Below are 56,652 nucleotides of genomic sequence, written 5' to 3'. Positions count from 1 at the left end.
TTGATTGATGCGGGTGAGTTACCACCGGGTTCTGATACAAACGATCTGATTGATTACCTTAAAGGTGCAGATGGTGCAACGGGTGCCACAGGTGCAACTGGATCTACGGGTGCCACGGGCGAAACTGGTGCTACAGGATCTACGGGTGCCACAGGTGAAACTGGTGCTACAGGTGTAAGTGGATCTGCTGATTTGATTACAGGCATTACTTTAAATGCCGATGCAAATGCAAATGGAAAACTCAGTCAACGCGAGCTTTTAGATGGGCCAAATACAATAACGATTGCATTGGGTACAGATGCCAAGGCAAATGATGTCATTGTAGTAAATGGGGCTCCGTATGTGCTTACTCAACAAAATATTGATGCAGGAGAAATAGAAGTTTCTGTATCTGTATTGGAAGGGTTAAATTTTATACGTGTTGATGCCTCAAATAGCGATGGTCAGACAGATGTAGACTTTAAATTCTTTGAAGTCACTGATGGGAACTATATTGGTGATGTGAATGTCATAAGTGATACGAATGGAAATAACATTATTGATAATACTGAGCTAGGTTTGGGCAGTACAATCGATGTTCGTGTGCAGATTGGTGACGATGTCCGCGTAGGAGATGTTGTTTCTTTGGGCGGCGTAGAACATACAGTAACGCAAGCAGACATAGATCAAAAATACGTAGAATTTCTAGATGTACCTGTAACGCAAGGTCAAACTGAGACGCTAGATGTTGATATTAAATCTAATACAGGGACCGAGTTGGATGATGCATCTAAAGATATACAGATTGATGGAGCGGCTCCTAATATTGTGGAGTCTATTGATTTCCCTGATGATTTAGATAACAACAGCACGCTGAGTGGACAAGAACTCAATGGTAAAAACAATACACAAATTCAAATTACTTTAGGAGCCGATGCTCAAGTTGGAGATATTGTTGTCGTTAATGGTGACAAATATGTTCTGAGTCCGACGGAAGTTACGAATGGAACTTTAAATGTCAATGTTTCGGTACGTGAAGGTCAGAACCCAATCGAAATTAGTGCAACAGATGAGTGGGGTAATGTAGATCGAATTTCTGATGCCATTGTTGTCGATGTTTTACCACCTGCTACACCAATACTTGCACCAACAGCAGTAGATGATGTTGAGCTTCAAACTGGAAATATTGCCAATAATTCTGTGACCAATGATAGCCGCCCTGAAATTACAGGGACTGGTCGAGTTCCAGGTGAAACCATTAATCTTTATGTCAATGGGGCGCCAGTCACTGGATCAGGAACACCAATTATCGTTCAGCCTAATGGTGAGTGGAGTTATACCCCAGCTGCGGATTGGATTGATAATGATTATGTTATTACATATACGGTATCTGACACCAACGGAAATACTTCGACTTCGTCACCATCATTAAGTTTCGAAATAGATACTGCTGCGCCAACAGGCGGTGCTGTTTCAATTGATACACCTATTGCTGTGGATGGTGTAGTTGACACAACCGAGGCGAGTGGCAATATCACGGTCACAGGAACGCTTACGATTTCAACTGATGCAGCCACTACAACAGTCATAGTTACTGTGAATGGAGCGGAGTATCCAGCAATAGTAACGGGCAATACGTGGACAGCCAGTATTCCGGGTAGTCAGTTTGCAGATGGTGCAGGAAATGTATCTGTAGAGGCTGTATTTACAGATGCTGCAGGAAATGCTTCACCTGCAACGGCTGATGCGGCTTATACCCTAGATATTCCAGCAGTACTGAATGATTCTGTACTTGCAGGAGTTGGTGTAAATCCACCTGTTACAGGCAGCACTGTTAAAACAGGTATAAGCCTAGCTATGGACAGTACCTCAGCGCAAGTAACGGCAGTTGATGGAGTCGGTAACCCAGTTGTACTCACTGTGGGTGGCGTTGCTGTGGTTTGGAGTGGGGCAGGAACAGCAGCAAGTCCTTTTGTTGCAACGGTAGCAGGTCTTGCTGAGCCAGTGTTGAGTATCACGATCAATAACAATGGCGACTATACGATTGTTCAAAACCATAGTTTGGATCATGCATTGGCTGGTGCAGACAAAATCACAATTACTGTACCTGTTCTCGATGGTGGTGTTGCGCATGATGTATTGATACTAGACGTTGTAGATGGTGTGCCTACTGCAGCGACAGATAGCACTGCTAACTTAACACAGCAAATCATACAAGGCGCAGATACGCTCGATATCAGCGTACCGCAAACTTACCGTGGCTCTGCTGTTGAAACTTTTGGTGGCGATTCAGAAGGCGCACATGTCAGTAAAGTAACTATTGAAGGTATCGAGTTTACTTATGATGGTACGACAGTGACAACACCTAATGACTTTGGTAACTCAGGTGTTGTTGCCTCACATACTGTAGTGGATGGTTCAGATACGTCTTTAGTGGTTACCACTGCTCGTGGTGAAACCATTACGGTGAATTTAGACACCGGAAATTATACTGTTGAAGTTACAGGTCAAGGTCTTGCAATCAATGAAGCGCCTGAGGCGAACATTGCTGGCGCTGGTGGCTTACTTGGTGGCGGTATTATCAATGCGGATGCACTGGGCGTAATTGATCTTTCACAAACACAGACGTTCTCCGTTTCGGATACCAATGAGAACTTGACCAAGGTGAATGTTGGATATGAAACCTCTAATTTGAGCTCAGCATTAGATGTATTGGTTACACAGCAGTTGAATAGCGTTGTTGATGGATTAAGAAATATTCCAGGAGATATTTTAGGGTTAGGAGATGTAGTTGCTAATCTCTTGGAGGGTTTGGGTGTTACAGATCTTATAGATCAGTTAATTACAAATCCAAATGGTTTAATTGCAGGGATAGTAGCACCAGTTGTTAAGCCATTAACTGACTTGTTGAATGAGGTATTAAATGGCAAACTCGTTCTTGATTATGATGTTCAGATGGCAACTGAGTTAGGTTTAAAAGTTACAGCTGTTGCGGGTGATTATAATAATAACTTCAAAGCGAGCTTAGTCATTGAGTCGCTAACTGCTAATGGTGTCATTGACTCATTAGCTGTCAATCAGTTATTAGGGACAGTTGAAGCAACAGATAGTGGCGGTGGTTTGTTAGATCTACTTGGTTCAAATTTGAATCTACTCACTACTTTAAATCTACAAGCAACAGATCAGGCTGGGGCACTAAGCGCTCCAGAATCTCAAGATTTAACGATTCAGTTAGGGCTACTTAGTGATGGAATCCAGTCGAATACTACTGTGATTAAAGATAACGGTTCCAATCTTAACCAAAGTGGTGCGACATCGTCTGTTCAAATCTTTGGTTTAGATGGCGATGACACTATCACTGGCAGTAACTTTGCTGACATTATCCGCGGTGGTACTGGAAATGACACAATTAATGCTGGTGCAGGTAATGACATTATTATTGGTGGCAAAGGTGATGACACGCTTACAGGCGGCCTAGGTCGTGATGTCTTTAAGTGGGAGTCTGGCGACCAAGGCACGACTGTTACTCCTGCACGAGATACAGTCATCGATTTTGATATTCGTTCAGTTGCCCAAGGTGGAGACATTATTGATTTATCTGGGTTGTTGCCAAATGCAGACCGAGTAGGGACAAGTTCAGTCAACATTGGGGACTATGTATCGTTTGTTGAAGCAGCAGGCAATACAGAAATTCACATCAGCACTGCAGGGAATGGTGGAGTAGATCAAGTTATTGTTCTGGAAGGTGTAACTGGCTTTGTAGGGCAATTTGCGTCTCAAGATGAACTAATTTCTTACTTGCTTAAATCTGGAAAATTGGTGATTGGGGAGCAAACGGTTGACCAAGCTACTTATGATGCCATTAAAACGGATAATGAGCTAAATATTGGTATTGAAGTTAAAGATGGCGATGGAGATACCGATACCCATACTGTGGATTTAGGCGTGGGTAGTCTAGAGGATGCCAATCAATATCAACCTAACTTTGATCCAAATAATGTGGCTCCGGAGATTAGCCTAGAAGTATCTACGCTCTTAGGTTTAATCGGTGTAGATGCACTAGGTCTACTTGATCTAAGTCGCCAAGCTTATTCAGTTGTCGATGTAAACAACAACCTGCAACGTGTTGAATTGGTTTATCAACCTGTAGTTAATGTTGGCTTAACACGTGCTTACTTTACCGTAAGTACAGAGTTGGCTACTGAGCTGGGTTTGAAAGTGACCTCAGTGACAGATGGTGGTTTACTCAATCTACTCGGCTATAGCAATACACTCATCATTACGGCACTAGATGGTGGAACCATTAGTAACTTGGCTATTAATGAGTTATTGGCTGCCGTTGAAATGCATGCGGAAGATGGCACATTACTTACAGGTACTTTGTTAACTACAAATGTACTGAACTCAGTTTCAATGACAGCCATTGATAGTCAAGGTGCATCCTCAACGGAGAGTGGCGGTAGTCTAATTAATATCAACCTACTGGATAACTTCAGTAATGGTAGTGAGTTTATTTTTGAGGGTACGACAGGTGTAGATGCTTTAGACCAATCTACCGCAACCGATGGGGTGCGTTTATATGGTTATGCTGGTAATGACACATTAACAGGTGGTTCAGGCAATGACTTGTTACGTGGTGGCGATGGCGATGACACACTGATTGGTGGTGCAGGGAATGACTTACTGATTGGAGGGTCAGGAAATGACACCTTCATAGGTGGTTTAGGTAGCGACACCGTGTTGTATGAACTACTCGATAATCTAGGTAACGCGCCAACAGGTGGCAATGGAGTCGATACTTGGACTGACTTTACTGTCGGTGCAGGGGCGGACAAAATTGATGTTTCTGCATTGCTTGATGGGCAACAGACTGCGACTAATATAGGTAACTATATCTCTGTGACAACTGATGTGAATGGACATGCAGTGATTGCAATTGACCGTGATGGCAGTGCAGGAGGTTTTGGTAAAGCAGATCTCTTGGTTCTCAATAATATCAATGCTATTGATTTGGGTGCTACTGCTGAGGATCAACTCAAAACACTGTTAGACAATAATCAAATCATTTTCTAAACAGAAGGAAATGAATAAAAAGGATGCTTTGTGGGTTTAAACACAAAGCATCTCTTCTCTATGTATTTGATGAATTGGATATAAGTAATAAATGAAAAAGCATATTCGCCTAAATATGATTGTTAAAAATGAGGCGCATGTCATCTTAAGATGTTTGGCGTCAGTTAAACCTTGGATAGATTCATGGTGCATTGTAGATACCGGTTCTAGTGACGGAACACAGGACATTATTCAAGACTATTTAAAAGACATTCCTGGGCAGTTATATGAACGGCCTTGGAAAAATTTTGGGTACAACCGTACAGAGGCACTACAGCTTGCAGTCTCAGAAGATCTGCCTGCTGCGGATTATCTCTTATTCATTGATGCGGATGAACAGTTACAAGCCGCTGAAGATTTTGTTTTACCAGCACTTACGGCGAAAGCCTATTATTTTCCAGTGATTTATGGCGCTTTGCGTTATCGACGCAATGCCATGATTTCTACAGCTCTAGAATGGACTTGGAAAGGGGTCATACATGAATACCTTCACTCACAGCAATTACACCGTTGGCAAACACTTGAAGGCTTGAACATATTTGTTCAGCATGATGGTGCTCGAGCAAAAAATAAAAATACATATCTCAATGATATTGCTTTGCTAGAACAAGGACTCATAGATGAGCCAGATAATTTACGCTATGTTTTTTATTTGGCACAAAGTTACCGTGATGCTGGGATGTTTGAAAAGAGTCGAGAGTTCTATTTAAAGCGGGCAGCTGCAGAGGGTTGGGAAGAAGAACGTTGGATGGCACAGCTACGTGCAGCTCAAATGGCTGATCGTTTGGGGTTGGATGAAGGAGTTGTACATCATGAATATTTAAAGAGTTGGATAGCTAAGCAACATCGTGCAGAACCACTTTACGAGTTAGCTCGTTACTACCGATTGAAAAAAGATTTTGATCTAGCTTGTTATTTTGCAGTTCAGGCAATTGATATTCCTGTACCAACAGATGGTTTATTTGTTGATGCTAGTGTCTATGAATGGCGGGCATTAGATGAGTTGGCTGTTTCAGCAACCTACTGTAAAACATATAAAAAGCAAGGCGGAGAAGCCATGCAAAAATTGCTAACAGAAAAAAAGTACCCAAAGACACAGCAAGTGCGCATGTTGGCAAATGAGAAATTTTATAAATGAAAAAAAAGGAAATGATTCGCTCTGAATCAAACTCTGGATCAATTTTTTTAAAGCACAAATGGTCTATTACTGGAAAAAAAACGCATCATGTTTGTATACTTAAGAGTTCTGGTATTTGGCACTCATCCTTATATTTAAGTCTAGCTTTATTGCTTCCTGCAACATTCGCAAGTGCCAATACAGAGCAACCATCTTCAGTTAAAAGTAAAATCAGCCAAATATGGCAGCCTAAACCTGATGATCAAGCCAATACGATTAAGATTGATGATTTTAATCGTTTATTCATCAATACATCGTCAGTCCAAGAGTTACCCAAAATAAGAGCCGCAGTGACGACTGACATGCCAAGTCGTAGTGTAAGATCTGACGCTGTAGCAAAAAGAAGCCAACTGGATTTTCTAGATGCAATTCGGCAGGCACTGCAACGTCGCCCTGAAATTACTCAAAGCATTGCGGAAGTTGCTCAGCAGCAAGCAAATATTGATACCGTCAAATCACAATATTTTCCTCAAATTTCCGGAGGATTCAATACTGGCGACTTTACGACAGGAGAGCGTGGCCGACAAGTTTTTAGCATTTCAGCGACACAAATGCTGTATGACTTCGGCAAAATTAAAAGTGCCGTGACGGTAGAGCAAGCGAAACTGATGCAAGATCAGGCGCAGTTATTGCTTGAAATAGATGATATTTCATACCAAGTGGCGAATGCGATTGTGAACATCAAACGCTATGAAGAGCTTGTAAAAATTGCCGATCAACAAATCAGTGGTATTGGTCGTATCGCCGAAATTGCGAGGTTACGCGCACAAGCAGGTATTAGTAGCCAAGCAGACCCAATTCAAGCGCAATCAAATTTAGAAGCGGCACAATCGACTAAAGTGGTTCAGGAGGCGCAATTACATCAATACCAACAAAAACTAAGAACTTTATTGGGTTACGACGTTTCAAGTACCAATGTAAATATGCCAAGCTTTTTAGTTGAAAAAGCAGGGTTATACGATGAAATTGATTTTAATAACGTTTCAAAAATGATGGCCGCACAAACGGCAGTTCAGATTGCGAAATTTCAGAAGCAACAAACTAAATTAAATGTCTATCCAACGTTAAATATTAAAGGCAGCCTGAGTCAGGCGGTAAATGGGCGCAATCCAAATAATAACGAAGATGATGGTTTTTATAATTCAATCATGCTTGAAGCTTCAAGCACCTTTTTTCAAGGTGGCGCAGTTAGTGCGAGAAACCGTGCTGCTAGCTATGCAGAAGAAGCGGCTAAAGCACAAGTGAGTACCGTTTATTTAGATGTATTGGATCAAACTCGTTTGATTCAGACAGAAGTGGAAAGTAAGCAAAAGCAAATGGTGGTGCTTGCTCAACGACGTGAAACCACAAAACGAACCAAAGAGCTCTATCAAGAACAATATAAATTAGGAACACGAACTGTTGTTGACTTGCTCAATGCAGAACAAGCAATACATGGTGCAGCTCAGGAAATTGAGGCTGCGCGCTATGATATTTATGCGGCACTGATTCGATACATTGAAATTACTGGACGTAGTAGAGCGGTTTATCAGTTAAATAATACGCCTATTCAGGGGTTTGAGGTGGTGTCATGAGCAGTTCATTGAATTACCAACCATGGCTAAAAGCAGTGCTTCGTATTGCAAAGCATTATCGTATCGAAACATCAGAAGAACAACTTCGTTTGCAACTCAACTGGAATCAAAGTGATTCTATCGCGGAGACTTTGACACTCATAACCCGCCAACTAGGAATGAGTCTGCGTCAAGTGCCATTCAGTCAAGATTTACTCAACCCATGGTTGTTACCTGTCGTTGTCGAGTTATCAGATGGACAAGTCGCTGTAATTGAAAAAGCAGATTCAGATGGCAATATCAGCATCCAGTTCAGTGCTGACGAAGGGCTTACACAAACCTATACCATTACGAAACTACAAGAACATATTCGCTTTGTTTATATCATTCGACCTGAAAAATCGGTGAGTGATGTCCGGGTTGATGAATACATCAAGCCTTATGAAGCCAGTTGGTTTTGGGGCATCGTATTACAAGACTGGAAACGTTATATCGACATTATGTTTGCCTCTTTAATGGCGAATATTCTTGCATTAGCAACCGTCGTATTTTCTATGAATGTCTATGACCGTGTCATTCCAGCACAGTCAATCCCAACGTTGTGGGTGCTGGCAGGTGGAGTATTAATTGCTGCAATTTTTGAGTTTTCGATACGCGTTGCACGGGTTTTTTTATCGGACATTATTGGTAAAAGAGCAGATTTAAAAATATCGGATCGGGTATTTGGTCATGCTTTACGTATTAAAAATAAAGAGCGTTCAAAATCAACAGGTACATTTATTTCTCAAATTAGAGAATTAGACGGGGTTCGTGAACTGGTCACTTCAACCACCATTTCAGCAATTGCCGACTTACCTTTTTTCTTAATGTTCTTAGTTATTTTTTGGCTCATTGGCGGCAATCTGTTTTGGGTCATGCTCGTGGTTGTCCCCCTGATGATTTTGCCGGGTCTGCTGATTCAAAAGCCTTTAGCAAAACTGGCTAAAGAGGGTATGCGTGAGAGTGCGATTCGTAATGCCATGCTCGTTGAAGTGGTACAGGGTATTGAAGATATTAAACTGCTTAGAGCTGAGTCTCGGTTTCAAAATCAATGGAACCGAATGAATGAAATTTCTGCGGATATTTCTATGCGTCAGAGAAAGTTGGTAGGTGTTTTGAATGCATGGACACAGAAGATTCAAGGGTTAACCTTTGCTGTTGTCGTGTTAGTGGGTTGTTTTGCGGTCATGAAAGGTGAAATGACAACGGGGGCATTGGTGGCCTGTTCAATGCTGTCTTCTCGCATGCTTGGACCTATAGCTCAAATCACAGGTGTACTTGGCCGTTTCCAACAGGCAAAAGTTGCAAAAACGGGTCTAGATGAATTGATGAAACGAACGGTTGATCAACCCGATCGGGCGCATTTAATTCATCGTCCTGTGATCAATGGTGATTATGATTTAACAGATGTTAGCTTTAAATACAGCGATGGAGATGAAAAACCCAATTTACACATTGCTAAATTAGTCATAAGACCTGGTGAGAAGATAGCAATTCTTGGACGAAATGGTGCAGGTAAATCGACCCTATTACAGTTGTTATCGGGGATGCAAGAACCCACACAAGGCAAAATTAAACTTGATGGGCTTGAATTAAGACTGATTGATCCTGCAGATGTAAGGCGAGATATGGGTTTACTCAATCAAAATGCACATCTCTTTTTTGGCACAGTTCGAGAGAATTTGACGCTTGGAGCACCTCTGGCCAGTGATCAAGAAATTTTAAATGTCTTAAAAATTACAGGTGCACTCGATTTTATTCAAGCTAAAAAGGAAGGGCTCGATTTTCAAATTTTAGAAGGCGGTACTGGGTTTTCAGGTGGACAACGTCAGGCTTTGTTAATGGCGCGCTTATTGATTTGTCAGCCGAATATTTTACTGCTCGATGAACCAACGTCATTTTTAGATGAAGTCACAGAAAAACAATTAATTGATCATTTAAAGCACTGGTTAAGACCAAAAACTATGATTATTGCGACGCATCGTCGTGCGGTCTTAGAGCTTGTCGATCGGATTATTGTGGTGAATGATGGAAAGATCGTCATGGATGGACCACGAGATCAGATTCTAAATCAATCAAAACAACAAAAAACTGCTGAGGTGTTGAAGTCATGAGTCAAACGGAGTCTAGTAAAAAAAGCGTTTCTGCTCTCAACTTTCAACCGCCTTTACCCAGTGTTAGCAAGTTCATTTGGGTGATTTGTATTGGATTACTTGTGCTGTTGGCTTGGGCATGGTTTTTTGAATTAGAAGAAGTCTCTACAAGCTCAGGTAAAGTCATTCCATCATCTAAAGAACAATCGATTCAATCCTTAGAAGGCGGGATTTTAACTAAACTGTATGTCAGTGAAGGGGAAATTGTAAAGCAAGGGCAAGTTCTAGCACAGCTAGATCCAACGCGTTTTGCTTCAAATGTAGGTGAGTCAGAATCACTCTTAATTGCGTCAAAAGCGACTGCTGCACGACTTCGTTCGGAGGTCAACGCTACTCCCTTGGTGTTTCCAGAAGATGTGCTAAAAATACCAAAGTTAGTTAGTGAAGAAACTGCCTTATATCAATCTCGTCGTTCAAATTTAAATGATTCGGTATCTGGCTTAAGTCAGGCTTTGGTTTTGGTGGAACAGGAGCTTGCGATGACAGAACCTCTTGTCGCAAAAGGGGCAGCCAGTGAAGTAGAGGTACTTCGTTTGAAACGAGAGGCCAATGACCTTCGAAATCAGATGAATGATATCCGCAATCAATATTATGTTAAAGCACGGGAAGAATTGGCCAAAGCCAATATTGATATTGAAACTCAAGCACAGGTGATCAAAGGCAAAACGGATACCTTACAGCGCACTGTTTTTAAGTCACCTGTACGGGGCATTGTCAAAGAAATTGATGTCATGACCATTGGTGGTGTCATTCCACAAAATGGAAAGTTGATGACAATCGTTCCTTTAGATGAACAGCTTTTAATTGAGGCCCGCATATCGCCACGCGATATTGCTTTTATTCGACCAGATCAAGATGCTTTGGTGAAAGTGACGGCCTATGATTATTCAATTTATGGCGGTTTGCATGGAAAAGTGACGATCATTTCACCAGATACATTACGAGACGAAGTCAAACAAGATCAGTTCTATTATCGTGCTTATATCCGTACAGATTCAGATAAACTCATCAATAAGCAGGGTAAACAATTTAATATTACACCGGGTATGGTGGCAGTCGTGGATATTAAAACAGGACATAAGACAGTGTTGGACTATTTAATAAAACCGTTTAACAAAGCCAAAGAGGCACTGCGTGAACGCTAATATCCATCCACTGTTTTGAAACAATAAAAAAGCCAACGCATGTAATGTCATCGTTGGCTTTTTTATTAAGTTACGGGTTTTAAGGATAAGCGTTAGAGCTGAAAATTTGCCTGAGATAGACGCTGTTTTAAATCATTTATGCTATGGTTTTGGTCGAAACCCAACACAATAAAGCGCCGAGACAGACCATCAACGCGCCTTGCCAAAAACTGAAAGTTAAATGCGTACTTAAAATGACAGCGGAAACCACAGCAGAAAACACAGGAATAAAATACGATGCTGCAGCCAATAGTGTGACATTGCCATGCAATATACCAATATTCCATGCACCATAGCCCATACCCATTGCAAAGGCTGCGAGGACTAAATAAATGGTGGGTTGCAGTTCAAAACTAAAAGTGCTTTCACCTAATAGCAACCATTTAACCCACAGCACAATTGAAACTAAAATGAAAAATAGCGTTACTCCATTTTTACCATTCGCCATTTTTGCGGTGAGGGTGCAATAAGACGCCCAAAGTACAGTTCCGAGTAATGCTAAGCCGTAGCTTAAAGGGTTATTTTGCACATTGCTGAGCATGCTTTTAAAGCTTAATCCTTGATCACCGCCCAGCACCCAACAAATACCGATCAAAGAGATTAAAAAGCCGGGTACGATGAGAAAATTGGCTTTTTGTTTATTAAATACAATCGCAAAAATGATGGTAAAGGTCGGCCATAGGTAGTTCACCATACCAACCTCGATGGCTTGTCGACTGCTGGTTGAGTAACCAATGGACAGAGCAAGGCAAATTTCATAAGAGACAAACAACAAGCTCCCCCAAATCAGATAGCGAAGAGGAAATTCTTTTAACCGAGGCCAACCAAATAAGAGCAACAAAAAAACAGAGGCCAATGAGTAAATGAGTGCGGCTCCACCAATCGCTCCAAAGCTGTTGCTCACCTCTTTAATCAGAGCAATAATTAAACTCCATAATACAATGGCAGCCAGACCAATCCATGTTGCTTTCGTTGAGTTCATTTTGTTTGTAGTCTTTAACATATTCATTTAATTTGTAAATTCTGTTTAGCATTTTCATAGTTTGGTTTAAAAACAGATTTACAGTGTAGTTTTTAAGGCTACTGAGGGCGCCGCCGACATTATACGGAAAAATGGGGGGCAGTCGCTTATAAACCTGATGATGAATCACGTGAATTTACTTCACCTCAAGGGGCTGCTCATGCTGCTTGAGAATTTTTGCCAAGCTTTGTATAGCACGTTGTATTTGTATCAACTCAAAATCTCCTAAACCAAGTACTAAACCAGAGCGTTTACGTTCTAAGGAAAAGGTTGGCGAAACCGCTTTAATCGCGATACCCGCATCGAGTACAGCTTGAGCGATTTTCCGATCATCCATGTAATCTGCAAGCCAGAGCACCATATGCATGCCTTGATCTCCAGCTTGTAAATAGCCTAAGTGTTTTGGAATATAATGCTCAATCATGTCAATCAAATATCGACGGTTCTCTGCATAGACATTACGAATACGTCGAATATGACGTTCTAAATAACCTTCTTGAATAAAAGCAGCCAAAACATGCTGATCAGCAGAGGGAGGATGACGATCGATCAAAACACGCAATCCACAAAAAGGGGCGACCAACGCTTCGGGCAGTACAGCATAGCCGAGGCGCAGTGATGGGAACAGCACTTTGCTAAATGTCCCCAAATAGATGACTTGTTCAGGTGCTAACCCTTGCAAGGCTGGAAAAGGCTGGCCACTGTAGCGCAGTTCACTGTCATAATCGTCTTCAATAATCCAAGCGCTTTGCTGTTTGGCCCACGTGAGCAATGCTGTGCGTCTAGCTAAACTCATCGGCATGCCAATTGGGTATTGATGAGATGGGGTGACAAAAGCAGCTCGGGCATTGGGCGCGAGGTTTATACCTGTATCGACTTGAATTCCTTCTTCATCCACGGGAACACGAACAATGTGTAAGGGTTGTATTGAGTTTTCTAGTAGCGCCGTTGTACCGCGGTAGGCAGGGTCCTCGACCCAAACTTGGTCTTGTGCTTTAAATAGAATCTGACTACAGATATAGAGTGCCTGTTGGATGCCACTGATAATCACTATTTGCTCAGGTTCACAGTGTACAGAACGAGAGCGTCGTACATAGTCAGCAATCGCAACTCGTAAGGAAAATACACCTTGTGGGTCATCATAACCTGAGGGTGCACCTACTCCTCGAGCACGATAGCGGTTGCCAAATTTTCTCCAAATATCATTTGGTTGGGTGCGCCCAACAGGTACAGAGACTGCAAAAGGAAGATGGGGAAGCGGTTTAAATTCTTTCAATACTTCAGCATAGGCTTGAGCTGCAGGTGTTAGCTGAACGTGAGTAGGCTGAGTATTTCTCCGCTCCTGAGTTTGCTGAGACTTTGAATGCGATAAGGCATCTGAAACGAAAGTGCCTTGGCGCGCACGTGCCTCTAAAACCCCTTCAGCTAAGAGTTGATCATACGCTTCAATAATGGTGCCACGCGAAACACTTAATGTCATCGCCAATTCTCGCGATGAAGGTAAGGGATCGCCTGCTTGTAAATCACCATTTTGTACCGCTTGTCGCAAGGCTTGAATCAGTTGGGCGGCTATTTGTCCCTGCACTTTATTGAGTTTTGCGATAGAGGGAAGTTCTACGACTTTTGCCATTCTTGCCATAATTCTGGTCTACTCAAAGTAATACAAACTGGTACTTTTGAATAATCCAATTAAACCTGAGAATTTACAACAACAAATATAGCAACAATGAGCTCAAGGAGGCTGTGCCGTGTATATTCCAGCAGATTTTGAAGTGACTCAAATAGATGAGCTACATCAGCTCATACAGAATTATCCATTGGGTATTTTATTTACACATGGGATCAGTGGTTTAGACGCGAATCACTTACCCTTTGAATTACAAGCTGATAATACTGAATTTGGCATATTGCATGCCCATGTCTCTCGAAATAATCCTGTTTGGCAAGACCTGAAGAATGGCGATGAAGTGTTGGTGGTCTTTCGAGCTGGAGATGCGTATATATCACCGCAGTGGTATCCCAGCAAACAAGAGCATCATCAGCAAGTACCGACATGGAACTATCGAGTGGTACATGCTTATGGTCGTGTGACTATTCGGGATGATGAGCGCTATGTACGCGGTGTGGTGGCACGTTTGACACGAACTCATGAAGCAACACAACCCGAGCCGTGGAAAATGTCGGATGCTCCGAAGGACTATCTTGAACCTATGCTAAAAGCAATTGTGGGGATCGAAATCGAAATTACTCAGTTGCAAGGCAAATCGAAACTTGGCCAAAACAAAGAGCATCGAGATGTTCTGGGTGTAGCGAATGCACTGACAAAAATGGGACAGCTTGAGATAGCCGATGCAATGCATTTGATTGCTGCATCAAAAATCAACTCGATCTAGCCACAGATGATCCAATTTAACGAATTGAAATATAAGGAGTGAGCCATGCAGTGCTTAAAACCTGTGATTTTACAGGGTGAGAGAATTATATTAAAACCGCTTGAGTTTGAACATGCATCAGCACTGTGTGATGCAGTGTGTGATGGCGAGTTATGGAAGTTGTGGTATACCCGCATTCCTTCACCTGAGCAGATGGCGGCTGAAATCCAACGCCGCCTAGATTTACAGCAGATGGGGAGTATGTTGCCGTTTACGGTTGAAGAACGAGACAGTGGTAGGCTGTTAGGGATGACCACTTTTATGAATATCGAAGTCGGGCACCGCCGTGTTGAAATTGGCTCAACATGGTATAGCCAGTCCGCGCAGCGTAGTTATGTCAATACGGAGTGTAAAAATCTTCTGCTTTCGCATGCATTTGATACTTTGAATTGTATTGCGGTTGAGTTCCGTACGTCTTCTTTTAATTTTAAAAGTCGGGCTGCGATTGAACGTCTGGGGGCAAAATTAGACGGGGTGCTTAGAAGCCATCAAATTGTACAAAACGATATTTTAAGAGATACGTATGTGTACAGTATTTTAAAAAGTGAATGGCCTGCGGTGCAGCAGCATTTGAGGGCGCTCTTGAACAAGTCATAAAGTTTTGTCTAGCCGACTCGTTTTATTAGAGAAAAATAATACATAAAAAGCGGCATTATTTTCATATGAAAATAATGCCCTAGATGTACAAGTAAATGATCAGTGATATTTGACCTAAAATTACCAGTCGTATTTCAGACCCACTCTAAAGTTGGTCGGTGCTCCATAATAACTGTTGGTGGTCGATAGATGATATTTCTCATTAAATAGGTTATTTAAATTGAAATTCACTAATAGATTTTCATTGATCTTATAACGTGCCATCAAGTCAACCAATGTGTAGCTGCCTTGTGTGAATCGAGTCTTATTTGACTCATTATCTTGATAAATCTCACTTTGCCAGCGTAGTCCACCGCCTACTGTTAAAGCTTCATCAAGATAAGGCAGGGTATAAGTGGTAAATAATTTGGCTGTATTATTCGGGATATTGGTATTTAAGTTCTTGCCATTTTTGTCCTGAGAGAGATTGCGTGAAAAACTTGCAGAAAGTTGCCAAGTATCCGTCAGTTTACCTGTGGTTTCTAACTCAAAGCCACGGCTTTTTGTCCCTGATTCTGTGCGATAAGCTTGAACCTCACTGCCACTTGGGCCGATGATTTTTACTTTATTACCATTTGCATCAATAACCTCTACAGCTTTGTTATCTTCTTGGGTTTGGTAAATGGCAGCTCCAACGTTTAACTGATTATCAAAGAACTCACCTTTAATTCCGAGTTCTGTACTATTTCCAATTAGGGGGGCTAAATAGCTAGCGTTGATATCTACTTTGTCTTGTGGGGAGAAAATAGTGGTATAGCTAGCATAGCCTGTCCATTGGTCTGTTAAATCATAAGTAATACCGAAGTATGGGATGACTTCACCATTTTCTTGTTGTTTTTTATATGAGGTAACAACATCTGCAGTATTATAATTACGAGTAACACGTTGCCAGTTTTCTACACGCGTTCCTAGAATTACTGCCAGAGGATCTGCCAGTTTTAGACGGATTGCACCAAACACCGATTGGCTTTGGTCATCGCCACTGTAAGAGCCATCAATCATGGTTGCAGGGCGGGTTGGGTTATGTCCATCCCATGCAAAAATATTATTTAGTTCCCCATTCCATGCGTAGTTGTTATTCCAGCTTGAATAGGTGGGACGTTTATTTTCACTTGTAGTGTAGGTGGTGCCTAAAACTACTTCATGGCTTTGATTAAATAGGTCAAACGAGCCATTTAAGGTTAAGTTAAAGAGGTCTTGAGTTGGTTCATAATCCCAGCGAGTCGCATAAATCATAGCTCCTGCGCCTGTTTGTTTATCAATACCGCCCGAATAGATATAACCGACCACTTCGTCAGAGGCAGTAATGGTTCTGGAGGCTGTACCTTTGAGCTTCCAACGTTCGTTAAACTGGTGTTCAACATCTGCAAAATATGCAGTTGTTGTTCGATTTGAATAGGTCCAATCAGCAGCATTTGAGTCCGAACGTGACCAATCGATGAGACTACCATCGGTATAAAATGAAGGTAAACCGCCACGGGCAATACCTGAAATATCCATTTGTTGGTAGCTAACACCTAAACTGGCTTTGGTTTTTTCTGTGAGGTCTGCTTCAACAACACCATAGGCAATTTTACGTTCTTCACTATAGCGGTCGATATAAGAGTCGCCCGTTTGATAGGCTAAAACGGTACGTCCGCGAATCGTTCCTGCTTGGTTTAATGGAGCCGAGACATCGACATCGGTACGATAGGTGTCCCATGAACCTGCGCTAGCGCTGACAGAAGCTTTAAAGTCTTGTAAGGGTTTCTTTCGTACCATGTTAATACTTGCACTGGCAGAGCCTGCACCCGTCATTAAACCATTAGCACCACGTACCACTTCAACACGGTCAAATAAAGCAGTGTCCTGACTTTGGAAAATACTGCTATATGAACTCATCAGCTTTACGCCATCGAGCAAATAGTTATCAACCGTTTGACCACGTGCATAAATAGGCGAATTATCACTGCCGATGTTACCGCTTTGGTTAATGGTTAATCCTGCGGCCTGTGAAACAACATCAGTCAGTTGCGTCAGGTTTTGATCTTCCATTTGTTGGCGGGTAATAACACTCACCAATTGTGGCGTCTCTTTGAGTGAAAGTGCCAAACCCGTCGAGGCTGTGGTGGCTTTGGCTGTATAAGAACCCGAGCCTTCAGTCGTTAAGTTATTGCCTGAGTTTGCTTTTAAAGAAATAGTTGCGAGCTGAGCAGTTCCATCTGCACTGGTCATTTGACTACTGTTTGCACCTGAAGCGTTATTGGCTTGACTATGAATGGCTTCAAGTTGAATTTCTCTTGTTTGAACTTGAGCTCGTTGTCTTGCTTGAATACTATAGCCGCCATTATTGACTTTTACTGCAAGCAAAGCATGAGGTTGTAATAATGCAGCCAATGCTTGATCGACTGCATAATTACCTTTTAGCGCCTTCGCTTGCAAATTTGAAAGAGCCTTTGAGTCATAGCTGATGGTTGTCCCTGTTTGGATTGCGAGTTGTTTTAGCGCCTCATCTAAAGGGAGTTGAGTAATGTTCACAGGATACGTTGTGGCAGCATAAACAACAGTAGTAGCGAAGCTTCCTGCCATCAGTGGCATGCCCCATAAAACTGCGCGAATAGCCATCGCTAAGCTACTTTTTGCCTGATAATCCTTCATGCGGTGTTCTCGATTGGGAGTGTATTTCTGTATAAGTCGAGTCAGCTCAAAAAAAGGGTCAAATTTTTATCTTTTTTTTTATTTTTAATAAATAAGCACTGTAATAATCCAATTCAAGCTGATGGGTATAGGCCAAGTTCTCTAGACTTTGCTTTGGGTTTTTTAATGAAAATACCCCCGAAACACGGACTTTTTCTAACTCAGGATCGATAAAATAAGTTCCATTTTGATAACGATACAATTCATCCAATACTTTTTTAAGTGGCCATTGTTCTACAACCAGTAAATGTTGTGTCCAATAGGGTTGGTCATTTTGAAGCGGGTTGATGACTGAAATTGAACTGGCATCAAAACTGGTACGTTGACCTTGCTGTAAAAGTTTTCGTGTCGTTGTTTCAGCAGGGTATAAAGCTACTGAGTGTTCATAAACTTTGACTTTGGTGCGATGTCGGTCTTCTTGGCGAACGGTAAATTGTGTACCCAGTGCTTCAATTTTGCCATCTTGAGTAGTGACCATAAATGGACGATGCTGAGGATCTTTGGCCGTCTGAATATAAATTTCGCCTTCTACTAATTCAATTTGTCGAGTTTGTTTTGAAAAGTCGACATTCACATAACTGTTACTGGCTAAAATCAGCTTCGTGCCGTCAGTCAAAGGCACTGTTTTAATTTCACCCACTTGGGTGTGGTAGTTGGCTTGCCACTTTGCCCAAGGCATACTATATACACTTAAACCAAGGACTAAAAAGCCCGACAGCCCAAACAGCATATTGTGTTTTAAAGAAGTATTAAATTTTTGCTTAGACTCTACTAATGCATCAGGTTGGAAAGAGGAAGGTAAACCCGATAAACCTTGAGTAAAACGTTCGATCTGCAAAATGGCTAAAGCATGTTCCTTACTTTCAGACTTCCATTGCTCAAATTGCTGTAGTTGTATTTCGGTGATTTCCCCAGAATGAATCAGCACCAGCCAATCAGCGGCTGCATCTAAGATACTTTCAGGAAGGGGGGAAGGCTGTGACATAGCAGTTGTAAGGAAATCGATTAGTCGGTTGGATTATAAAGACTTATACAGGCTAAAAAAGCCTGCTTCATATCTCTTTTTACTGTTGCTTCAGAAATATTCAGCTTCTCGCTAATCGTCCGATAGGTCAGACCATCTAACTGAGACAATAAAAAGACTTGAGATGTACGCGTCGGTAGTTTCTCAAGCATACGATGAACCTGATACAAGGTTTCTCGAATGCACACCTCATGTTCTGCCGAAGGGTAGTAGTTTTCTGGTAGCTGTGCCAACGCATCTAAATATAACCTTTCAACATGCTGATGCCGCCAGTGATCAATGATCACATGTTTAGCAATACCCATGAGCCATGCTTGAGGCTCTTTAATTTTTTCAAAACAATATTCACTTTTCAGAGCACGATAAAACACTTCCTGACTCAGGTCTTCAGACTGATGGTGGTGTTGCAGTTTGTGTTTGAACCATGACAACAAGGTTGTTTGATGGGTGTTGTAGAGATGACTAAACCACAATTTTTTTTGGACATTTAAGTTCATATTTTTAACTCATGACCCTAGAAAAATATCCTGAATCTCAGCAGTAAAAGTGGGATAAAGAAATGAAAGGTTGAATATTAATGATAATCATTATTAAATGCAATTACAAATCGCAACATTTAGCGTGAGCTGTTTTTTGTTTTCATTCGTCTTATTAATAGATATGCGTGATTTGTGATAGGAAGTTTCAATTTTTTAAATACTTAATTTGATCAAATTTTAAAAAAATGTATGGATCTTCCGATTTTTAACAGTATGTGTTGGGCGAGAATTTTTTGTAATGAATAGGAAATGTAATGAGTGAGCCATTGAACAATAACAACCCAGCAAAGCATTTTCTTCATCGTCGAACACTTTGGATTGGATTGATTATTGTTATTTTGTTGTTAGGCATGGGAGGGCTGTATTGGAAAAAAGCTATGTCTCAACCTAGCGAAGAATATAGTCAATGGGATAAACCTGTGCCTATACGTATCGTTCCTGTACAACGACAAGACTTGCAGGTGGAAATTAAAGCCATCGGTACAGTTGTTCCGACCCATACGGTGAATGTGCAAACTCAGGTCGCAGGCGTTCTCAAGCAAATTTATTTTAAAGAAGGGCAGACTGTTCAAAAAGGGCAACTTCTTGCTCAAGTTGACCCTGCACCATTTCAAGTGGCTTTGGCGCAGGCAGAGGGGACACAACAGCAAAACTTAGCCCAGCTACGAAATGCAGAAACGGAGTTAGCACGTTATCAACTGCTGTTTAAGCAAGACTCAATTGCTAAACAACAAGTTGAGCAACAGCAGGCTTTAGTCAATCAGTTGAAAGGGCAAATACAGGCCAATCGAGCTGAGGTTGATGCAGCCAAATTACAATTGTCTTATACCAAAATTTATTCACCGATTAATGGACGAGTTGGTTTTCAGCAAAAAGATACGGGTAATTTAATTCAGGCCAATGACACGACAGGTTTGGTCAGTATCACCCAAGTTCACCCCATTTATGTACAGTTTTCAGTTGCGGAACATGATTTGGCTCATTTGCGTAACAACGTGAAACAGGGACATCAAGTACCAGTAAAGGCATGGGATAAAGCAGAACAAAAGCAACTTGCGGTTGGGCAGGTGCAGGCGTTGGATAACCAAATTGACGCCAATACAGGCACATTAAAGATCAAGGCCATTTTTGATAATCGTGATGATGTCTTATTTCCCAATCAGTTTGTCAATGTTCGTTTAAATGCACACACTATTCGAAACGCTGTCAGCATTCCAAGTGACGCCGTGCAACATGGGGCCAAAGGGACTTATGTGTATATCGTCAATCCGAAGAAAAAAGCCGAAATTCGTATGCTCACTTTGGGTTTGAGTTCTAACGGCCAGATTCAAGTTTTAACAGGCCTAAACGGAACGGAGCAGGTGGTTTTAGAAGGGATTGACCGTCTTGCAGAAGGCAAAGAAGTTCAAATTGTCTCGGATCAACCTCAAGCGATGGCCACATCAAAACCTGCTGTTGGATAAGACATGAATATTTCAAAGTTCTTTATTGTCCGTCCAGTTGCAACCACGTTGTTGATGCTGGCTTTACTGTTTAGTGGATTATTGGTTTGGCGGCTTTTGCCAGTGTCAGCCTTACCACAGGTCGACTATCCGATTATTCAGGTTTATACCTTTCAGCCTGGGGCAAACCCCGACACGGTACAACGGACTATCACCGCACCGCTTGAACGGGAAATGGGCAAAATTGCGGGCTTAAAGCAAATGTCTTCGCAGAGTTCTGTCGGGGCGTCTGTCATTACCTTACAGTTTGAGTTAAGTGCTGAACTAGGCGTAGTGGAGCAAGAAGTACAATCTGCACTAAGTACTGCCAGTAGTAAATTGCCAAGTGATTTGCCAACGCCACCTGTATATCGAAAGGTCAATCCAGCCGATGTGCCTGTCATTACATTAGCGATAAGTTCAGAGACTTTACCCCTCACCACGGTTTATGACATGGTGGATACACGGGTGGCACAAAAGCTTTCTCAGCTCACGGGTGTGGGTATGGTGAGCCTTGCTGGTGGGCAACGACCAGCAATACGGGTGCAAATGAATCCTGCTGCGCTTGCCGCTTATAAAATGAGTGCTGAAGATGTCCGCACCGCAATCAATGCCGCCAATGCCAGTCAACCCAAAGGCAGTTTTGATGGGCCATATCGCAGTACCATGCTGGATGCCAATGATCAAATTCGTTCAATTGGCGACTATGAAAGCCTCATTTTACGCTGGAATAACGGCGCTCCGATTCGATTAAAAGATGTGGCACAGGTGATTGAAGGTAGTGAAGACCGCTACATGGCGGCATGGGCTGATAGTCAAGCCGCCATTTTGGTGAATGTACAGCGTCAACCGAATGCCAACGTGATTCAAGTGGCCGATCAGATTAAGCAGTTATTGCCTGAGCTGCAAAAGAACCTACCCGACAATGTCAAAATTCGAGTACTGACCGACCGTACTGAGAGTATTCGTAGTTCGATCCACGATGTGCAAAAGGAATTGGTTTTTGCAGTTTGTTTAGTGGTGATGGTGACTTTTCTCTTTCTAAGAAACTTATCAGCCACCATTATTCCGAGTATTGCTGTTCCATTGTCGATCATTGGTACCTTTGTACTGATGTATTTTTTAGGTTTTTCAGTCAATAACCTGACCTTGATGGCACTGACCATTGCCACAGGCTTTGTGGTGGATGATGCGATTGTGATGTTGGAAAATATTGCACGACATCGTGAAGCTGGTGAAAGCCTGATGCAAGCGGCACTCAAAGGGTCGAAAGAAATAGGTTTTACGCTCATTTCTTTAACCATTTCATTGATTGCTGTTCTCATTCCGCTGCTGTTTATGGGCGATGTAGTCGGACGGTTGTTCCATGAGTTTGCAGTGACTTTGGCGGCTGCAATTGCAATTTCTCTAGTGGTCTCTTTAACCTTAACGCCGATGATGTGCACTTATTTGCTCAAAGGCAAAGCGTCATTAAAAGAAGCAGAGCATCAAATTTCAGCGAATAGATGGAGTCTGGATGGCATCATTCAGCAGTATGGAAAAGCTTTGCAATGGGTATTTCAGCATCAAACCCTGACACTGGCCGTTATGCTCAGTACAGTGTTATTCGCAGGTTTTTTGTATTGGATGATTCCGAAAGGCTTTTTCCCTGTGCAGGACAGTGGCGTTATCCAAGTAGTGACCGAAGCGCCAGACGATATTTCATTTCAAGCCATGAGTGATCGCCAGCAAGAGCTGGCGGCTGAAATTTTAAAAGATCCAGCAGTTGAAAGCCTATCTTCGTTTATTGGTATTGATGCCAATAACCCGAAACTCAGTAATGGCCGAATTCTTATTAACTTAAAGTCACATGCAGAACGAGAAGGTGCAGATCAAGTGATGGCACGTCTACGTGGAGAGTTGGGCCATGTTCAGGGTATTCAAGCTTGGATGCAACCTGTGCAGGAGTTAAGTATTGAAGATAAAATTAGTCGAACTCAATATCAACTCAGTCTGACTGCGGCAAACAACTCAGACTTAGCGTTATGGACACCTGTCTTGGTAGAAGCTTTACGCCAACAATCTGAGTTTGCAGAAGTGAGTAGCGAAAACGGTGGGCAAGGTTTACAGGCATATATTGATGTCAATCGAGATGCAGCAGCGAGATTCGGCTTAACAGTAGAAGACATTAGTTTGGCTTTGCAAAATCTATTTGCACAGCGACAAATTGCAACTCTATATACCCAGTCGAATCAGTACCGCATTGTGCTAGAGCTGGCGACAGAATTAACTCAAGGTATACAAGCTTTAGAGCAAACCTATATCCATAATGCCAGCGGAGAACCGATTTTACTCAGTTCTGTAGCAAGCATTATGCAAAAACGAGTCCCGATTATTTTACAGCAACAAGCTCAATTTCCTGCCAATGGTATCTCTTTCAACCTTGCAACAGGTGTGGCCTTGGGAGATGCCATCCAAGCCATTAAACGTGTAGAGCAGCAACTCAATTTACCTGCTGAAGTCAAGCTTCAGCTACAAGGGGCTGCTGCTGCATTTGAAAACTCGCAACAGCATACATTCTGGTTGGTGATTGCAGCGATTGTGACCATGTATATCGTGCTTGGGATGTTGTATGAGAGCTTTATTCATCCCATCACTATTCTTTCAACCTTACCGTCTGCGGCAATTGGAGCTTTATTGGCGCTATTTATGGTCGGTCGACCACTCGATATGATTGCTTTAATCGGCATTATTTTATTGATTGGTTTGGTGAAGAAAAACGGCATCATGATGGTGGACTTTGCCTTGGCAGCACAGCGCCAAGATGGTCTTTCACCCCAGCAAGCGATTTATCAGGCGGCGTTGATGCGATTCCGCCCCATTTTAATGACGACATTGGCGGCATTGGTCGGTGCTATTCCACTCATGTTGGCATCAGGGTCGGGAGCTGAATTACGTCAGCCCCTTGGAATTGTGATGGTTGGTGGTTTGATTTTAAGTCAGGTGCTGACGCTATTTACCACGCCTGTGGTCTATTTATTTTTTGACCGTTTACAGCATGCTTTTCAAAAGCCGAAGCTACCTTTAGCTGAACTTGATGAAACAAGGAGCGAGTTTTGAAGTTACTCTCTGCTTTGGTTCATCGTCCTGTTACTAGTGTGTTATTGGGCATAGCGATTGTACTGCTTGGCGTATTGGCGTATTTCCGCTTACCCGTGGCATCCTTACCTCAGGCCGATATTCCGACCATCGTGGTGCGGGCCAGTTTACCTGGGGCAAGTCCTGAGAGTATGTCGGCGACCGTTGCAACACCTTTAGAACGGGCCATGATGGGCGTTTCTGGGGTAAAAGCGATTAATTCATCTAGTAGTCAAAATGCAACGCAAGTGACTTTGCACTTTGACTTAGATACCAATATCAATGAAGCAGCGCGAGAAGTACAGGCCGCTATTAATGTTGCAATGTCTCAACTTCCATCAGGAATGCCTAGCCCACCTGAATATTTCAAGGTTAATCCAAGCCAAAGCCCAATTTTTTATTTGGCATTAAGTTCAGCGCATTTATCTGCGGGTAAATTATATGAAATTGCCAGCAATCAACTCCAGCCCAATCTTGCGCAGATAAGTGGAGTTGGTGAGGTTGAAATTGATGGCGCGTCTATGCCTGCGGTGCGGATCACCTTAAATCCGAATGCACTCATTGCACAGGGCGTTTCATTGGAACAAGTCCGTACTGCAATTGAAAAAAGCAATACAGTACAAGCATTGGGCGTGGTTGAAACCGATCAACTTCGTTGGCAAGTTGCACTGTCGAATGATTTAAAACAAGCGCAAGATTTTTCAAACTTGGTGATTCATCGTAATGCTCAAGTCATCGTACGTTTAAAAGATGTGGCTGAGGTGCAAGACTCTGTTGAAAACCGCTATGTCAGTGGTTTTCATAATGGTCAACCTGCGGTGATTATCAAAATCAGCCGCCAACCCAATGCCAATACCGTGGCGACCATTGATCAAATCAAAGAAAAATTGCCTGAATTAAAATCACTCATACCCGCAGACGCACAATTGACTCCGGTAATGGATGGTTCTGAAATCATTCGCGCAGGCTTAGCGGAAGCCCGCGATACGCTGTTGTTTTCTATGCTGTTGGTCATCATTGTCGTTGCGTTAATGTTAGGGCGTGTACAAAGCGCCCTTGTGCCAAGTATTGCCATGCTGGTGACTTTGGTCGGGGCGTGTAGTTTGGTGTATTTGGCAGGCTTTTCGCTCAATAACCTCTCCATTATGGCGGTGATTGTCGCTATTGGCTTGGTGGTGGATGATACGATTGTGGTGCTAGAAAACATTGAGCGTCATATTGAGCAGGGAGACTCTCCTGTACAGGCTGCCATTAAAGGGATTCAGGAGGTGGGGCTGACTTTAGTGGCCATGAATTTGGCTTTGGTGGTGATTTTCATTTCAGTGCTGTTTATGGGCGGTGTGATTGAGCGGCTGTTCCGCGAGTTTTCACTGACCTTAGTTTTTATTGTGGTGTTATCCGTTTTTGTTTCCTTGGTCCTAACACCAAGCTTATCTGCACGCTGTTTAAAACCGCTAGAGAGCGACCAACATCAGCCTTTATATCAATTTAGCCATCGTTGTATGCAGCAGTTCAATCATGCTTATTTAACATCTTTAAAATGGATGCTAGCACATGGCTATGTCGTGATTTTATTTTGGTTGGGTGCGATAGGGGCTTCATTCTATGTTTATCAGCACCTGCCTAAACGGGTATTGCCTGAGCAAGATACAGGACGGGTTGAGGCTTTTATTCGTGGTGATGACGGGTTTTCCTTTCAAATTATGCAACCCAAAATTGCAGCCTTTAGTGAAAGCTTGTTGAGTGACCCTGCTGTAAAAGATGTGGTTGGAACCTCAGGCGGAGCAGGTGGAACCACCAATTCTTTTTTCATGGTGAGTTTAAAACCCAAAGCAGAGCGTGAGGGGCAAAGCTCACATGCCATTGTCGAGCGTATCAAACAAAATGCGCCGTGGCAGGCTGGGGCAATTTTCTCAGCACGTGTGGAACAAGAATTAGAACTGGATGATCCTTTTTCAAGTGGTAGTGGCCAAGACTATATGCTGTTGCTACAGTCAGATGATGTTGCACAGCTGCGCCAATGGGTGCCGAAAGTCGCGCAGGCCATGCAAAAACTGCCTGAACTTGAGGAAGTGGAAACCATGGGGGATGAAGGTGCGCAGCATGTCACCCTAGATGTAGACCGTGAAGCGGCACGTCGTTTGGGCGTTGATATTGAAAGCATTTCAAGTGTACTGAACAACTCATTTTCACAGCGCCAGATTTCAACCATTTATGATCAGACCCAACAGTTTCATGTGGTCATGGAAGTAGATAAGCACTTCACGGAATATCCTGAATCCTTAGCCAATGTACAAGTCACTAATAAAGATGGACAGGCTGTGCCGCTACGTAACTTTGCGACATGGTCTTATGGAATTACCAATGATCGAGTGTATAGACGTAATCAATATGCCGCGATGGGTATTGGCTATGTGGTGAAACAGGGCTATAGCTATGAACAGGCCGATGCCGCGATCCGATCTGTCTTAGCTGAAGTGATGTTGCCAAACAACGTTTTTATGACCACGGATAAAGATGTAGAAGCAGAAAGTTTACAAGCGGGCTTAAGTACGCCCTTACTGATTCTTGCAGTGATTTTGTTGATTTATATCGTGCTTGGGGTGACCTATGAAAGTGTGGTTCATCCGTTAACGATTTTATCGACCATACCCGCTGTGGCTTTGGGCGCACTGTTGACCTTATGGATATTTAATTTTGAGTTTACCCTGATTGCATTGTTGGGCATGTTTTTACTTATTGGTATCGTGGTGAAAAATGCCATTTTATTGATTGATTTTACTTTATATGAACGGCGTGCAGGAAAGTCAGCATATCAAGCTGTATTGTCTGCGGCGGCTCTGCGTTTTCGCCCGATTTTAATGACCAATACCGCAGCATTATTGGGTGCAATTCCGCTGGCTTGTAGTTGGGGTGAGGGGGCTGAGTTACGTCAGCCTTTGGGTGTGGTCATTGTGGGCGGCTTAGCGCTTGGGCAGCTCTTAACTTTGTACACAACGCCTGTTTTGTATTTGCTCTTTGAAAAATGGGCTGAATCTTGTTTGAGATTTAAACGTAAATTTGTGCTGCAAAGCTTAGGCAAATAGATAGAGAAATAGGAAAATAGAATGTCAGGTTTGGTTTATAAAAATGTCTTAAGCCTAAGTTGTGTGGTGTTGTTGACCGCATGTAGTTCTACGGCCGTCGTACGCCCTCCCGAATATAAAACACCAATGATTCACGCGGATGAGCAATATAAATATGCTGCGCTCAATTGGACAGAAACAGCAGGCTTAAAAGGCGCGACAGTCGCATGGTGGAATATTTATCAAGACCCCGTTTTAAGCCAACTGCTGCAACAGTTAAATGCAGAAAACTTAAATTTGAAACAGGCCGAGGCACGTTATAGACAAGCAAATGCTTTACTTGAACAGCAAAAAGCCAGTCGTTCTGTCAGTCTAAGCTTAGAAGGTACTGCCAAACGTAATGGCGCAAAGCATACCTCTCCAAACAGCCAGTTTAGTACTGGGGTTCAGGCCAGCTGGATTCCTGATGTGTGGGGACGCGTGGCGAAAGCGATAGAGGGACAACAGGCAAATTTAGAAGCGGTGCAGGCGGACTTAGCCGCAGTGAAACTGAATCAACAGTTATTGGCGACTGAGGCTTATTGGAACATTCGTGTTTTGGATGCGCAGCTTGATGTATTACAGCAAACCCAAAAAAGTTACCTACGTTCGGTGCAAATTTTAAAAAATCAATATGCAGCAGGGATGATTGCGCGGGCAGATGTGATACAGGCAGAAACGCAGTTGAAACAAGTGCAAATACAGCAAATCGAAACGCAGCGTGAACGCAATTTACAGGAAAATGTGCTGTCAGTCTTACAGGGTAAAAGTGTGGCTCAGTTTCAATTGGCAAAACGTCAGCAAGGTCTGAGTATTCCTACTGTACCTGCACAGCTACCCAGTCGCTTACTCATGCAACGTCCTGATGTGATTCGTGCAGAGCGGGAGCTTGCGAGTACACATGCACAGTTGGGTTTAGCGCAAACAGCTTGGTTGCCAGATATTAGTATTGGTCTTAATGCGAGTTTAAATAGTCAAGTGTTGGGTCAACTGTTCCAAGCCCCTGCATATTTATGGTCTACGGGACTAGAAGCGGCTTCGGTTATTTTTGATGGTGGAAAACGGCAAGCTGAAATTGCCCAAGCGCAGGCAAGTTATGACGAAAAATTAGCAGCCTATAAGCAAGCTGTACTTACGGGCTGGAAGGAAGTCGATGATGCCTTAATGCAAACTTCAAGTCTGAAGCAACAACAACTGGAGCAAGCTCAGTTACTGCAACTAACTAAAGAAAATGAACAAGTGGTGTTGCGACGTTATAACGCAGGTTTAGTCAGTTATTTGGAAGTGGTCACGGCGCAGAATTTAAGGCTGCAAGCTGAACAGAGCACATTAGAGTTACAACAAATGCAATTAAAAAATACAGCGCAATTAATGACTGCTTTGGGTGGAAATATTTCCTAACCCCTTGCTTTTTTCACATGTCTATTGACTCAAACGGCAAAGCCTTACATCTTGGTTTTCAGATGCAAGGCTTATACTATGTATTTGAAAGTAACAATAAAATAGAAAGTATGTGTTATTGAACACTGACTTTCATGACACACCGTTTATAAAAACAGTGCGCCTGACATTGCTCCAAAGAGCATGACCCACAGTGGATGAATTTTTTTAACTAAACTTAAACCATTAGCGACGATAACGATTGCAATGAGTAACCAGTTCTGAGCAGATGCAGCGGCAATAATATAGGCACTGACCAAAACCAAGCCGACAGTAATTGGTTTCAGTGCTTTTTCAAACATGCTACGTAGCGGGTGATCCTTAAACTGATTCCAAAACTTGAGTGCAAATATAGTCAGTACAGAAGAGGGCCCAAACTTCGCCAATGAAGTCACGAACAGTCCAGCAGGTCCAGCCACATGCCAGCCGACCAAAGGTACAATCATCATATTGGGGCCCGGTGCCGCTTGAGCCATGGCAAACATGGTACTGAACTCTGTGGCAGTAAGCCAACGATGTACTTCGACTACTTGATGTTGCATTTCAGGCAAAATTGCATTGCCGCCACCAAAGGCCAATATAGAAAGCTGGGTAAAAACGATGGCTAAGGTGAGTAAAATCATGCGTTTTGTCCTCTTTTTTTCAAGCTTAAGACCGCGACATTGATGCTGACTAAGATCAGTAACGTTAATGCCAAGGGAATCTTAACAATCAGCATAAAGACAATGGTCAGCGCGATAGTAAAGATCGTGAGGTAACTTTTCAGAATGGGTTTCAACATTTTTAACCCCATCGCAAATAGTAAACCTGCTGCCGCTGCTGCTAGTCCCTGTATCATGTGCTGAATCACGGGGATATTTTGAAATTGGCTATAGAGCTGATACAACAAAATTACAATCACCGTCGGTGTAAAAATCAACCCGAGAACAGCACTAATAGCACCTTTAACCCCCTGAAACTCATAACCAATCGCAACAGCCATATTAATGATGTTTCCACCGGGGAGGATTTGACAGACACCCAATAAGTGCGTGAACTCTTCCGTGTTGAGCCATTTTTGGTCTTCTACAACCATTTGGTGTGCAAGTGGCAATACGCCACCAAAGCCCATGAGTCCCAGCTTCATAAAGCCTGCAAATAATTCCCGTGAAGTTGGATGGGTTATTTGTTCAGCAGGGAGCACTTCAGTGTTCATGTCTTTCGCCTTTTGTTGAATGAGCTCAGTATGAACCTGTAGAGATATGTTGAAAAATGCTATTTTTGACGTTATATATACTGAAAAAGTATGTTTAATGGGGCAGACATGATTGATATCCATAAACTCAGAGCATTTGTTGCAGTGGTAGAAGAAAGTAATATTTCGCATGCTGCGGTACGTTTGAATATGCAACAACCACCGTTGACACGGATTATCAAAAGCTTGGAAGAAGAGTTGAATACACAACTGCTAAAGCGTTTGCCGCGTGGTGTTGAGGTAACAGAAGCAGGTAAGGTTTTGTACAAAGAAGCCCTTGCGATATTGGCGCATGCGCAGTTGATTCCTAAACGTGTGCAGGATATTTCTTTGGGGGTCGAAGGTCAGATTAATATTGGCTTTACCAACTCGGTTGGCTTACATCCATTTTTACCGGCCTTGCTGCGTAACTTTCGGGAAACTTTTCCACGTGTTTCAATTCATCTGGAAGAAGATGGCAGTAGCTCGCTGATAGACTCCATTAGTAATGAAAAAAATGACATTGTGTTCTTACGCAAACCTGCACCCATTGGCCTCGGTTTAACCAGTCTACATGTGCTAGATGAACCGCTCATTGTGGCTTTACCCAACAATCATCCTTTGGCTGAACAAGCCGAACCGATTCACTTGCTGGATCTTGAACCGCATGATTTTGTGTTGTACCGACGTTTAGCAGGGCAAGATTTATTCGATAATATTTTGGCCAGTTGTTACCAAGCTGGATTTAGTCCCAAAATTGTACAAGAAGCGCCACGTTTAACCTCAAGCTTAAACTTGATTGCTGCAGGGATTGGTTTATCCATCGTGCCTGAGGCCATTCGTGACTTTTGGAATAAGCAGATTGTTTATAAAACGCTTAAGGCCAATAACCCATGTATTGCGCCGATTTATGCAGTGTATAAAGAAAATATAGACAATGTCCGTTTGCAACACATCTTAAAGTTACTGCAATAATCTGTTGAATATTGAGCACCTTATTCTGCCTGACAAGAGCTGGCTTAAAGTGCTAAGGTAGAGTGATAATGTGTTGTATTTAAAGTTTTATACTTATAACGAATGCTCGTACGGAGCAAAATATAATATTTAGCAATATTAGGTGTTTAACCCATGTTTTTTAAGAAATTTTCTTTTGCACTCACGGCTCTGATTTCTTCCTCTGTGGTACTGATGGGTGGTTGTACATCCAGTCCATCTAGTACAGTTTCAAATATACAACAACAGACGCAAAATGCCTTATTGGTCTATGGTGGCCCCATTTTAACCATGCAAGGCATGCAACCCAGCTATGTCGATGCTATGTTAATTCAAGACGGAAAGATTCGTTATACAGGCACATTGTCTGAGGCTGAAAAGCTTGCGCCACAGGCTAAACGTTTGAACTTGAATAACAAGACCGTCATCCCTGGCATCATCGATGCCCATAGCCATTTAAACTCTGTCAGTATGCAGCAAACTGTGGCTAATTTATATCCACCACCAGATGGTAAGGTGGTGAGTATTGCCACACTTATCCAAGAAATGAAGGCTTGGGCGAAGCAAAATCCAACTTTTGTCCAAGCGACTTCTGGCTGGATTATTGGCAATGGTTATGATGATGCCCAGCTACAAGAGAAAGCTCATCCGACAGCCACAGATTTAGATCAGATTTCAACGACTCAACCGGTGCTGATTTTGCATCAGTCAGGGCATTTGGCCTCTGTAAATCATAAAGCGCTAGAGTTGTTAGGCATTAATGAAAAAAGTAGTAACCCTAGTGGTGGTGTGATTCGACGCGTAGTAGGGACAAATATTCCAAATGGTGTATTAGAAGAAAGTGTCGTGATTGAGGCTATGTTACAGGCTTTTAAAACGGTCCCACCTGAAATGATGCAGCAGATGGCGTTGACTGCGGTACAAACCTATATGAAAAATGGTTACACCACGGTACAAGAAGGACGGGCTGATCGTGGTACTTCAGAACTTTGGCGTAGTTTGGCCAATCAAAACAAATTAGCCATCGATGTCGTTTCTTATCCTGATATCAGTTCAGAACAGGCGTATATGCTCGAAAAAGGTGTAAGCAAAAACTATGTCAATCACTTTAGAATTGGTGGCGTGAAAATTAGCTTAGATGGTTCACCCCAAGGTAAAACAGCATGGTTAACTGAACCCTATGTGGTTCCGCCTGAAGGGAAAGATAAGAACTATCGTGGCTATCCTGCATTTCCAGAGCAAAAAACAGTCCAGCACATGATTGATTTGGCTTTCAGGCAGCATTGGCCAATTTTGGCACATGCCAATGGTGATGCCGCGATTGATCAATACCTTAATGTGATTGCCAATGCGCAAAAGAAATATGATGACTCACAGCGACGAGATGTGATTATTCATGCACAAACCATGCGAGAGGATCAACTGGATCGGGCGAAACAGCTTCACTTGATTCCCTCATTTTTTTCTTTGCATACCTACTACTGGGGCGACTGGCATGTGGCACAAACCTTAGGTGAAAAGCGTGCTGAACACATCTCACCAACAGGTTCGGCCTTAAGAAAAGGCATGATTTTCACTGAGCATCATGATGCTCCTGTTATCCCACCGAAAAGCATGATGGTGTTGGATGCAACGGTTAATCGCACCACACGAACAGGCAAAGTTTTGGGTGAGACACAAAAAGTCAGCCCGTATATCGCACTTAAAACGATGACGGACTGGGCTGCATATCAGTATTTTGAAGAAGATATTAAAGGCACTTTAAGTACAGGGAAATACGGTGACTTTGTTATTTTAAGTGCCAATCCAATCACCACTGAACCATCTAAAATCAAAGACATCAAAGTTCTTGCAACCTATAAGCAAGGACAGTTGGTTTATCAAAGATAAAGTTGTTTAGCGGCTTGTAAACCTGCGACTGAAAAGGTCATGAGATGTTTAACCAAAAGTGCAGGTTCAAGCTTGGAGACATTTTTAAGTGGGCTTGGACCATTTGCATCTGCCAAAATCAGCATCATACAGGGTGCGACGGTGCTGAGTACACAAGGCAAAAGTGCAGGGTGATTTTCATCAATGCCTGAAACTTGGCTAATAATTTTTTTAACCAAAAGAAACTTTCGCGCACCATCATTTTGCATAAACGTGTATAGGTGGGTAGTCGGTGAAAAAAGTTCGCGAACAAACACTTTGCTATGCCAGACATCGGTTTCAACCAGTTTGCCGATCAGGCTTTCAAAAAAAGCTTCCAGTTTTTCAGTAGGCGTTTTAGAGCTGTTAAGCAAGGTCATGAGTTCTTGTTCATCAATATAATGTGTATGTGCTTCGGCAAGTACGGCACGATATAAGCCATCACGACCATCGAAGTGATAGTTAATGGCAGCCAAATCGACTTCGGCCAGCTTGGCAATGGCTTTACTCGTGGTTTTTGCAAAACCGTCCTGAGCAATTAGGCGGCCAGCAGCATCCAAAATTTTCGATTTGGTTAAATCACCATCGCTACGTCCAGCTCTAGACATTATTTACTCTGCATCAAAATTTAGACTTGAAGTATATCTTTCTTAACTGAATTGTTATAGTTTAAATTAAATTTAAACTTGTATTAAAACTAAGCGAAGGTTTGGTGTGCATGAACAAAAGTAAGTTCATACTGCTGGTTGGGGGATTGCTCATTGTTGTAGCGGCTGCATTGTTGTGGTTCAGTCGAGACAAAGCCGATCCCGATCATCTGGTGCTATATGGCAATGTCGATATTCGACAAGTCTCTCTGGCATTTGAAACGGCTGGACGTATTCAAAGCTTATCTGTTCAAGAAGGCGATCGCGTTCAAAAAGGTCAGGTTCTTGCCGAACTGAATACCGACTCGCTGACTATACAAGCACAGCAAGCCCAAGCACAGTTACAAGTTCAACAGCAAACCTTAAATGAACAAGCTGCGGGCAATCGACCTGAAGAGATTACCCAAGCGAAAGCGAAAGTACAGTCTGCCCAAGCCCAATTTGAAAATGCCGATAAACAATACCAACGTTTAAATGTCTTAAATCGGAGTACTGCGGGTCAAGCGGTGAGTAAGCAAGAGGTTGATGCTGCAAAAAGCAATATGAAAATGGCGGAAGCGGCTGTAGGTGAAACCAAAGCCAACCTAGAGCTACTTTTGAAAGGTGCGCGCACAGAAGATCGTGAAGCGGCTAAAGCACAATATGAATCGACCAAGGCCAATCTTGATTTGATTGATTACCAAATTACTCAAAGTAAGCTGCTGGCACCTGTTAATGGCATAATTCGTGCACGTTTACAAGAAGTTGGTGACATGACGGCTTCAAACAAGTCCGTCTATACCATTGCCCTGATCCATCCTAAATGGGTGCGTGTTTATGCCAGTGAAATGGATCTTGGGCATATAAACATGGGCGTAGCAGCACAAGTCATTCGTGACTCACAACCGAATCAGCCCATCACAGGAAAAATTGGTTATATCTCATCTGTGGCGGAATTTACCCCGAAAACGGTACAGACCGAAGATATTCGCACAACTTTGGTTTATGAAGTCCGTATTTATGTCGATGACCCGAATGACCAACTAAAAATGGGACAACCTGTGACAGTGAGCATAGCCAAATCATCTCGCCCAACTGCCACGAACAATCCTTAAGGCAGGGGAGTATGTCGATGTCAGTAGAGAGCATTGTAATTGCCACGGATTTAAACAAAACCTTTCAAGCAGAACAAAAAGGTTTGGATGATGTGCGGGCTTTGCAAGGCATAAATATGCAGATCAAGGCAGGGCAACTGACGGCTTTGGTCGGGCCTGATGGTGCAGGTAAAACTACATTTTTAAGATTGATCGCAGGTTTATATGAGCCAACTACTGGAAGCTTAAAAGTCTTAGGAATGGATGTCGCCAAAGATCCACAATCTGTGCAAGATCGTATCAGCTACATGCCGCAAAAGTTTGGTTTGTATGAAGACCTCAGTATTCAAGAAAATTTAGACTTGTATGCGGATTTGCAGGCGTGCCAATGGACGTTCGCAAGGAGCGTTTTGCACGTTTGCTCAAGATTACCGACTTGGCGCGCTTTACTGAACGTCCCGCAGGAAAACTCTCTGGGGGTATGAAGCAGAAGTTAGGTTTGGCCTGCACTTTAGTCCGTTCACCTGAACTATTGCTGTTGGATGAACCAAGTGTCGGTGTCGATCCACTCTCACGCCGTGATCTGTGGATCATCATTGAACAATTGGTGAGGGAGGAGAACTTAAGTGTCATCCTCAGTACTGCGTATATGGATGAAGCTGAACGCTGTCATCAGGTTTATGTCATGTTGGATGGACAAGTCTTAAAGCAAGGTACACCCGACGAACTGACGGCTCAGGCACAGGGACAAACATGGCAAGTAAAACCCAGTCCCAACATGAAGGCGCGGGTGTTACAAGTACACTTACTCGATAATCAACACTATATTGCCGATGCAGTGCCCAAAGGCGATGTAGTCCGTTTTATTACACGAACTGAAAGCCTCATACTTCCAGAAAATCTATTGCCCAAAGGCGTTGTTGCGGAACAGAGGCCAGCAGAGCTAGAAGATGCATTTATGCTGCTTTTACATGAGGCGAAGCATACTCAAAAAACGGTATTGGCACAGGAAAATTCAGCTTTAGACCCTTCAAAATCATGGATAGAAAATTCTGATCCACCACAAGTGAAAACAAAGCAGAATGTAAAACAGCAGCTCGAAAAACCTGTGATTGTGGTGAAGGATTTGGTACGCACCTTTGGTGATTTTACCGCCGTGGCCAGTACCTCGTTTGATGTATCTCGAGGCGAAATTTTTGGTTTACTTGGCCCTAATGGTGCAGGTAAGACCACAACGTTTCGTATGCTTTGTGGTTTGCTGCCCGCCAGCAGTGGTGTGTTGGAAGTGGCAGGCATGAATTTGCGCACAGCTCGTGCACAGGCAAGGGCAAAAATTGGTTATGTATCGCAGAAGTTTGCCCTGTATGGCAATTTGAGTGTGCTGGATAACTTAAAGTTCTTTGGTGGTGCTTATGGCTTATCGGGCAAACAGTTAAAGCAGCAAATTGATAAAGCATTGCTTCAGTTTGAACTTAAGCCATACGCAAAAAGCGGTGATCTACCAAATGGTTTTAAACAGCGTTTGTCGATGGCAGCAGCACTGTTATATCAGCCTGAAATTGTATTTTTGGATGAACCGACCAGTGGTATTGATCCGTTAGCAAGGCGCTCTTTTTGGTACACCATTGGAGAGCTAGCGAACCAAGGCATGACCATTATTGTGACTACACACTTTATGGAAGAAGCTGAATACTGTGATCGGATTGCGATTCAAGATGCAGGGAAATTGTTGGCGATTGGCACACCTCAACAGATTCGTGGGATGGCACAGTTAGAGGGTGTAAATGATATGAATGGCGCTTTTATTGCCATCGTTGAACATTCCCGTGCAGACATGCAGGCTTACTGAGGAGCGTCAGATGAATCATTTCTCAGCTTTCTGGACACGACTGTTTGCCTTGACACGTAAAGAATCCAAACAGCTGCTTCGTGATAAAAGTAGTATGGCGATCGGTTTCATTTTACCGATTATTTTAATTTTGCTGTTTGGTTATGGACTGTCTTTCGATTTAACCAACGGACGAGTAGGGGTGGTGGAGCAACAACCCACGCCACAGAGTCAGCAACTGATGAGTGGCTTAAACGGTTCTAGATACATTACCGTCAAGCAGTATCCAAGCTTTAGCCAAGCTGAAGCCGCAATGGGCAAGGCTGAAATTGATGCCATCGTCAATATACCCAGCAACTTTGCGGAGCAATATACAAAGGGAGTGGGTGTTGTTCAGGTCATTACCAATGGCCGTTCGACCAGTATTGCTTCGGCTTTGCAGGGTTATATTACCAGTGCGCTCAATACCGCCAGCTTGATACAAGCAGACCGAACAAATGCAGCTTCAACGGGTGGCATTATCACGGTTGAACAACGTATGTGGTTTAACGAGTCTGCAAATAGCACATGGTTTTTAGTGCCGGGTTTAATTGTCCTAATTTTGACCTTGGTTGGCGCATTTTTAACTGGCTTGCTGATTGCACGAGAGCGTGAGCGTGGCACTTTAGAAGCATTATATGTTACGCCCGTAAGTCCTCTAGAAATTGTACTTTCAAAACTGGCGCCCTATATCGTGATTGGGATGATCGATATTGTGATGTGCTTAGTTGCAGCACATGTTCTGTTTGATGTACCCATTCGCGCATCACTGCTCTCTGTCATGAGCGCTTCTTTTTTATATTTAATGGTGTCGTTACTGCTGGGCCTGATGATTTCAGGCCTCTCCAAAAGTCAGTTTCAAGCCAGTCAGATGGCACTGCTTGCCAGCTTCATGCCCGCTTTGATGCTTTCAGGTTTTGTGTTCGATACACGAAACTTACCGCTAATTGTGCAAATTATTAGTAATGTCTTACCTGCAACGCACTATATGACTTTGATTAAAACGCTATTACTCGGTGGCGATGATTGGTCTTTGTGGTTCAAAGAATGTGGCATTTTACTGATCTATATCGTGCTATTCACAGTAATGACCGCGCGTACACTGAAAAAGCGCTTGGGCTAACGAAAGGAAGAATGGTGTTATGACAACGTTAATGCGCTGGTTTCGTTATCTTTGGGTGCTAATCCGAAAAGAGTTTTTAGCCATTTTAGTCGATCCTGCCAATCGAGTGACCTTAATCGCGCCTGTATTTATCCAAGCGGTCTTGTTTGGTTATGCCGCAAGTTATGATGTGAATCATGTTGATTATGCTGTGCTGGATCAAAGCCGAAGTCAAAGCTCACAACAAGTTTTAGCGCATTTAGATGGTTCAGGAATTTTTAAACGAACGGCAGATTTGCAAAATAACCAACAAATCCAACAGGTGATTAATGATCGAACAGCCTTGGCAGTCATCACCATTCCTGCTGATTTTGAGGATAAGCTCAATAATCAAGAGTCTTCCCCGATTCAAGTGATTCTAGATGGGAGAAACTCATCGACCGCAAGTATGGCGGGCTCCTACATCAGCAGTGTGGTGGGGCAGGTCAATCAAGAACGTTTGGGAACCAACTCCGCGATCACGGTACAAGCGCGGACATGGTATAACCCGAATGTCGAGTCGAGATGGGGCATCATGCCATCTCTGATTGCAACTTTAAGTATGATGCAGACACTGTTACTTTCTGCACTTTCAGTAGCACGCGAGCGTGAACAAGGGACTTTTGATCAGCTCTTAGTTACACCCTATACCCCGACGCAGATTATGATCGGGAAGGCCATTCCGCCGATTATTATTGGGGTTATTCAATCTTCCATTATTTTGGCGATTATTCTGTTCTGGTTTCAGATCCCGATGAATGGCTCTTTGACCTTACTTTATTTTGGATTATTTGCCTTTAATATTGCCGTTGTGGGGGTGGGACTGTCGATTTCAGCGATTGCACTCAATATGCAACAAGCCATGCTGTATACTTTCTTTTTGATCATGCCTTTAACGCTTTTATCAGGCTTACTAACTCCTGTACAAAATATGCCTGAAGTATTGAATTGGCTGACTTATGCCAACCCGCTACGCTTTGGCATAGACTTGGTACAACGGGTGTATTTGGAAGGTGCGAGTTTTGCGCAAGTGAAATGGGACTTTGTACCAATGTTAATATTAGCCATAATTACATTGCCTTTGGCTGCGTGGTTATTTCGAAATCGTTTGTCATAATAGCGTGATATCTTTATGTATCGCTTATCGATACAGACTGTGATTCGGCATTTGACGTTAAATAATGCAATCAATATCGGTTCATGATTAAAAAAAACGATTTTTGCATTGTATTTCTGGCTTAAGCTTTTTATTATTGCCCGCTTGTTTTCGCGATCAGCTTGGAATGGAACCTTGAGTAATTTTCTAACCGAACACCTGATTCATCGAGATGAAGACTTTATGGTCATCCATAAGCCTGCAGGTATACTCACCGTTCCGGGGAAGACACAAGACTTACAAGATTGTATGATCAACCGTTTAGTCAAACTAGAACCTAAAACACTACTGATCCACCGTCTTGATCGCGATACCTCGGGTATCTTGGTTTTTGGTCTCAGCCGTTGGGGACAAAAAACCATTTCTCGTCAGTTTCAAGAACGCCAAACCGATAAAACCTATCAAGCGATTGTGGCTGGCCATTTAGATGGTCAGGGCACTGTCGATGTGCCTGTCATTTATGATCCATCCCGTCCACCGTTACATATCGCAGAGCCCAGTCATAATAAGCCTGCTGTGACGGAGTGGAAAGCCATTGAACACTTTGAAATACAAGGTCAGCCCGTGACTCGTGTGGCGCTCACCCCCATTACAGGACGCTCGCATCAACTTCGTGTACATATGCAGTTTTTAGGTCATCCTATCGTGGGAGATACGCTTTATGCTGCACCTGACCAGCAAGATTTGATGCCGCGTTTGTGTTTACATGCCGAGCGTTTGAGTTTTCATCATCCCCAAACCGATGAACGTATCGAATTTATTTGTCCAGTACCATTTTAAGTACGTGGAATCATCAAATTTGCTCACTTTTTTAGTGAGCTTTATGTCAAAATATATTGCTTAAAGGTGTATAATTTTGCTCAAATATCAAACAATGTTTGAGCATTAAATTTGCAGTCCTAACTTGTAGATAAAGGTGGAAAAATTGCAGCAGTTTGCTATTGGTCAACGTTGGTTATCAGATACTGAAACGGAACTAGGTCTAGGAGTTCTTATTGATGTAGATGAGCGATCTGTCAGCATCTTATTTCCTAAAAGTGATGAAACACGTGTATATGCACGGAATAATGCACCTTTATCACGTATCATTTTTAACGTGAACGATGAATTACAAGATCAAGAAGGCACCAAGTGGACGGTTGAATCACATGAAGACCGTCATGGTGTAGTGCGTTATAACGTTGTTCGTCGCTTAGAAGATGGCACGGAAGAGCGTAAATCCCTGAATGAGACTCGCATTGGCGCTCAAATTCAGTTGTCTAAACCGCTTGATCGCTTATTGGCAAGTCAAATTGACTATAAAGAATGGTACGACTTACGTATTGAAGCGATGCTGATGCAAGCCAATATGAAGTCGAGCCCTTTACGCGGTATGGTCGGTTCACGTGTCGGTCTGATTCCTCATCAGTTGTATATTGCACACGAAGTGGGTCAACGTTTTGCACCCCGTGTCCTTTTAGCCGATGAAGTCGGCTTAGGGAAAACCATTGAAGCTGGATTAATCATCCATCAACAGCTTAAAACGGGCCGTTCAGAACGCATCCTAATTTTGGTACCCGATTCACTGCAATATCAGTGGATGATTGAAATGCGTCGTCGTTTCAATTTGAACTTCTCATTATTTGATTTAACCCGTACGGCTTCAATCAAAGAACATGATCCTGAACTGAATCCATTCTTAACTGAACAATGCATTATTGCGTCAATCGATTTGATGATTGACCATGATGACTTGCGTGAACAAGCCCTAGAAGCTGGTTTTGATCTGTTGGTGGTCGATGAAGCACATCACTTGATGTGGAATGAAGAAGACGGTGGCAATGACCGCTATGACTTGATCGAAGAGCTAGCAGAAAAAACACCGGGCGTTTTGTTGTTAACGGCAACTCCTGAACAGCTGGGTGTGGAAAGTCACTTTGCGCGTTTACGTTTACTTGACCCACAGCGTTTTAGTTCGCTGGATCGTTTCTTGGATGAAGAAACCCAGTATCAACAAACTGCAAAAATTGCGGAAGTACTGATGTCAGATATGCCACTTGAAGAAGGGCATTTGGCTGCATTGGAAGGTTTGCTAGGGCATCGCATTGAAGATGCACCCGAACAACGTTTCCGTGCCATTCATGAGCTTTTAGACCGTCATGGTACAGGGCGTATTTTGTTCCGTAATACTCGTGAGGCCATTCAAGGCTTTCCAGGTCGTGACTGTCAACCTGCACCTTTACCTGCCCCAGAAAACTGGTCTAAAGACGGTAAATTGCGTGAACAAATGTGGCCAGAAGAAGCGCAGCTTGACGGTGCGTGGATGGAAGCTGATCCACGTGTTATGTGGCTCATGGAAAAACTACGTACAGACTTAAAACACAAAAAAGTGTTGCTCATTGCACGTACTGGTCCCGTGGTTGAAGCACTTGAAAACGTACTCCGCTTACATGCGGGTATTCGTACTGCCATGTTCCATGAAGGCATGAGTTTACTTGAGCGTGACCAAGCATCGGCTTATTTTGCTGAAGAATCTTATGGTGCACAAATTTTACTGTGCTCTGAAATTGGTTCTGAAGGTCGTAACTTCCAGTTTGCATCAGATTTGATTTTATTTGACTTACCTGCAAACCCAGATGTACTTGAACAACGTATTGGCCGTTTAGATCGTATTGGTCAAGAAAACCGGATTCAAATTCATGTGCCGTATCTAATTGGTACAGCGCAAGAACGTATGTTCCGTTGGTATAACGAAGCCTTGAATATTTTTAGTAATATCTCGCCAACTGCGCAAACTTTACAAGAAAACTTTATTGTTGAATTGAAAGATTGTTTACTGACAGATAAAGGTCAGCAGTTTGATGACTTACTAGAAGCAGTTAGCGTGCAACGTGAAGCCTTAGAAGCAGAGTTACAATCAGGTCGCGACCGTTTGCTTGAATACAACTCTTGTCGTCCAATTGTGGCGCAAGAAATTGTGCAAGCGCTTGAGTCTTATGATGACAACACTACTTTGCCAATGTTTATGAAGCGCTTTATGGCGTCGACAAATATTGATTTTGACGAGCAAAGCAACGGTACAGTCATCATTAAACCAACCGATCAAATGCAAGTTCAAGGTTTAACCTTGGACGAAGAAGGTATGACTGCGACCTTCTACCGCGATCAAGCTCAGATACGTGAAGATGCTCAGTATTTAACCCTTGAACATCCATTTACTGAAAGTGTGATGGAAATGATCAACACTCAAGGTTTTGGTAGTACCAACGTTGCAGTGTTGAAGTCAGCGGCTTTACCACAAGGTTCGGTGTTGTTAGAAGTGTGGTTTAAGGTCGATGTAGTTGCACCGAAAGCATTGAATTTGCCTTCAAGCTTACCGCAGCAGCTAGTTCGCGTTTTGTTGAGTGAAAAGGGTCAAGACCTGTCGCAGAAAATTGCACCTGAAATTTTAAAACCGTACTTGCATCATTTGGATGGTAATAGCTGTCGTCAAGTTGTGAAAGCACGCCGTGAAGTGATTGAACAGCGTTATGTACAAGCATTAGAGCTTGCGCGTGCGGCTTTACCAAGCTTTGTGCTACAGGCGAAAGAAGTCTACGGCAGTAAGTGGCAATACGAAATTGACCGTCTGACTTACTTAAAGCAGTTTAATCCGAGTATTCGTGAAGACGAAATTTCGCGCCTACAAAAACTGCAAAAAGAAGGTCTTGGTTTGCTCGATGGCCTATCGGTTACACCAGAAGCAATTCAAGTGATGGTTGTGGTTAAACCATAATTGGAATTGCTGTATGAAAAGCACCTTCGGGTGCTTTTTTAATGGATCCTTAAAAAAGGGATGTCTAAGTTGTATTTGAAAAGTAATTCATTGAAATTTTAAGCGCTTGCTTATGCTAGAATTTTCGCCATTAAAACTCTAATGTATCGAACAATAAATTATGTCTAAAGCTCTAGTAACAATGGGTTCAAAAACAACACATGGTGGCATAGTCACTGAGTGTGAAAATAGTTTTGTGATCAATGGCATTGCTGTGCATTTAAATGGAATGAAGCACTTTTGTCCAAAGTGTCGAATGGTGGTTTCTGCGATTGCAGCAGATCAGAGTACAACGGTCTTGGGGCGTGCTGTGGTGATTGCAGGAGACAAAACCAACTGTGGCGCTACTTTTTTAGCTAATCAGAACTTAACTGTTTCTGCAAAGTGATCTCAGATCTATCCCAAAATATTTTTAAAAATTGGCGGAAGTGATCAAAGTTCATGACTTAGGATTCATCCTGCGCCATTTCGTTTAGATTAAAAAACGATTATGGTAAATAGGCTATAAAAACAATAGATCTGAATGACATGAGCAAACCAGCCTTACACTTTACCCATGCAAACGGCATTCCCTCGGGCAGCTATCAAAAATTTTTCCAGTTTTTAAATCAAGATTTTGATGTCAAAGCGATCCCGATGATTGGCCTAGATCCGCACTATCCTGTGGAATACCGTTGGGAAGCGTTGGTGGATCAAGTTATTTCAGATATTGAACAGCAGTTTCCACGGCAACAAGTGATTGGTTTAGGGCATTCTTTTGGCTCTTTACTCACACTTATGGCGGCCTATAAAAAACCACAGTTGTTTTCGCAAGTGATTATCATGGACCCACCGTTTGTGATCGGTTCAAAAGCCTTTTTATTTGAAGCGTTACAAAAGCTGGGGTCAAAGTCCATTGAAAAACTTACCCCAGCTGCGGTGACCGTCAAACGGCGTGATCATTGGGAAAGTATTGAGCAGGCCAGTCAGGCGCTTAGACCGAATCGTATTTTTAAAGATTTTGATGAACAGTGTTTTGCGGACTTTATAGAGTGCGGTTTAAAAAGTGATCCGACTCGAAATGGGGTGACGCTAACCATTCCCAAACATACTGAAGCTGAGATCTTCAGGACAGTGCCTGCATGGTGGTGGCGTACCCCACGCAAAGCACCTGATATGCCGATTCATGTGTTGACTGCAAAAGATAGCCATTTCTATAAGCAAGGTTTGCCCCAAGGGATGAAAAAAACCTATGCGATTGACTATAGCGTGCTTGAAGGCGGGCATATGTTTCCGCTAGAACAACCGAAACAGACCGCAGAATTTGTGCACCAGCTCATTAAAGAGCAACAGGGAAACAAATAAGAAGATATTTCAGCGAATCTGTTGGGTGTAATAACAGGTTAGCGAATCATCGCTTCATCTAAATGACGTGAACCTTCCAAAATCATGCGAATCATGATCATAGTTTGTTCAGCCATTTTTTTACGCTCTACACTTGGCATATCAATCACTTTAGCACCCATATTGAAAACCAATTGGGTGATTGCCATGGACACCAATTCAGGGTGGAAGAGTTTGCTATTATTTAAACGTTCTAAACGAATTAAATCATCTTTGAGTTCTTGTTGGAAATAATTCAACTGTCTTTCGACCGCATTTTTATAAGATGCTGAACCCGTATATGCTTCGCGTAATAGCAGGCTTAAGTTGCCGTCATCCGCATCTAGTTGTTCAATAAAAACTTCGACTGAGCTACGAATAATACTTTCTTGGCGAATGGCCTTAATCCGTGCTTCATGCAAAATTTGGCGTAGCACAACACCTGCACGTTCAATCAACTCAATAGCAAGTTCATCGGTATCTTTAAAATGACGATAAAAACTATTCGGCGCAATGCCTGCTTCACGTGCGACTTCACGCAAGCTCAGGGATGCAATACTTTTTTCAGGACCAATCAAATTTAAAGCAGCTTGAAACAGTTCATCTTTTGTAATCGTTGCTTTTCGACCAACACTACGTGCAAGCACTGGTGCATGTTTTTTTGAAGCTTCATGCTCTGTGTTGGTTGTATGGGTTTGAATGGTGGTCGGTGTCATATTTATCAAGTAATTAAATCAATCGGTTCATTATAGCCCCACTGGTCGGCATTGTGAAACGAAACGAAACAATCAGAGTATATATACAAATATATATACATGTGTATAATAATTCAAAATCTATGGCGTGGTCCTTTACTATGCAGATCCTTGAAAGAACTAAATCTCCTTTAACTGAGTATGCTGAGAGTGTTATAGACCGACACACAGCTAACTTTTGGCTTCAAAAAATCAACCCACTTTGGTCGATACACCAAGCTTTGGGTAAAGTGGTAAAAAAAGAGCAAGTTGCACACGATATGGTGAGCTTGACGCTGCAAACCAATCGTCATTTTCAAATGGGGCAAGCGGGGCAACACCATCCTGTATATGTCGTGGTTCAAGGCGTACGTTATGAACGTACCTATAGTTTGACCCAGATTGATGCGCAACATGTCTTACTGAATGTAAAAATGGTAGACCAAGGCAAGGCAAGTCATTGGCTATGTGAGCAGGCTCAAATCGGCGATGTTTTAGAATTCGGTCAGCCTTATGGCGATATGCAATTGACTGTAAATGATCAACAGTTAATTTTACTTGCTGCGGGCAGTGGTATTACCCCCATGCTGAGTTTACTGAAACGTTTAGAGAAGACCGCTAAGCTTAAAAAGCAGCCTGTACATTTGATGTATTGGGTGAAAAAACATACTGATGCAGCTTTCAAAGCATATTTTGAGCAACTAGCAGCACAATACTCAAACTTCACATTCAGCATGTTTTATACCCAAGAGTCAGATGAAGGTGAGCGTTTAAACCAAAACCATATGTCTGGATTGGATCAGCTTGAAAATGCAACGGTATATGCATGCGGCCCTTCAGGTTTTGTGGCTACGGTTGAGCAGCTTTTCGCTCATGCCAACACCTTAAAAACTGAAGCGTTTAGCATGAGTCCATTTGCAAATGATGATGTTGGTTTTGTGAATATTACCTTAACAAAGTCGAAGAAAATTTTAAGCATTCCAAAAGGCCAATCCATTCTTGCAAGTTTGGAACAGCAAAATGTGAAGCCTCAACATGGCTGCCGTATGGGAATCTGTAATAAATGTGCCTGCAACAAAGTGGAAGGTTCGACCAAAAACTTGGTCAATGGTGCACAAAATTCTGAGCCTGGAAATTTTCTAAAAATTTGTGTCAACACGGCACAAACCGATCTTATTGTTGATTTATAAGGGGAATAAATACAATGAATATGCCTGTTAAAGTTGAATATTTTAAAAACCCGAAGAATCGTGAGTTAACGACATTTGAGTTAGATGAGCTTGCACGTGAGCTAGATGCCATTAAGCAAGAAGTACTGGATGATATTGGCGAAAAAGATGCACAATATATTCGTCGTGTCTATGCAGCGGTGCGTTATGCGTCTATCGCAGGTCGTGCATGTTTATTTGCCGGTTGGTTTCCACCTGCATGGGTGTTGGGCACGGGCTTGCTGAGTTTTGCCAAAATCATGGAAAACATGGAGTTGGGTCACAATGTAATGCACGGTCAATATGACTGGATGAACGACCCTAAGTTTAATGGTCAAAACTATGAGTGGGACATCGTAGGTACAGCAGATAACTGGCGTCAGACCCATAACTACAAGCATCATACCTACACCAACATTAAAGGGATGGATGATGACATTGGCTATGGTCTGCTTCGATTATTCCCAGAACAACGTTGGAAACCGGGCTTTTTATTCCAACCGATTTATAGCATTCCATTTTGTTTGTTGTTCCAATGGGGGGTTGCCATCCAAAACTTGGAATTAGGCAAATACTTCAAGGGACGTAAAAGCAAAGCACAGACTTTAGCTGAATGGAAACCTATGCAGCGCAAAATTGGTAAACAATTGTTTAAAGATTATGTGTTTTTCCCACTCATTGCAGGACCTGCGGCATTGCCTGTCTTTACGGGAAATTTGGTTGCAAATGGTATTCGTAACATGTGGACATTTAGTGTGATTTTTTGTGGTCACTTCACCAAAGACGTGGAAGTTTTCCCGAAAAAAGTACTGGAAAATGAAAGCCGTGGTCACTGGTACATGCGCCAAATTCGTGGTTCGTCGAATTTAACTGGTTCAGAAGCATTCCATATTTTGACAGGGCACTTAAGTCATCAAATTGAGCATCACTTATACCCAGACGTACCCGCACGTCGTTACCGTAAAATGGCGCCGAAAGTACAAGCGGTGTGTGAAAAGTATGGCATTAACTATAACAATGCCAGCCTAGTAAAACAGTATGGTAGCGTCATCAAACGTATTGTGAAATATGCGTTTCCCTTTAAAAAGTAAGTAAAAAAGCCACTTCATTTGAAGTGGCTTTTTTGTTATTTACTAAATTGACGTAAGGTCTTTACAAGATGATGGTAATCACCTTGTTTGGCGATATTGAGCACATGTTCAATTTCGTGTTTTAACCATTTTTGTTTTGAAGCATTAAAAGCGAACTGCGCCAATAATACAAAGGGGCTTTCACCAAATTTGATTGAAAGACCTTTGACATACTTGGGTGGAGATAACTGTTCCATACTGATGCCTTTTTATAATTTAAGTGGAATGGTTCTCAAAATATTTTTATTAGGCAAAATTTATCATAAATATATTTTTTGGTAAATAAAACATACTGAATTTTAATAATAAATATTTTTAAAAATTTAACATTGCTAATTATTAACCTACACTTAATAATTAGCTTATTTGACGATGATTTGATGTATTTGACAAGTCAGGAAGACTTAAATCTGTCCCTACCAAGTAGCTAAAATCAGCCAAAGACAACATTTGTTTATCTTCAATGCTATTTCCATAAGCATAAACGGCATGGTAATTATCTAGCTCATATTTTTCTTGGATACGTTGAGCTTTGTACTCACAGCTACAGTCAGCAGTCAGATAGCACCCTGTATAGTATTGCTGGTCTTGTTCAACGCGGGTACAGATCAGATCGATTGAGAGTATTTCACACACATATTTTAAATAGATATCAATTGAAGCAGAGACCAAAACCACATCATCGCCCAAACTTTGGTGTTGCTTTAGTTGGCTATAAAGTGCTGGGTTAAGTCCTTTGATTAAGAGTTCTGCATAGCGTTTTGCATAAGCGTCAATTTCGCTCACTTCAGCTTGCTTAAACATCGCATGGAAGAGTTTAGAGCGCATATGATGGGCAGGATAAAAACCTAAATAATAACTTTGAATATAAGGCAGGACTTTTAAGCCTTGTAGGGCAATATGTCGTTTTGAATGTACATAGAAGATGAACCCCGTAAAACTGTCTTTGTCATACAGGGTGCCATCAAAGTCAAATAAGGCTAGATTTTTATGCGCTTTGCACGTTGCATGCATGTTTGATAACGTCCATTGACACGAGTGGCAAACCAGTTGGTATTATAGTCACGGCTGAGCTTCGGACCAGAAATGACGACTTCTGGCATCATGGCATAGAAAGGTTCTTTTTTAGTGACTTCTTGATAAAGCTTAGCCACAGCGCGATAGGTTGCTGTATCTTCAAATTTCTTCTCTTTCTCTTTTTTCAGGTCAGAGCGAATTTGACGTGGAGTAACCAAAATATTGTGCTGAGCAAAAACACTGATGAGTTCACGTTCTGATTGACTCTTTGCAGATTTAGGTGAGCCATCTTTGCCATAAAGTAGCAGGTCGCCGTCTAAATCCAGTTCTGCTTCGGTTAAGTCATTTAACATACTTTGGAAGGCGGCATTTCGACTTGAGTACATGCCCGAGTTATAGTCAGCAAAACGGTAAAGCGGTTTGTCATAGTCAGCAGGGTACATCATCAGTCGGTGAATGCCGTAGTACAGACCACCATATTGACTATAAAGGTCGGTACGTAAGTCAGCCATGCTGCCACCTTCACGTTTATTGTCTTTGGCATAACCGATATGCACTTGCATTGAACCCAACGTGGTAATCGGGTTCATTTTTTCGCCTACGTCCTGACCGACAAGTTTGGCTGCACCTGTGAGTGCACTGACGTGATAGTGCTTTGACATATAGTCAAAAATTTCACGGTACAGTTCATCCAGTTCGCGTTCTGTTTTAACGCGGCGCATTTGGCTTAAATAGTTATCTTCAGGGCTTGGCTGCTCTTTTAAGACCTGTTGGAAATAACCTGCGATGGTGCCACCGATAGCATCACCGAGCTTATCTTTAAATTTTTCATCTAAGCGATCTTGGACTTCTTTAACCGCTTTTTCACCTAAACCGTAAACTTGTGGGTCTGCAACAAAGTTAGACTCTTGATCAACCACGGCAATGATCGAACACATATTCTCTTTATTTTGCGGAATACCAAACTGCTCTGAAATATCGTATATATCTTCAGCCCATGAACGGCGGTCATTTACGCGTCCGGGAATGATGCGTGCGATTTGTTCAGCATTGAGCTTAGGCTCATCATCTGTCCACCATGAACGATCACCGCAGGCGGTTAAGCCTATAGATATGGCCAAGACACTTAGTGTTTTTAAACCAGAAGAAAGAAACAGCTTTTTATTCATAAACAGAGAACACATGATAAAAGGTGAGCCGAAACAGCAGGTGCAGTATACTATGTCGGTCGAAAAAGTGATGAATTTATATGTATATTGGTCGGTATCAACTGTCAAATCATTTGGTTGTTGTTCCTATGGCAGGTGGGTTGGGTTATTAAGAAGAATGAATATTATTCAGTCTGTTATCTGTTTTATTATGACGGATGGCGCAAAATTAGTGTAATAGATTGAGGAGAACTTAACTTATGATTTTTCCATTTTTTGAGATTCGTTTTTTTAATAAATTAAACAGAAAATAGTTCAACGAATAGAATGTAATGACATTCTAAAAACAAATTTAAATTAATATTTGAAAAATAAAGTAAAAGGGTTAAGATCTAAAATTAGATCAAAAAATGTACTTGTAATAATAATGAGGGGAATATGGAAAATTTTATTAATAGACTAAGAAGCCATATTGAGCATGTGAAAAAAGTAGGGGGCCACTGTACTACAGAAGAAACAACTAAGCAGGCTTTAATCCTTCCTTTATTAGATATTTTAGGTTTTAGCCCTTATGACCCGACCAAGGTGCTTGCAGAATTTGCAGCTGATTTTCCAGGTGTGAAATCTACAGAAAGAGTTGATTATGCTCTTTACTGTAATGGGCAACCTGTAATGTTTATTGAAGCAAAACCTTATGTTGCTAATTTAACGAATCATGCTCCGCAGCTATCTAGATATTTTAATAGTAGTTTAGGGGTGACGATTGGCGCGATCACAAATGGTAAAGAATGGAGATTTTTTACTGATTTAATTAATCCAAATGTGATGGATGATAAGCCATTTTTAACAGTTGATTTTACGAAGAATAAAGCCGAGGATTTGACACAGCTAGCTGAGTTTAAACATGATAATTTTCATGTAGAAAAGCTACGCTTTTTTGCTGAAGAAAATCAATATATCCAGCAGTTTAAAACTGTAATAAAAAGAAGTATTAATGAAGTTGATATTGATTTTGTTCGCTATGTGGCTCAACAAGCAAGTATTCCTCGTCAATTAAACACTAAATTTTTAGAGTCAATTCAGCCTTTTGTAAAACAAGCTGTTGAGCAGTCAATTAGTGATACCGTTGTTAAAGGACTATCCTCGCCTACAATTATTACTGCCCAGCCAGTTGAACAAAAAGTAGAGGAGACTATTGAGATTGTGTCCGAAAGCTCAACGCTAGCTGACATTGTTAACTCTGAAAATGAAAGAATTGTGACTACTGTTGATGAACAGGAGTTAAGTCGTATTGTGACAGAGCTCTTTCCTGAAGTTGAATTGGTGGCTAAAGACACAGAAAGCTATTTTAGCGTGCTGTTTCAGAATAAAAATAATCGCTGGTTATTTAGATATGATGTAAATCGTAAGAGACCAACCATTCAGTTTGCAGTAGCAATTGATGACTATCGAAAAAAAGAGTTAGAGCGGGCAGGATTGGAAGTGCAAAATAACGGTCAAGTTTTTTTAGATAAACCTGAACACATATATAGAGCCGTAGGCATTTTAAAAGATTGCTTGGATTACTGTAGTAATGATGACAACTTTAAAAGAGCATCTAATTCCTAATAGAAAAAGCCACTTTATAAGTGGCTTTTTCATAGCACAGTAAAACTTCATACTTGAGAGATAGGATAGATCTTATTTTGTCATTACAAGTCATCCTTGGACGTGACCGTCGTGCAAAGATATCAAAATGATGTTTCTAATTTTCGATGAACTATGAATAAGAGTTATGGAGTACAGCCAAAGGCTCGGCAACAAGCCTCAAAAGCTTATCAAAGAGTAGGTTTTTTTATTTGTGCTATAGTTTAATTGTTACTTAGCAGGCAGAACAATATGAATATCTGTATTGGTGGTGACTTGGATGGTCAAGTAGTGATTTTAAATAAGATGCGATTTAATGCAAAAGAGATAGATCAAAATAAATCATCGAGCTATATCAAGCAAAAGTACGTTAAGGGCGATCAAGTCTTTAATTTTTGGCGACATGCAGAAATGAAAATATGGGATGTTACTCATCAAGTTGAGTTGATTTTAGGAAAGAAAAATTAGCTAGAAGTGGGCAAATAAGCTTTATTCGCTTTTAGTGAAGATTTTCTTATCAATATGGATGAAAAAGCATTTCATGTGGGGTTGGGTGGTAGCAATAAAATAATATGTTAAGGTCTATCTATTGCACGCTAAAAAGCTTATAGTGATAGTGTATTAGAATTATTTATTTTATTGTATTTACTAAAGTTATTTCGCAATTGATTCAACTCTGCGGTTTATCCGATGTATATGATTTAAAAGATTAATTCTTATATTTTTCAAAATTTAAGAGAATATTTATGTCAAACATTACAACTGGTACCGTTAAGTGGTTTAATGAAACTAAAGGCTTTGGTTTTATTTCTAGCGATACTGGAGAAGACGTTTTTGCACACTTTAGCGAAATCCAATCAAACGGTTTCAAAGTGTTGAATGAAGGTCAACGTGTTCAGTTTACGATTGTAGCTGGCAAGAAAGGCCCTCAAGCAAGCTCTATCACAGTAATCTAAGAATATTGTGAATTAAAAAACCCGCTTCAGTTAGCGGGTTTTTTAATGGCAGCTTATTTACTATTCGGTTGTTAAGGCGTCGTACGCTCACTATCTTTAGGCGGTGAATGGCTTATTTAAAAAACATATGAACAAATATTAATTGATCTATAAGAAATCTTTTGAAGGACTTATTAAGAATAGTAGAAAAATCCCTAGATAAAGGGATTTCAATGCCAAGTAATCAATATGAGAATAGGAATGAGGTGATATTTGCTATGACACCGTAAAAGACTCTAGGAACGAGTTTAGTGATGAAAGTGTAAAAGCTGACTCGGAAAAATGGAGTGATCTATGAGTATTGTTGAATTACATGAAGTGAAGCGCCACTTACACTATGCCGATGATAGCAATGATGTTTCATTAAAAAGCTTTATTGTTGCTGCTGACGCTATAATTAAAAATTATATTACAGATAATTTTGGATCGGAATATCCATCTGCCATTAAACAAGCAGCTTTATTATTAATCGAATACTGGGAACAGCACAGAAAAGATGGGGGAGAGGTATCTGTGAATGGTAACTACCTCCCAATACCCGTACTCTCTTTGCTTAATCTATATCGTAAGCCCACTGTTTGATAGATGATGTAGATAATGATATGTATCAATGTTTACCCTTAAGGATGCTATATTTAAAATCAATATAATTGAGAATCATTTGCATTAATTGGTTTTGTACGTTAAAATCGATTTCAAGAATAAAATAAAATTTGACAATGATGTTTCATTAACCCAGCTCTATTGATTCTCCAGAGGCTGGGTTTTTTTATCTACTTTAACAAAGAAAAAAATTAGGTTAAATTATACCGATTGTTAAAATAAATATGAGAAGAATAGGCCATGAATAAAAAATTTGAATTACATGTACTCAGTCAAATCTATGACTTTCTAATTGAAAGAGAAGGATTCACTGCTCTGAATCTTCATTTTAAGGTTATGGAATTTTTTAGGGAGTTACATGTAGGGGATAAGAGAGATTTTGTTATTTTGGCACCGAATAAAATTTCAGGTAATTTCGGTGAGGTTACTCATATTCATTTATTAAATATTCCACATTTCCATGAAAAGGACAAATTCATTCATTGGGCACATAAAGCTCTAAATCGCTAAGCGTCTCATCTGTAAAGAAAGAGAATGGGGTTGTTTCATAAATTAAACATTGAAATCTTTAGATTTTGATAAGTTATATTTTTAAATCGTGCTAGGCAAAAATGATGAAAATATTTGCAATAGTAAGTTTAGTTTTAATGCTGGGATTAACGGCATGCCAAAAAAGAGATACAGATACGAAAGAGCAGGATAAAACTACAACGCCACATTCCATGGATAAAGATCAGTAAGAAAAAGCTCGCCAAATGGTGGGCTTTTTCAAGAGTTAAAATGGTATAGTAGCGCTGTCCTTTAAGTACTTTTTTCTATGTCTGAAACCTATAAATACATTTACACCCAAATTAGTACATTTGGATCATTACCTACACATAAAGTTCTTATAAGTAGTGTAGGAAGGAAGACAAAATTAGTTTTCGCTGATAATACTTTTGTTTATAGTACTGTTTCTGATTGGGCTTTAAGTCATTCGGGTCTTGATTCTAGGAAATCAATATGGTCTGAAGAGCCTAAGTCATTTTTAGACAGTGAAAAAACAAGATTAAGCATCTATAGAGCCTCACATCCTGCTTTTATCACTGAAGTAAGCATTGGCTAAGAGCTAGTATTTTGTATGCTGCTTATGTAATAACTGCTTATATTACAAATAAAGTTTGCTTTATGCCTGCTTAGGGCGTATAAAGCTAACTCGTTGATGCGGGATGGAGCAGTCTGGTAGCTCGTCGGGCTCATAACCCGAAGGTCGTTGGTTCAAATCCAGCTCCCGCTACCAACGAAAAAGATTCAAAGTTTATAGCCTAGTCTTCACAGATTAGGCTTTTTTTATGGCTGGTTAATTTTATACATAGCGGTTTTTAAGAACGTGCTTTTATACAAGTTACTGGAATGGTGTGTAAGCTATGAAACTACAGTATTTCTAGAAAAAACTGGACTGTAAGTGACGTAAAACAGGTTTAAATTTTATTCTGATTCTAACGGCATAATGGGTTTCCCAAATAAACCAATATTTTTATCCCCCCATTGTTTTAATGCAACCAAAATAGGTGCTAAAGAAGTGCCGAGTGTAGATAATCGATATTCTACTTTAGGTGGAACAACGGCATAAACCTTTCGTAGAATTAGTTGATCCTCTTCAAGTTCACGTAATTGTCTAGTAAGCATTTTTTGAGTGACATTTGGAATTTTCTTTCTCAGTTCATTAAACCTTAAAACGTCGTCTTCTAATAAATGCCATAAGATAATACTCTTCCATTTACCATCAAGTAAGCCTATGGCAGCTTCAACAGAACATCCTGGTGTGCAATCAAAACGCGAATGTTTTAGCTTACCCATTTCAATAGTATCCTTTTGGTAACTATAAGACGAATTTGTCTGTATAACTTAAAAAAGAATATTAAGTAAACTCAAATAACAAAACAAGAGGACAAGTGAATGAAGGCTATTTCTTATATTGATGGTATGGATCATGGATTTCAAAATCCACTGGTAGATATTGAAAAAGCGATGCCGAGCTTAAAAGATCGGGATTTGTTAGTTAGAGTCAAAGCGATCTCGGTTAACCCTGTCGATACCAAGGTTAGACGAAACCCAGTAGCAGTAGGCAACACACGTATCTTAGGATGGGATGCAGTGGCTGAGGTTGTTGAAGTCGGTTCTGGCGTGCAACATTTTAAAGTCGGAGATCAGGTCTGGTATGCAGGTGATTTAACGCGGGATGGGAGTAATGCTGAGTATCAAGCAGTCGATGAGCGTATTGTTAGCTTAAAACCTCAAAGCCTTAGTGATGCTGAAGCTGCTGCGCTGCCATTAACCGCTATTACAGCGTGGGAAATGTTATTTGATCGTTTCAATGTTGATTTAGATCAATCTGATAATATTTTAGTAATTGGAGGCGCTGGAGGTGTAGGATCTATTGCGATTCAATTACTCAAAGCGAAGACAAATTTAAAAGTCATTGCTACAGCATCTAGGGAAGAGACTAAAGTATGGGTTAAGTCTTTAGGGGCTGACTACGTCATCGATCATACCGAAGATTTAAACATGCAAATCAAAGAATTGGGTTTAGACGCACCTCGATATATTTTTTCAACTAATCAAACACACACGTATCTTCCTCAAATTTCTAAGCTTATTGCTCCACAAGGTAAGTTTGGCTTAATTGATGATCCGAAATCACTAGATATCAGTGAGTTTAAGTCTAAGTCTGTTTCTGTGCATTGGGAGTTCATGTTTACACGTTCAATGTTCAATACAACAGATATTGAACAACAATCTCAGCTCTTACATCAGGTTGCAGAACTAGTAGATAACCACAAAATTAAAACCACGCTGAATCAGACTTTAGGCAAAATTAATGCGAAAAATTTAAAACTTGCTCATGAACTGATTGAAACTGGCCGAGCGAAAGGAAAAATCGTTTTGGAAGGCTTTTAACTAGTTTTAAGCTCAACTTAAATAAGTGGGTTAATTTTTAAGTTAAACACTTGAAACTATACAATTAGGATCAATATTCTCAGCAAGGCCATTCTAGGGTTCAGCGCACTAGGATGGCTGTCCTCTTTTCGAAATCCGTTTCACTCATGTACACATAATAAAGAGCTTTTGGAATAATTTTTTCAATTCATTAAGTATTATGTTGTAAAGAATGAAACACACAACTTTGATTTAATATATTATCCTCAGCATAAGTCTAGATAGAGCGCCGTGTAGCGCTTTATTTTTATTTAAGTTAAATCAAAACAGTGCTTTGTGAGTATTAAAAATCTTAGGTACGGAAGATTTCGTATAGTTGTGATTATTTGAACGTCCAAGAGCTATTTCACTGTTCCTGCTTTTTGCATTTCTTGGTAAAGCTGATCAAGATAATGTTGTTGTTGGACGTTATCTTTAAGGTATCGTTGATAATTCACACTACAACTATCGATATCGGCGATATTATTGAGATTGAATGTCCAATCATCCGTGTTTTTAACATGAATGCCTAAGTCATCACTACATTTCTGCCAAAGTTGAGAAAATCGTGTCTGCTTATTGCTTGGCAGTTGGTTGAAACGTGCATAAACGCTGAAGCCTTTCATTTCTGAATTAAAATATTTGTGAATAAAACCAATGGGTACACCAGCCCAATTCATTGATTGATCTTCTGGGAAGGAAATCCTGATGAGTTTTTTTTCGTTCAGTAATGAATCTTGTTGGCCTGATTTAAAATGTTGTTCTTCATATTCTAGTTTTGTGTCTATAGGTACATTCATCTTTTTCACGATCATTGGTTGTGTCGTGATGTAATAGGGATAATCAGGCCTACCATTGCCGCCTGTAGGGTTCATATTGCCAACACATGCTCCCAAATTTGAGAGCAGGGCGATGCAAAAGATTAATCTAACTTTATTATTCATTATTGATCCTAAAAAAACTTTATTTACAGGCTATTTTATTTATCCAGAATAAACATGGTACACCTTATGCGAAACGTTCGAAATTTCATCTGTAGCCTCAATATTTTGGTTCAAGCTTATTCTAAGGCTCAGCACACGACTAGTGCTTTTTTTTAGATGCTACAACTACTATTTTTAAGGACGTTTCAATTTATTGCAGGAAACATCTGATATAATTAAAATTTATGACAGCTATAAATAACTTGAATATTTATTTATTTCATGTATACTTGGCCTAACTAGAAAAAAGTAATGTTTAGTAAATCTTCTTTAAGTATCGCAGTTTTAGTCATAATCCTCCGTTGTTTCAGATCTTAAGCTCCACTTTTATTATTTTCAAAGTTACATATAGTCATTTTTGGCTCAAATTATTAAAATTCAGCAGGATATATTATGTCTACTACAGTTACCGGTACAGTTAAATGGTTTA

Annotated in this window: 47 protein-coding genes and 1 tRNA gene (1 of these 48 only partly in view); 34 read left to right on the top strand and 14 right to left on the bottom strand. The window is 41.3% G+C overall.

Going from position 1 to position 56,652, the window contains the following annotated elements; genetic code table 11:
- The 5 genes from F946_RS06135 to F946_RS06115 form a co-directional block, all read left to right on the top strand.
- On the top strand, positions 1-5,052 hold a 5,052-nt coding region (locus F946_RS06135; protein ID WP_035326489.1), incomplete at its 5' end, for a beta strand repeat-containing protein.
- A 91-nt stretch (positions 5,053-5,143) separates the two neighbouring features.
- Complete coding sequence (locus F946_RS06130; protein WP_004980250.1) at positions 5,144-6,229, top strand: tetratricopeptide repeat-containing glycosyltransferase; 1,086 nt, start codon at positions 5,144-5,146, stop codon at positions 6,227-6,229.
- On the top strand, positions 6,226-7,842 hold the full coding sequence (locus tag F946_RS06125; protein ID WP_004980248.1) for a TolC family protein: 1,617 nt from the start codon (positions 6,226-6,228) through the stop codon (positions 7,840-7,842). The genes F946_RS06130 and F946_RS06125 overlap by 4 nt, the downstream gene beginning before the upstream one ends.
- Positions 7,839-9,974: a type I secretion system permease/ATPase gene (locus F946_RS06120; protein WP_004980244.1), complete on the top strand. Its 2,136-nt coding sequence runs from the start codon at positions 7,839-7,841 to the stop codon at positions 9,972-9,974. Before F946_RS06125 ends, F946_RS06120 begins: the two co-directional genes overlap by 4 nt.
- Positions 9,971-11,158 (top strand): beta-barrel domain-containing protein, encoded by a 1,188-nt coding sequence (locus F946_RS06115; protein ID WP_004980242.1) that lies wholly within the window; start codon positions 9,971-9,973, stop codon positions 11,156-11,158. Before F946_RS06120 ends, F946_RS06115 begins: the two co-directional genes overlap by 4 nt.
- 136 nt (positions 11,159-11,294) lie before the next feature.
- On the opposite strand, the gene yddG is transcribed toward F946_RS06115, so the two are convergent.
- The gene (yddG, locus tag F946_RS06110) at positions 11,295-12,179 is read right to left on the bottom strand and encodes an aromatic amino acid DMT transporter YddG (protein WP_035326486.1); all 885 of its coding nucleotides are present in this window, start codon (positions 12,177-12,179) and stop codon (positions 11,295-11,297) included.
- A 175-nt stretch (positions 12,180-12,354) separates the two neighbouring features.
- Positions 12,355-13,857, bottom strand: coding sequence for a MocR-like pyridoxine biosynthesis transcription factor PdxR (gene pdxR / locus F946_RS06105; protein ID WP_004980240.1), 1,503 nt, complete (start codon positions 13,855-13,857; stop codon positions 12,355-12,357).
- Positions 13,858-13,966: 109 nt separating this feature from the next.
- Between pdxR and F946_RS06100 the strand changes: the two genes are divergently transcribed.
- On the top strand, positions 13,967-14,611 hold the full coding sequence (locus F946_RS06100) for an FMN-binding negative transcriptional regulator (protein ID WP_004980239.1): 645 nt from the start codon (positions 13,967-13,969) through the stop codon (positions 14,609-14,611).
- 45 nt (positions 14,612-14,656) lie between these two features.
- Positions 14,657-15,247, top strand: a complete 591-nt coding sequence (locus F946_RS06095) for a GNAT family N-acetyltransferase (RefSeq protein WP_004980238.1) — start codon at positions 14,657-14,659, stop codon at positions 15,245-15,247.
- Positions 15,248-15,367: 120 nt separating this feature from the next.
- Here the strand turns inward: F946_RS06095 and F946_RS06090 are convergent, their stop codons facing one another.
- The 3 genes from F946_RS06090 to F946_RS06080 are packed head-to-tail and all read right to left on the bottom strand — an operon-like array spanning position 15,368 to position 19,483.
- On the bottom strand, positions 15,368-17,923 hold the full coding sequence (locus tag F946_RS06090; protein WP_004980237.1) for a TonB-dependent siderophore receptor: 2,556 nt from the start codon (positions 17,921-17,923) through the stop codon (positions 15,368-15,370).
- 58 nt (positions 17,924-17,981) lie between these two features.
- On the bottom strand, positions 17,982-18,947 hold the full coding sequence (locus F946_RS06085; protein WP_004980236.1) for a FecR family protein: 966 nt from the start codon (positions 18,945-18,947) through the stop codon (positions 17,982-17,984).
- Between the two features lie 20 nt (positions 18,948-18,967).
- Positions 18,968-19,483, bottom strand: a complete 516-nt coding sequence (locus tag F946_RS06080; RefSeq protein ID WP_004980235.1) for a sigma-70 family RNA polymerase sigma factor — start codon at positions 19,481-19,483, stop codon at positions 18,968-18,970.
- 296 nt (positions 19,484-19,779) lie between these two features.
- Here F946_RS06080 and F946_RS06075 point away from each other — a divergent pair, with 296 nt between their 5' ends.
- From F946_RS06075 to F946_RS06060, 4 genes are read left to right on the top strand one after another with little or no spacing between them, the layout of a single operon-like run.
- Positions 19,780-20,988: an efflux RND transporter periplasmic adaptor subunit gene (locus F946_RS06075; protein WP_004980232.1), complete on the top strand. Its 1,209-nt coding sequence runs from the start codon at positions 19,780-19,782 to the stop codon at positions 20,986-20,988.
- 3 nt (positions 20,989-20,991) lie between these two features.
- On the top strand, positions 20,992-24,105 hold the full coding sequence (locus tag F946_RS06070; protein ID WP_004980222.1) for a multidrug efflux RND transporter permease subunit: 3,114 nt from the start codon (positions 20,992-20,994) through the stop codon (positions 24,103-24,105).
- Positions 24,102-27,209, top strand: coding sequence for an efflux RND transporter permease subunit (locus F946_RS06065; protein ID WP_004980218.1), 3,108 nt, complete (start codon positions 24,102-24,104; stop codon positions 27,207-27,209). Before F946_RS06070 ends, F946_RS06065 begins: the two co-directional genes overlap by 4 nt.
- Positions 27,210-27,230: 21 nt before the next feature.
- Positions 27,231-28,628, top strand: coding sequence for an efflux transporter outer membrane subunit (locus F946_RS06060; protein ID WP_004980217.1), 1,398 nt, complete (start codon positions 27,231-27,233; stop codon positions 28,626-28,628).
- Between the two features lie 146 nt (positions 28,629-28,774).
- On the opposite strand, the gene F946_RS06055 is transcribed toward F946_RS06060, so the two are convergent.
- Together F946_RS06055 and F946_RS06050 are read right to left on the bottom strand one after the other, a co-directional pair.
- Complete coding sequence (locus tag F946_RS06055) at positions 28,775-29,290, bottom strand: chromate transporter (RefSeq protein ID WP_004980215.1); 516 nt, start codon at positions 29,288-29,290, stop codon at positions 28,775-28,777.
- Positions 29,287-29,862, bottom strand: coding sequence for a chromate transporter (locus F946_RS06050; protein ID WP_004980213.1), 576 nt, complete (start codon positions 29,860-29,862; stop codon positions 29,287-29,289). The genes F946_RS06055 and F946_RS06050 overlap by 4 nt, the downstream gene beginning before the upstream one ends.
- A gap of 108 nt (positions 29,863-29,970) precedes the next feature.
- Between F946_RS06050 and F946_RS06045 the strand changes: the two genes are divergently transcribed.
- Positions 29,971-30,855 carry a LysR family transcriptional regulator gene (locus tag F946_RS06045; RefSeq protein WP_010326540.1) on the top strand — a complete coding sequence of 295 codons (885 nt, stop codon included), beginning with the start codon at positions 29,971-29,973 and terminating at the stop codon, positions 30,853-30,855.
- A 153-nt stretch (positions 30,856-31,008) separates the two neighbouring features.
- Positions 31,009-32,763 (top strand): amidohydrolase, encoded by a 1,755-nt coding sequence (locus F946_RS06040; protein ID WP_004980202.1) that lies wholly within the window; start codon positions 31,009-31,011, stop codon positions 32,761-32,763.
- On the opposite strand, the gene F946_RS06035 is transcribed toward F946_RS06040, so the two are convergent.
- The gene (locus F946_RS06035) at positions 32,754-33,389 is read right to left on the bottom strand and encodes a TetR/AcrR family transcriptional regulator (RefSeq protein ID WP_004980200.1); all 636 of its coding nucleotides are present in this window, start codon (positions 33,387-33,389) and stop codon (positions 32,754-32,756) included. The two genes, F946_RS06040 and F946_RS06035, sit on opposite strands and share 10 nt — an antisense overlap.
- 110 nt (positions 33,390-33,499) lie before the next feature.
- Between F946_RS06035 and F946_RS06030 the strand changes: the two genes are divergently transcribed.
- The 9 genes from F946_RS06030 (at position 33,500) to F946_RS05995 (ending at position 43,802) form a co-directional block, all read left to right on the top strand.
- On the top strand, positions 33,500-34,522 hold the full coding sequence (locus F946_RS06030) for an HlyD family secretion protein (protein ID WP_004980198.1): 1,023 nt from the start codon (positions 33,500-33,502) through the stop codon (positions 34,520-34,522).
- Between the two features lie 17 nt (positions 34,523-34,539).
- The gene (locus tag F946_RS17545) at positions 34,540-34,986 is read left to right on the top strand and encodes an ATP-binding cassette domain-containing protein (RefSeq protein WP_004980196.1); all 447 of its coding nucleotides are present in this window, start codon (positions 34,540-34,542) and stop codon (positions 34,984-34,986) included.
- Positions 34,890-36,350, top strand: a complete 1,461-nt coding sequence (locus F946_RS06025; RefSeq protein ID WP_407637064.1) for an ATP-binding cassette domain-containing protein — start codon at positions 34,890-34,892, stop codon at positions 36,348-36,350. The genes F946_RS17545 and F946_RS06025 overlap by 97 nt, the downstream gene beginning before the upstream one ends.
- A gap of 10 nt (positions 36,351-36,360) precedes the next feature.
- A complete protein-coding gene (locus F946_RS06020; RefSeq protein ID WP_004980191.1) occupies positions 36,361-37,491 on the top strand; it encodes an ABC transporter permease in 1,131 nt (376 codons plus the stop codon).
- Positions 37,492-37,510: 19 nt separating this feature from the next.
- Positions 37,511-38,626 carry an ABC transporter permease gene (locus tag F946_RS06015; protein WP_004980188.1) on the top strand — a complete coding sequence of 372 codons (1,116 nt, stop codon included), beginning with the start codon at positions 37,511-37,513 and terminating at the stop codon, positions 38,624-38,626.
- Positions 38,627-38,800: 174 nt separating this feature from the next.
- On the top strand, positions 38,801-39,445 hold the full coding sequence (locus F946_RS06010; RefSeq protein WP_035326484.1) for an RluA family pseudouridine synthase: 645 nt from the start codon (positions 38,801-38,803) through the stop codon (positions 39,443-39,445).
- A 136-nt stretch (positions 39,446-39,581) separates the two neighbouring features.
- Positions 39,582-42,419: an RNA polymerase-associated protein RapA gene (gene rapA / locus F946_RS06005; RefSeq protein WP_035326481.1), complete on the top strand. Its 2,838-nt coding sequence runs from the start codon at positions 39,582-39,584 to the stop codon at positions 42,417-42,419.
- A 160-nt stretch (positions 42,420-42,579) separates the two neighbouring features.
- Positions 42,580-42,846, top strand: coding sequence for a PAAR domain-containing protein (locus tag F946_RS06000; protein WP_004980182.1), 267 nt, complete (start codon positions 42,580-42,582; stop codon positions 42,844-42,846).
- A gap of 140 nt (positions 42,847-42,986) precedes the next feature.
- Positions 42,987-43,802 (top strand): alpha/beta fold hydrolase, encoded by an 816-nt coding sequence (locus F946_RS05995; RefSeq protein ID WP_004980180.1) that lies wholly within the window; start codon positions 42,987-42,989, stop codon positions 43,800-43,802.
- A gap of 38 nt (positions 43,803-43,840) precedes the next feature.
- Here F946_RS05995 and fabR read toward each other — a convergent pair whose 3' ends face one another.
- On the bottom strand, positions 43,841-44,536 hold the full coding sequence (gene fabR / locus F946_RS05990) for an HTH-type transcriptional repressor FabR (protein ID WP_004693528.1): 696 nt from the start codon (positions 44,534-44,536) through the stop codon (positions 43,841-43,843).
- Positions 44,537-44,676: 140 nt separating this feature from the next.
- Between fabR and F946_RS05985 the strand changes: the two genes are divergently transcribed.
- Positions 44,677-45,744, top strand: coding sequence for a ferredoxin reductase (locus tag F946_RS05985; protein WP_035326479.1), 1,068 nt, complete (start codon positions 44,677-44,679; stop codon positions 45,742-45,744).
- 14 nt (positions 45,745-45,758) lie between these two features.
- Positions 45,759-46,853, top strand: a complete 1,095-nt coding sequence (locus F946_RS05980) for a fatty acid desaturase family protein (protein WP_004693525.1) — start codon at positions 45,759-45,761, stop codon at positions 46,851-46,853.
- Between the two features lie 35 nt (positions 46,854-46,888).
- Here F946_RS05980 and F946_RS05975 read toward each other — a convergent pair whose 3' ends face one another.
- The 3 genes from F946_RS05975 to F946_RS05965 form a co-directional block, all read right to left on the bottom strand.
- On the bottom strand, positions 46,889-47,089 hold the full coding sequence (locus F946_RS05975; protein ID WP_004693524.1) for a hypothetical protein: 201 nt from the start codon (positions 47,087-47,089) through the stop codon (positions 46,889-46,891).
- A 160-nt stretch (positions 47,090-47,249) separates the two neighbouring features.
- Complete coding sequence (locus tag F946_RS05970) at positions 47,250-47,906, bottom strand: HAD-IB family hydrolase (protein ID WP_004980177.1); 657 nt, start codon at positions 47,904-47,906, stop codon at positions 47,250-47,252.
- Entirely contained in the window at positions 47,873-49,078 is a 1,206-nt protein-coding gene (locus tag F946_RS05965) for a DUF1615 family protein (RefSeq protein WP_004980175.1), read from the bottom strand. The genes F946_RS05970 and F946_RS05965 overlap by 34 nt, the downstream gene beginning before the upstream one ends.
- 417 nt (positions 49,079-49,495) lie before the next feature.
- On the opposite strand from F946_RS05965, the gene F946_RS05960 reads away from it, so the two are divergent.
- From F946_RS05960 to F946_RS05935, 8 genes are all read left to right on the top strand, one after another.
- Positions 49,496-50,665, top strand: coding sequence for a type I restriction endonuclease (locus tag F946_RS05960; protein ID WP_004980172.1), 1,170 nt, complete (start codon positions 49,496-49,498; stop codon positions 50,663-50,665).
- 270 nt (positions 50,666-50,935) lie between these two features.
- Positions 50,936-51,151, top strand: a complete 216-nt coding sequence (locus tag F946_RS05955) for a hypothetical protein (protein WP_004693517.1) — start codon at positions 50,936-50,938, stop codon at positions 51,149-51,151.
- Positions 51,152-51,429: 278 nt separating this feature from the next.
- Entirely contained in the window at positions 51,430-51,639 is a 210-nt protein-coding gene (locus F946_RS05950; protein WP_004693516.1) for a cold-shock protein, read from the top strand.
- 333 nt (positions 51,640-51,972) lie between these two features.
- Positions 51,973-52,260, top strand: a complete 288-nt coding sequence (locus F946_RS05945) for a head-tail connector protein (RefSeq protein WP_004980169.1) — start codon at positions 51,973-51,975, stop codon at positions 52,258-52,260.
- A 261-nt stretch (positions 52,261-52,521) separates the two neighbouring features.
- Entirely contained in the window at positions 52,522-52,791 is a 270-nt protein-coding gene (locus tag F946_RS05940) for a hypothetical protein (RefSeq protein ID WP_004980167.1), read from the top strand.
- Between the two features lie 104 nt (positions 52,792-52,895).
- Complete coding sequence (locus F946_RS17375; protein ID WP_017397253.1) at positions 52,896-53,021, top strand: hypothetical protein; 126 nt, start codon at positions 52,896-52,898, stop codon at positions 53,019-53,021.
- 77 nt (positions 53,022-53,098) lie between these two features.
- Positions 53,099-53,386 (top strand): hypothetical protein, encoded by a 288-nt coding sequence (locus tag F946_RS17005; protein ID WP_080632294.1) that lies wholly within the window; start codon positions 53,099-53,101, stop codon positions 53,384-53,386.
- A 97-nt stretch (positions 53,387-53,483) separates the two neighbouring features.
- Positions 53,484-53,560: transfer RNA gene (locus F946_RS05935), tRNA-Met, on the top strand.
- Positions 53,561-53,748: 188 nt separating this feature from the next.
- Here the strand turns inward: F946_RS05935 and F946_RS05930 are convergent.
- Positions 53,749-54,120 (bottom strand): winged helix-turn-helix transcriptional regulator, encoded by a 372-nt coding sequence (locus tag F946_RS05930; RefSeq protein ID WP_004693511.1) that lies wholly within the window; start codon positions 54,118-54,120, stop codon positions 53,749-53,751.
- 99 nt (positions 54,121-54,219) lie between these two features.
- On the opposite strand from F946_RS05930, the gene F946_RS05925 reads away from it, so the two are divergent.
- Complete coding sequence (locus tag F946_RS05925; RefSeq protein ID WP_004980165.1) at positions 54,220-55,221, top strand: zinc-binding alcohol dehydrogenase family protein; 1,002 nt, start codon at positions 54,220-54,222, stop codon at positions 55,219-55,221.
- A 380-nt stretch (positions 55,222-55,601) separates the two neighbouring features.
- Here F946_RS05925 and F946_RS05920 read toward each other — a convergent pair whose 3' ends face one another.
- A complete protein-coding gene (locus F946_RS05920; RefSeq protein WP_004980164.1) occupies positions 55,602-56,183 on the bottom strand; it encodes a hypothetical protein in 582 nt (193 codons plus the stop codon).
- A 432-nt stretch (positions 56,184-56,615) separates the two neighbouring features.
- On the opposite strand from F946_RS05920, the gene F946_RS05915 reads away from it, so the two are divergent.
- A protein-coding gene (locus F946_RS05915; protein WP_004980161.1) for a cold-shock protein crosses the window boundary here: on the top strand, positions 56,616-56,652 show its 5' portion. The gene runs 173 nt beyond the window's last position; only the first 37 of its 210 coding nucleotides appear in the window; it begins with the start codon at positions 56,616-56,618; the stop codon falls past the right edge of the window.

Source organism: Acinetobacter johnsonii ANC 3681 (assembly GCF_000368805.1).
Taxonomy (GTDB): Bacteria; Pseudomonadota; Gammaproteobacteria; order Pseudomonadales; family Moraxellaceae; genus Acinetobacter; species Acinetobacter johnsonii.
Note: the sequence above shows the minus strand (reverse complement) of the source record. Positions and strands in the feature narration are given on the sequence as shown.

Excerpts from the sequence above, each read along its gene's own strand:
- F946_RS06130 (WP_004980250.1), top strand. The coding sequence starts at position 5,144 with ATGAAAAAGCATATTCGCCTAAATATGATTGTTAAAAATGAGGCGCAT.
- F946_RS06125 (WP_004980248.1), top strand. The coding sequence starts at position 6,226 with ATGAAAAAAAAGGAAATGATTCGCTCTGAATCAAACTCTGGATCAATT.
- F946_RS06120 (WP_004980244.1), top strand. The coding sequence starts at position 7,839 with ATGAGCAGTTCATTGAATTACCAACCATGGCTAAAAGCAGTGCTTCGT.
- F946_RS06115 (WP_004980242.1), top strand. The coding sequence starts at position 9,971 with ATGAGTCAAACGGAGTCTAGTAAAAAAAGCGTTTCTGCTCTCAACTTT.
- yddG (WP_035326486.1), bottom strand. The coding sequence starts at position 12,179 with ATGAACTCAACGAAAGCAACATGGATTGGTCTGGCTGCCATTGTATTA.
- pdxR (WP_004980240.1), bottom strand. The coding sequence starts at position 13,857 with ATGGCAAGAATGGCAAAAGTCGTAGAACTTCCCTCTATCGCAAAACTC.
- F946_RS06095 (WP_004980238.1), top strand. The coding sequence starts at position 14,657 with ATGCAGTGCTTAAAACCTGTGATTTTACAGGGTGAGAGAATTATATTA.
- F946_RS06090 (WP_004980237.1), bottom strand. The coding sequence starts at position 17,923 with ATGAAGGATTATCAGGCAAAAAGTAGCTTAGCGATGGCTATTCGCGCA.
- F946_RS06085 (WP_004980236.1), bottom strand. The coding sequence starts at position 18,947 with ATGTCACAGCCTTCCCCCCTTCCTGAAAGTATCTTAGATGCAGCCGCT.
- F946_RS06080 (WP_004980235.1), bottom strand. The coding sequence starts at position 19,483 with ATGAACTTAAATGTCCAAAAAAAATTGTGGTTTAGTCATCTCTACAAC.
- F946_RS06075 (WP_004980232.1), top strand. The coding sequence starts at position 19,780 with ATGAGTGAGCCATTGAACAATAACAACCCAGCAAAGCATTTTCTTCAT.
- F946_RS06070 (WP_004980222.1), top strand. The coding sequence starts at position 20,992 with ATGAATATTTCAAAGTTCTTTATTGTCCGTCCAGTTGCAACCACGTTG.
- F946_RS06060 (WP_004980217.1), top strand. The coding sequence starts at position 27,231 with ATGTCAGGTTTGGTTTATAAAAATGTCTTAAGCCTAAGTTGTGTGGTG.
- F946_RS06055 (WP_004980215.1), bottom strand. The coding sequence starts at position 29,290 with ATGATTTTACTCACCTTAGCCATCGTTTTTACCCAGCTTTCTATATTG.
- F946_RS06050 (WP_004980213.1), bottom strand. The coding sequence starts at position 29,862 with ATGAACACTGAAGTGCTCCCTGCTGAACAAATAACCCATCCAACTTCA.
- F946_RS06045 (WP_010326540.1), top strand. The coding sequence starts at position 29,971 with ATGATTGATATCCATAAACTCAGAGCATTTGTTGCAGTGGTAGAAGAA.
- F946_RS06040 (WP_004980202.1), top strand. The coding sequence starts at position 31,009 with ATGTTTTTTAAGAAATTTTCTTTTGCACTCACGGCTCTGATTTCTTCC.
- F946_RS06035 (WP_004980200.1), bottom strand. The coding sequence starts at position 33,389 with ATGTCTAGAGCTGGACGTAGCGATGGTGATTTAACCAAATCGAAAATT.
- F946_RS06030 (WP_004980198.1), top strand. The coding sequence starts at position 33,500 with ATGAACAAAAGTAAGTTCATACTGCTGGTTGGGGGATTGCTCATTGTT.
- F946_RS17545 (WP_004980196.1), top strand. The coding sequence starts at position 34,540 with ATGTCAGTAGAGAGCATTGTAATTGCCACGGATTTAAACAAAACCTTT.
- F946_RS06025 (WP_407637064.1), top strand. The coding sequence starts at position 34,890 with ATGGACGTTCGCAAGGAGCGTTTTGCACGTTTGCTCAAGATTACCGAC.
- F946_RS06020 (WP_004980191.1), top strand. The coding sequence starts at position 36,361 with ATGAATCATTTCTCAGCTTTCTGGACACGACTGTTTGCCTTGACACGT.
- F946_RS06015 (WP_004980188.1), top strand. The coding sequence starts at position 37,511 with ATGACAACGTTAATGCGCTGGTTTCGTTATCTTTGGGTGCTAATCCGA.
- F946_RS06000 (WP_004980182.1), top strand. The coding sequence starts at position 42,580 with ATGTCTAAAGCTCTAGTAACAATGGGTTCAAAAACAACACATGGTGGC.
- F946_RS05995 (WP_004980180.1), top strand. The coding sequence starts at position 42,987 with ATGAGCAAACCAGCCTTACACTTTACCCATGCAAACGGCATTCCCTCG.
- fabR (WP_004693528.1), bottom strand. The coding sequence starts at position 44,536 with ATGACACCGACCACCATTCAAACCCATACAACCAACACAGAGCATGAA.
- F946_RS05985 (WP_035326479.1), top strand. The coding sequence starts at position 44,677 with ATGCAGATCCTTGAAAGAACTAAATCTCCTTTAACTGAGTATGCTGAG.
- F946_RS05980 (WP_004693525.1), top strand. The coding sequence starts at position 45,759 with ATGAATATGCCTGTTAAAGTTGAATATTTTAAAAACCCGAAGAATCGT.
- F946_RS05975 (WP_004693524.1), bottom strand. The coding sequence starts at position 47,089 with ATGGAACAGTTATCTCCACCCAAGTATGTCAAAGGTCTTTCAATCAAA.
- F946_RS05970 (WP_004980177.1), bottom strand. The coding sequence starts at position 47,906 with ATGCATGCAACGTGCAAAGCGCATAAAAATCTAGCCTTATTTGACTTT.
- F946_RS05965 (WP_004980175.1), bottom strand. The coding sequence starts at position 49,078 with ATGAATAAAAAGCTGTTTCTTTCTTCTGGTTTAAAAACACTAAGTGTC.
- F946_RS05960 (WP_004980172.1), top strand. The coding sequence starts at position 49,496 with ATGGAAAATTTTATTAATAGACTAAGAAGCCATATTGAGCATGTGAAA.
- F946_RS05955 (WP_004693517.1), top strand. The coding sequence starts at position 50,936 with ATGAATATCTGTATTGGTGGTGACTTGGATGGTCAAGTAGTGATTTTA.
- F946_RS05950 (WP_004693516.1), top strand. The coding sequence starts at position 51,430 with ATGTCAAACATTACAACTGGTACCGTTAAGTGGTTTAATGAAACTAAA.
- F946_RS05945 (WP_004980169.1), top strand. The coding sequence starts at position 51,973 with ATGAGTATTGTTGAATTACATGAAGTGAAGCGCCACTTACACTATGCC.
- F946_RS05940 (WP_004980167.1), top strand. The coding sequence starts at position 52,522 with ATGAATAAAAAATTTGAATTACATGTACTCAGTCAAATCTATGACTTT.
- F946_RS17375 (WP_017397253.1), top strand. The coding sequence starts at position 52,896 with ATGAAAATATTTGCAATAGTAAGTTTAGTTTTAATGCTGGGATTAACG.
- F946_RS17005 (WP_080632294.1), top strand. The coding sequence starts at position 53,099 with ATGTCTGAAACCTATAAATACATTTACACCCAAATTAGTACATTTGGA.
- F946_RS05930 (WP_004693511.1), bottom strand. The coding sequence starts at position 54,120 with ATGGGTAAGCTAAAACATTCGCGTTTTGATTGCACACCAGGATGTTCT.
- F946_RS05925 (WP_004980165.1), top strand. The coding sequence starts at position 54,220 with ATGAAGGCTATTTCTTATATTGATGGTATGGATCATGGATTTCAAAAT.
- F946_RS05920 (WP_004980164.1), bottom strand. The coding sequence starts at position 56,183 with ATGAATAATAAAGTTAGATTAATCTTTTGCATCGCCCTGCTCTCAAAT.